The sequence below is a fragment of the Stenotrophomonas sp. YJH_SMC_69 genome, assembly GCF_059370495.1.
Window position 1 is genome coordinate 1 of sequence record NZ_JCAFTS010000012.1, and the last position, 56,417, is coordinate 56,417.

The following is a 56,417-nucleotide window of genomic DNA, read 5'->3' on the forward strand; positions in this document are numbered from 1 at the left end:
CTGGCGGCCGTTGCCGTAGGTCCAGCCGGTCGCCGGGCCGAAGGCCGCATAGGTCACGTTGTTCACCACGATCTGGCGCGCCTGGCCGGGGCGGGTCAGGCCGATCTGGCTGATGCGGCCCTGGGTATCGCGCACGTAGTCAGCCACGCTGCCGTCGGGGTAGGTCAACGCGGTCAGGCGGCCCGACTTGCTATAGGCGTAGCGCAGCGTGCTGGCAACGCCGTTGACGGTCTGTACCTTGCGGGTGACCTGGCCGAAGCGGTCATGGCAGTACTGGGTGCTGCCATTGGCATGCAGCACCTGCCCAAGCCGTCCCTTGGCGAAGCGCTCGTCGGCGGCACAGGCGGCCGGCGCCACGTCATAGCTGTAGCCCACGTCCAGATTGGGGTCCGGATAGGCGATGCCGATCAGGCGGTTGAGCCCATCGTAGTGATAGGTGGCGGTGACGCCGCGTGCATCGGCGGCCGTCTTGCGATTGCCGGCGGCATCCACGGTGAAGCTGCTGGCACCGCTGTCCGGGCTGACTTGCCCGGTCAGATCACCGAAACCGTTATAGGCATAAGTGGTGTGCAGACCCTTCGGGTCGGTGACCTGGGTGACCTGATCCAGCGCGTTGTACTGGCTGCGGATCTCCGCCGCCACGCCGCCCACGTCCTGCAGGGTCTGCGCCAAGCGGTTCAACGGGTCGTACTGCTGGCTGGTCACGCGCTGCAGTGCGTCGGTCACCGTCTGCGGGTTGCCGTTGGCATCGTAGGCAAAGCCGGTGGCGTGATTGCTCGCGTCCTTCAGTGCGGTCAGCTGGCCGAGCGTGTTGAACGTCCGTGCCAGGGTGCGGCGCAGGGTACCGCCTGCATCGAGCGTGTCTTCCTTGAGGCGATTGCCGGCATTGTCCAGCGTGTAGTGAATCGTGTTGCCCGTGTTGTCCTCGATATCGGTCAAGCGCAGCGCCGCATCGTAGACATAGGAAACGCTGCTGCCGTCGGGCTCGGTGATCTGTTGCACCTGGCCGGACGGCCAGTAGCTGATCTGGGTGACCCGATTCTCGGCAGTGGTCGCGCCACGCACGGTGACCGAGGTCGGCCAGCCGCGGGGATGGTAGGTGTAATCAGTCACCACGCCGTTGGCGTCCTTGACCGACAGCGGCCTTCCGAGTGCGTCGTAGGCCAGAGTCTCGGCCGTCTGGCCCAGCGCATTGGTCACGCTGCGCAGGTCGCCCTTGCGATAGCTGCAGGCACCTCCGGTCGCGCACCCTGCATCATCTGCCGAGTAATAAGCATAGGTAACGGCATCGGCCACATCCGTGCGCGGGCCATCCACACTCTTCAGCAGCCCCTCCACCGGGCAGCTGCCTGCCACTGCCACATCAGCGGCTTCGCAGTACGTATAGCTGGTGATGCGCGTCTGACCGGACGCGATGTCGGTCACCGTGTTGGTTGTCGGCTGGCGCCGGCCATTGAAGGACGTTCGGGTTTCACGATTGCCGATCCGGGTGGTCAGTACCGCATTGGTTTCAACGTCGCGCGCCGTGGTCACCACACGCTGCTCGGGCAAGCCGACCGCTTCGGTCACGGTATGGATGCTGACGGCACGGCCGCTCACCGCATCAGTACCCTGCGCATAGGTGTGCTTGGTCTGGATGCCGCGACGATCAGTGTAGGTATCCAGGCGCCGACGGAAGTCGACACTCTGGTCGTAGTAGGTCCGGCTGACGGTTCCCTGCGAATCCGTCAGGCCGGTTACCTTGCGCGACGGAGCGGTGTCGCCGCCGGGTGTCAGGGTGTAGTCGGTCTGCCGCCCAAGCGCGTCAGTCACGACTGCACCGCCGTTGGGGCTGTAGGCGAGCGTCACGCCATCGGCACCGCCAGCGTGCTGACTGGAGATAACACGGCCGATGGAATCGTAGGTAAAGGTGCTGTAGCGGCGACCGTCCTCGGCGGTTATGCCGGTCAGGTGCTGGGGGAAGTCCTGGTTCTCGTAGTGATATGTCCGCACACCACCACCCGCATAGGTCACCGTGGCGACCTGGTTCTGCGGCGTGTAGGTATAGGTAGCGAGCGCAATGCCTTCGACCAGCACCGAACTGATCAGCGCCTCATAGTCATTGGACTGATAGACGAACTCCAGTGTGCGGCCACTGCTGTGGGTGACCGCCGCAAGGCGGTCGTTGTCGTCGTAGATGTAGGTCAGCGACGTGCCATCCGGGAAGCGCTTGGCGGTCAGACGTCCGTCCGCGCCGAAGGTCGAGATGGAGCCCGCCGAGTACAGTGTCCAGTTGCCGTTCTGGACCAGACGGTCACCACTGTCGTCGTCCGCCTCATAGGCTTGGCCGATCTTCTTGAATGCACGCTGGAAACCGGTGCTTTCAATGATGCCCACACTGTCAACGCCGTCCAGTGCCAGGTGGGCGCCCAGCGAATGGGTCCAGCCATAACCGAAGCCACCGGATGAGGTGGAGATGCCGGAGTGATAGAAGCGCGTCAGCGCGATCCAGCCCAGATCGAAGTCCGGCGCGATCTCGTACTTCTCGCCCGTTTTGACATCACATGGGTTGCCGACATTGCCGTCGCAGGTACCGCCGTTGGAGGCCGGGTCCTTGTCGGGAATCGGACTCATGTTCGCCGCTGTATCGTTGCGGGACATGGGGCAGCTACCGTTGCCGCCGTCCTTGTCGCATTTCTGCGACTTCGAGGTGATGGTCGCAACGAATTCTTCGCTGACGCAGGCGTTGTGCTTGTTGGACCACTGTGTGAGGGGAATCGGGCAGTTCAAGCGCCGGGTACGCGCGACCGCCACCGTTCCGGTGTATGGCGTGCAGGGTGATTCAGCCGTGTTGTTGCCAGCCATGGAAGTCAGATCGTAGTAGCGCGACTCGATGACACCTTCCTGATCGGGCGAAGCTGCAAACCACTCGCCTGACGGAGTTACCGCTGCACCGGGGCACACGGGATTGCTGGCTTGTTCGTCCGCAAGAAAATCGGCAACCATCGCCTCTTCCGTCGGAAATATGTCACGCCCTATGTAGGACCAGTCCGGGTCGGAGGGCTGCGACTTCCCCATCCAGTAGGTGATCGACGTATTGCCGTTCAAGTCCACAACTTTCGACTTGATCTTGTCGACAGACTGCCAGCCGAACTGGAACTCCGGCGGGAATGGACTGGGTGCGGGAAGGCTCTTGATCGCCTGCACCGCCTGCTGCTGGGTCTTGTACTGCGTCGAATTGCCGCCGGGCTGCGAAATGCGCCAGGTAATCTTGCTTTCCTGCGCCTGCGCCACAGCAGGGGCGAAGCAGCCGAGGGCAACAATCGCCAGCGCGGCACGCGAGAGGGTCTTCAGTCGTTCCAACATCCCTGTTCTCCTTCCTGGACGAACACAGCGCCGGCGGGAACGAGAACGCGGAGCTGAGCCCACGCGTCGTGCATCGGATCGTCCCTGGTCCGGAATGCGGCAGTGCCACATGCCGCCTTTATCGTCGAGGACGCTTGCACATTCAAGTGTGGAGTCGCGTAACCGGTCACAGATTCAAGCATCCGTGGCCATTCAGCGGCCTACGCCGGGCTCCCATGACTTCTTCTACAGGGAGTCCGTGTTCATAGCTCACAACACTACCAGCACACGCCCTGCTCCTCACAGGATTCACGCGCGGCTCGCACCGCTAGCTGGCAACCGGCCACGCCCTCCAGCGCGAGGATCCTGCTGCGGTGGTGGCCGCGATTCAATCGGTCTCCGGCACCTCGAAGTAGGCGTTTCAGGCAACGGCTTCGCCCGTTGTTCCCCGCTACTGCCCACGCAGGCGCACCGCAAAGTACCGCGCCGGGGAAAGGCCAAGCGCTTTCTTGAACATCGTGATGAAGGCCGTCACCGACTCATAACCCAGCGTCTCGGAAACGCGTTGTACCGGTGCGCCCGCGGCAAGTTCCCGAATGGCGATGAGCAGGTGCAGCTGCTGCCGCCAGCGACCGAAGGACAAGCCCGTTTCGCGTTCGATGAGGCGGGTCAACGTACGCTCGCCCAGGGCCAGGCGCACGGCCCACTGGCCGATGGTGCTGCGGTCTGACGGATCCGCCGACAGCGCCGCCGCCAGCGCACGCACCTTCGGGTGATGGCTGACCGGCAGCGACAGATGCTCAGCCGGCATCTGTACCAGCTCCTCCAGCAACACCCGCGCCAGTCGGTCGATGTGGCTGCCATGCGGATAGTCCAGCGGCGCGTCGGCCAGGTGCAGGATCATCTCGCGCAGCATCGGCGAGATGGCCAGCGTCACGCACTGCACCGGCAGGTCGACGATGCCGGGCTCGACGAACAGGTAGCACAGGCGCGCGTTGGCGGTGGCGCGGTTGCTGTGCGGCATGCCGCCCGGAATCCAGACGCCACACTGGGGCGGCACGATCCACAACGCATTGGCGACTTCGCAGGTCACCGCCCCATGCAGCGCAAGAATGAGCTGACCCTTGCGGTGCTCATGCACCGGAATTTCCGCGTCGTGCTCGGCCACCTGCAGGCGGCTGGCAACCGCCGGGCGATCGGTCTCGTCAGGGTCCAGGTCAAAGCCGGGGAGCGAAATGCGAGCCATTCTCACATTGACCGGTTTTAGCGATTGGTTGTCATTGTAGCGAAATTCGCCGGTGCGGCCGATCACTAGCATGAGCCGCATGCACTCCCCCACTCCTGCCCGTCCCCACGTGTTCCAGGCATTCGCCCGGTTGAAAAGCCCTGCCCTCAGGACCGATCAGGAGGCGGTGCTGTTCTCGCTCAAATGCCTGCTCGCCGCGTCGCTGGGGCTGTATGTCTCTCTAAGGATCGGCCTGAATCGCCCGTTCTGGGTGATCGGCACGGTCTATCTGGTATCGCAGCCTCTGTCCGGGGCAACACTCAGCCGCGGCCTGTTCCGCCTGCTCGGTACCGTGGGCGGAGCCGTCGCCACCGTCGTGCTGGTGCCACGTTTCGCCAATGCACCCCTGGTGCTGAGCGCCGCGCTCGCGACCTGGATGGCGCTGTGCCTGTATCTGGCGATGCTCGACCGCACGCCACGTGCCTATGCGTTCCTGCTGGCCGGCTATACCACCAGCCTGATCGGGTTTCCTGCGGTGATGGTGCCCGGAGAGGTGTTCACCATCGCCATCACGCGGGTGCAGGAAATCGCCATCGGCATCCTGGCCGCAACGCTGGTACACGCGCTGGTGCTGCCGCGCCGGGTCTCGATACGCGTGCACGCGCGGGTTGCTGCCGTGCTGGATGACGCGGAACGATGGACACGGGACATGCGCGCCGGTGCATCGGACACGGTGCTGGCGACGGACCGCTCGAAAGTGGCCGCCGACCTGCTCGAGCTGCATGTGCTGTCGATCCACCTGCCCTTCGACAGCGCCCACGGCGTGGCCCAGGTGCAGATCCTGCGCGCCCTGCATGACCGGATGCTGGATGTACTGATGCTCTCCAGCGCGGTGGAAGATTCCCTCGCAAGGCTGCGCTCATCACAGGCCAGTGCGATGGATTCGCCTGGCTGGCGCGAGCTGACGCAGACCGGCCTCGCCGCGCAACAGGCCGAGCTCGACCTGGCCCACGCCGACTGCCGCGTGCTGCAGGCGCAACTGCACACCGCCCGCCCCGATTGGCGCCGGCATGTACCTGCCCGCCTTGCGCGACATACGCAGGGTGCGGTACTTCACCGGGATCATCGGCTTGCCCTGCGCAGCGCGCTGGGCGCGTTCGTCGGCATCCTGCTGAGCTGCGTGTTGTGGATCGTTACCGGCTGGTCGGAGGGCGCGACGGCGGTGTCCATCATCGGCACGGCGTGCGTGCTGTTCGGCACGATCGAAGCGCCTGCGCCGCTTGTCATGCGCTATCTGGTGGGGTCATTGATCGGCGTTGCCGTCGGCCTGCTCTACGGTCTGCTGATCTTCCCCGCGCTGTCCGATGTCGTCGGCCTGATTGCCGCGCTGGCGCCTGCGCTGCTGCTGTGCGGATCGTTCCTGGCCCGGCCTCCCTTCATCATGGCTGCCCTGGGCGTGGTGCTGACGTTTCCGCTCATCGCGGGACTGGGCGCGACCAATACGGTCAACATCGTCGGCGCACTCAACAACAGCGTAGCGTTGTTCGTGGGTACGACAGTGGCACTGTGCAGCATGCAGCTGTTCCAGACCGCCGATGCGGGCCGCAACCGCGCACGGCTGGAGCGTTCGATCCGTCGGGATATCGCACGACACGCCGCCGGACAAGGTGGCGTGGCCCGGGCCTGGCTCAGCCGCATGCTGGATCGAATCGGGCTGCTCGCTCCCCGGTTGCGGGGCGGTTCCAGTGCCGCAGACGACCTGCGGGCATTGTTTGCGGACGTGCGTGCGGTACGTGCATCCAACCAACTCCGCGCACTGGACAAGTGCCAGGAAAACCCGCAGGTCCGGGTGCTTCATGCGGCGCTGATCGAACGCGTCGCCGCACATTTCAGGGTTCGTGCCCACGCGCCACGCAGCGTCGACGCCCATCTTCTGGAACTGCTCGACCGCATGCGCGAGGCAGCAGTGGCCAGCAGCGGGGATGATCGTGAGCATCTGTCGCACCTGCTCTGCGGATTGCGCCGCGACCTGCTGGCGCCTGCTCTCACCCTTCGGCACTGACCTCATGTTTTCTGATCTCTCCATTGATGGCGTGCTGATCCCCGGCCTGCTCGCCGTGGCCGCCGCCGCGCTGGCGCTGTCGATGCTGACCTCGCGCCTGCTCGCCAGTCTCGGTCTGTACCGCTTGTTCGCCGCGCGACCACTGGTGGGCCTGTCCCTGTTCGTGATCCTGGCGGAGCTGATGATCCGGCTCTCGCCCCTGCTCGAGAAATGAAATGAAACACCTGCTTGCTGTCATCGGGCGCTGGAGCGCTACGCTGGTTGTATTCGCGATTGCTGTCGTCGCCGCGCTGTCCATCTGGAAGCGTTACGAAACACGCCCGTGGACGCGGGATGGACGGGTCCGCGCCGATGTGGTGCGCGTTGCGTCGGACATGGGGGGGCTGGTCACCCAGGTGCTGGTGCACGACAACCAGCGGGTCAGCGCCGGACAACTGCTGCTGGTGCTGGATCAGCCACGCCTGGCTGCCGCGCTTGAGAAGGCCGACGCAGCGGTCAGCAGCGCACGCGCGACGCTGGCGCTGGCCCGCCGCGAATCGACGCGGGACAACGCACTGGGCAACCTGGTCGCCTCGGAGACACGCGAACGCAATGCGGCCAAGGTCGACACCGAGCTGGCCGCCCTGGCGCAGGCACGGGCCGAACAGCGCGTTGCCCAGCTCAACGTGCAACGCACCGAGGTGCGCGCGAGCACCGACGGCATCGTCACCAACCTGGACCTGCATGCGGGCGATTACCTGCAACCGGGCGCGCAGGCGCTGGCGCTGATCGACACCGGCAGCCTGCGTATCGAGGGCTACTTCGAGGAAACCAAACTGGGCTGCATCACCGAGGGCGATGCCGCCGTGGCGCGGCTGATGGGCGACACCCGCGATGTCCGCGGACACGTTGACAGCATCGCCGCCGGCATTGCCGACGATCAGCGCTCAAGCACGCACAACCTGCTGCCGGCCGTGGCGCCGACCTATACCTGGGTGAGGCTGGCACAGCGCATCCCGGTACGCATCCGTATCGATGATGCGCCGCCGGATACGCGCCTGATCGTGGGTCGCACTGCGAGTGTGACCATCACGCCCTCGGCACCGGGAGCCTGCAAGTGAGCGTGCGGACAGTACGTGGTGGGCTGCTTGCCCTGTTGCTGCCCCTGACGGCCTGCGTATCCGGCCCCGACTATCACCTGCCTGCGAACGCCGTCGCAGCTTCACAACAGGCTGCGCGGGCGTTCGTCTCAGGCCAGGACGCATCGTTCAGCCACGACGCGCCACCGGATCGATGGTGGCACCTGTATGGTGACCCTCAGCTTGACGCCTACGTACGCGAAGCACTGGCGGCCAATACCGACCTGCGCGCCGCCGATGCCAACCTTCGGCGCGCCAGCGCTACCGTGCTGGAGTATCGCGCGCGCGGTGCCGTGCAGGCCGACGTGGATGCATCGGGCACGCTCACCCATGCCGGTGGCTACACCCAGGCGTCGGCCGCCCCGCAGTCGTACGCGCTGGGCCTTCACCTCTCCTATCCACTGGATCTTGCAGGTGGCATCCGCCGCGGCATCGAAGCCGCCAACGCCGACGCGGAGGCGGTTGCTGCGGTGCGCGACCAGGTCCGCGTGGTCGTCGCTGCGGCCGTCACCCGTGCCTATCTCCAGGTGTGCACCCGCAATCACACGCTCGCTGCAACCCGGCAGGTGCTGGCGATACAGCGCGACACGCTGGAGGCAACCCGTCGCCTGGCTGCAGGCGGGCGCGGAACGGACTTCGATGTCAGCCGTGCCGGTGCCGCGGTCAACCGCAGCGCGGCGGCGATACCGCACCTGCTGGCGGAACGGCAGGCCGCACTATTCGAGCTGGCCGCACTGATGGGCAGGGTTCCGGCAGACTATCCCAGGGAGGCCGAAGCCTGCCCCCAGCCCCCTGAGCTGGAGCAGGCGCTGCCGGTCGGTGATGGCTGGCAGCTGCTCCAGCGGCGCCCCGACATACGTGCCGCCGAGCGCAGCCTTGCGGCGGCCACGGCGATGATCGGCGTAGAGACCGCAGACCTTTATCCGCGGGTCACCTTGGGCGGGTCCCTGGGTACGGCAGGCACGCGAGTTCAGCTGCTTTCCGCCGACGGTTTAGGGGTGAGCGTCGGGCCACTGCTCTCATGGCACTGGCCCAACCGCCGCGTAGCCAAGGCCCGCATCGCGGCGGCCGGCGCCAATGCAGATGCCGCTCTCGCGTCCTTTGACGGCGTCGTGCTGCAGGCTCTGCGGCAGACCGAGACCGCGCTTTCTGCCTGCACGCAGGAGCTTGAACGCGAGCGCAGCCTGGCGCAGGCGCGTGGGGATGCAGCGCGGGCCGCCGGGCAGGCGCAGCAGCTCTACCGTTTCGGCAGGATCGATTTCCTCGATGTGCTTTCGGCCCAGGCCGCGCTGGCAGATGCGGAGTCCGCATTGGCTGCATCGCGCGCGGACCGGGTCGACCGCCAGCTGGATCTTTTCCTGTCGTTGGGCGGAGGCTGGGCCGCAACGGATTCGGCCGCGGGCGGTGCCCGGTGACCCGTTCAGGGCAGCGACTGCACGCCGCGCCGTCTGTTCAGGAATGTACCGCCTACACCCGTATTCATTCACACTGACTGCCCTATATTCCCGCCACAGCGCCGCATGCTGCGGCCATGACGGAGGCATCTCCATGAAGACCACACGCTTGCTTGCCATCGCCTTGACCACCACCACCGCGTTGGCTGCGGCCCCCGCCTTCGCCGATCCGCCGCACCACGCCCGCGGCAACGGCCCGCCGCCGCATGCGGGCGGCCCGCATAACCGCGATGCGCCGCCGCCGGGCTGGCAGAAGAAGGCCTGGCGACGTGGCGAGCGCCTGCCGTGGGCCGAAGTGGACCGCCGCTACTGGGTAGACGATTACGCGCGCTATGACCTGCGCGAACCGGGCCGCGACCGGCGTTGGGTGCGCCAGTCCGATAACGAGTACCTGCTGGTGGAGATCGCCACCGGGCTGATCATCGACGCCCTGCATCGCTGAAGCGACCTGCAGCGTCCGCACACGCAGCGATTTACATCGGTGCAGACACCTTACGACCGGGGCCGCCCCGGTCGGCGGTGTCTGCGCCCACGGCGCCCCGCCCGCCTCCGCGGCCCGCCATGCAGGCCCTCCCGCAGCGCGATATACCCGCACATCAGCGCTGTGGCAAATAGCCCCATCGCCACCAGTATTTCGAATCCCCGATCACCAAAGAGCAGGCGGATGGAGGTCTCCAGTGAGCACAGCCTGCCGCAGCGCAGGCCGTGCTCGTTGAAGCCATGGATGAGCACCAGTACGCCCATCAGCCCGCACCACGCCATCAGGGCCAGGCTTGCGATGAAGATGAAAGGTCGATGGATACGCATGCGCTCGTCGCGGTCTTCTACGGTGATGTCCAGCGCGACGTTGCGAGTACGCGATCGGAAGCATCCAGCTCTACCGACCAGGCTTGGGTATCCAGGCGCAGCCGGTTCTCATACCACCATCGCTGCGCACAGCGACCACTGCATCCACGGCTGGCATAGCGGGTAAAGGGAGCACCGGCGTGCTCCACCACGTCAGGGTGCCCCAGCGCCCGCAGTACCTCGGCCCTGCTCGCCCCGACCGAGACCGAGGCAAGCGCGTGGGAATGCCACGCCGAGATCGCCGAGCAACCGGCCACGTACGCCACGAACAGCCCGACCAGCCCCCACATCAGTGTCCTCATTGACAGATCCCCTCCTGCGCCGCGCGCCCGCGCATCATCCGCGCAGACCTTCTTCAACGTAAAACCTCGACACGCGGGCCTGTTGCAGCGCCCGGCATCCGTGCTAGCGTGCGCCGTCAAACTCTCCATGGGGTGCAGGATGCGCAATGGAATGGGACGGAATCTGGTGATCGCCTGCATGGCCCTGGCTGTTGCCCCAGCGGCGGCAACAGCGGCCGCAACAGCGACCGCAATGCCGGGCGATCGTGGGCAGGATTTCGTGCAGACACAGGCGATCACCGCGCGCTGCCAGAAGAGCCTGCCCGGCCTGGAACTGCAGTTGCAGGAGGGCCGCAAGCACTGGCTGTCGACACTCGACGCCGCGCAACTGCAGGCCGCCGAGGCCTATGCCAGCAGCAAGGAAGGCAGGACTCTGGGAAAGAGTGTGGAGCGGGATGCCTCCCGCGCCTTCGGTCGCAATACCTTGTCCGCCGCAGCGACCTGCGTTGGCCTGCTCGCCGAGTACGGCCCGGCCCACCCGCTGCCTTCCGGCACGGCAATGCCGGCCGACCGGGTGCAGCACTACATGCTGCACTTTGCACCGATGGTGCTGGCTCGGCTGCAGTGCGCGCGCCTGGACGGCATCGACGTGGCCGCCCAGCCCGATGGCTCGGAAACCTGGCAGTACCGGGCCTGTGGCCAGACCGAATCCGTGCGCATGGCCCCGCTCGGGCAGAGCTGGTCGATGAGCGATGCGGACCGCAATCGCCTGTTCGACGCACTGACCCGATAGGTCGGACGGTATTCCCCGGGGTAGCAGGAACCATGTTTCCACCCACCACCTGGATCAAGTTGCGATCTGCCTTTCCATTGGCGGCCTGCACGGTGCTATGCGCCTGCGGCCTGGTTATGGACAGTTCGTTCGACACGCTGCGCGAGGCGCTCGATTCCGACATGGTGAACAAGGGATGGATTCCCGGCTGGGTGCCGCAAGCGGCGACCGACCTGCGGGAGGTACATGACCTCGACTCGAGCACCAGCGCGCTGGCCTTCACCAAACCCCCTGCGGTATCACTGCAGCTGCCTGCGGATTGCCAGGCAACGACATTCAGTAGCAGCGATCCTGTTGCGTTCGATCGATACTGGTGGCCGGGCGACGGGACGCTCAAGTCGTCGTACCACGTCTTTCGCTGCGCGCCCGAATCCGGAAAATCAGTCTTCGTCGCCATCAACAGGACCGAAGACCACGTGCTCTTCTGGCGAACCTACGCGCGGTGATGCGCCCGCGCCACCCTATTCCTCCCCAGGACCCCATGATGCCCAACGCACGTGCACGCTTCGCTGCCCTCGCCTTTTTCCTCCCGGCGTGCTTGCCGGCCCACGCCGCAAAGGACGCCCCCGCCGACGTCAAGGCGATCGAACAGGTGGTCGAAGCGTTCCGCACCTCGCTGATCAACAAGGACAAGCCGACCTACATGGGCCTGTTCTTCTCTGATAAACCGGAAGACATCGGCTGGCAGTTCGTTTCCGAGGATGTGCGCCTGCAGGACATCCGCAAGGCCAAGCCCGATGCGATCAAGGCACGGCAGATTCCCGCCAACAACTTCATCGCGCTGATCGACGGGGCGGTCGCCTCGCCGAAGCCGAAGGAGGAGAAGTTCTCCAACACGAAGATCGAGACGGACGGCGATGTGGCCTCGGTCTCGTTTGACTACAGCTTCCACGACGATGGGGTGAAGACCAACTGGGGCAAGGAAATGTGGCAGCTGGTCCGCACGGAGCAGGGCTGGAAGATCTTCTCGGTGATCTACTCGATCCGCGATTCACGCAGCCCGGGCGATTGAACGTCGCTTGACCGGGCCGAACCCAGGCCGCGATCCATTCAGCAAGGGCATTGGCATTCGGCCATCGATCGGGCAGAGTTCGGCCACGCGCAAGGACGCATGCCATGACCCGCCTGCTGATCATCGAAGACAACCCCGAGCTGGTTGCCAACCTGTATGCCTTCTTTGAACCGCTCGGCTACGTGCTGGACGACGCGCGCGACGGCGCCAGTGGCCTGCGCCGGGCCACGCAGCACGACTACGACGCCATCCTGCTGGACCTGATGCTGCCGCGCCTGGACGGCATGACGCTGTGCCAGAAGCTGCGCCAGGAGTTCCAGAACCCGGTGCCGATCCTGATGCTGACCGCGCGCGATCCGGTCGAAGACCGTGTGCAGGGCCTGGCCCTGGGCGCGGATGACTACCTGGTCAAACCGTTTTCGCTGGTGGAACTGGATGCACGGATCAAGGCCCTCGTACGAAGGGCACAGGGGCGCCAGGTCCAGAGCGTGCTGGCGTGGAAGGACCTGCAGGTGGACACGCGCTCGCCACAGGCCTGGCGGCAAGGCCGCTGCATTGCGCTGACGCCCACGTCGCACAAGCTGCTGATGTGCCTGGTGCGTGCAGCTCCCGCCGTGGTGCGCAAGCAGGAGATGGAATACCTGGTCTGGGGCGACGAGCCACCGGACAGCGGCGCGCTGCGAACCCACATCCATGAGCTGCGCCTGCAGGTGGACCGCAGCTTCGACACCGCGCTGATCACCACGGTGCACAGCGTCGGCTGGCGCATGCAGGCGTGAGCCCTGCCTCCCTCTACCGCCGCCTGAGCCTGCGCACCCGCATCACGATCTCGTTCGTGCTGTTGATGGCCGGTGCCATGGGCTTCATCGTACTGGCCGAACAGGTCGACTACGACCAGGTCCGGACTGCTGTCGTCGCACGGACCCAGCACGGCGAAGTGCAAAGGCTGCAGGCCGCGCTGGATCGTGGCCAACGCCCCGCCCTGCCACCAGGGACCCAGCTGTTCGATGCCCAGGACGTGCCTGTCGTGCTGCGCCAATACGGCCCGGGCTACCACGGCGAAGAGGCGCCCAACGAGTGGCACCTGCGTGTGTTCGACAGTGGTGGCCAACGCTACTACCTGCTGCAGGACGCCGCACCCTATGGCTATCTGGAACACCTGATCAATGCCTTTGCGGCACTGGTCATTTCGGTCTGCGTGTTCGGCGCCTTCCTCATCGGCCGCAAGGTCGCTACCCACGTCATCGCGCCCATCACACGATTGGCCGATGCGGTGCAGGACGGCCACAAGCCCTTTCCCTACCAGGACGCACGCGACGAGATCGGCGTGCTCGCGCGCGCCTTTGCCCGCCATAGCGACGAGCTCGAACGGTTCCTGCATCGCGAGCAGTGCTTCAGCGGCGATGCCAGCCACGAGCTGCGCACGCCCTTGGCCATCATCGGCGGTGCTGCCGAAACGCTGGCCTGCCAGCTTCCGGCCGACAGCCACCTGGTTCCCAGCGCGGCACGCATCCTGCGTACCACCCAGGAGATGCAGCGCCAGCTGACCTGCCTGCTGCTGCTCTCGCGTGCCCCCGGCGCCGTGCCGCGCAACGCGGTGGCCCTGCGTCCGCTGCTCGAATCCTGCATGGAGCGCTGCCAGCCCTGGCTTTCCGGCAAGCCGGTGACCGTTGCGTTTGATGCCCGGCATGACGCCGTGCTGGTCACCAACGCGGATCTGGCGCACAGCATCATCTGGAATCTGCTGCGCAATGCCTGCCAGTACACCGAAAGCGGCGAGGTGCGAATCACCCTCCACGACACCGCACTCATCGTCGCTGACACCGGACCCGGCCTGCCGTCCAGCATCGACCCACGGCAGTTCCAGCGCTTCGCGCCGGGTGGCGCGCACAGCGGCGAGGGGCTGGGGTTGTCGATCGTGCAGCGCATCGTCGAGCACCTGGGCTGGACGATGACCGTGCAATCCTCCGGGCAGGGGTGCCGGTTCACCCTGCGCTGGCCCCGCCCCCCGCATCTGACGGATTCCTGACATCGGGCTGCACATGCTCCGGGCTGCTCCCCCGCTCTGGAGACGGCATGCAGCACCCCAAGGACAGCGGCAAGTACCCGCACGGCAAGACCGGATTGAGCCGCATCTTCCACACCCTCATCCATTCGCGCGATGGCTTCATCGCCACCTTTCGCGGCGAGGCGGCGTTCCGCCAGTTGTTGCTGCTGCACGCGCTGCTGATGGCGGCTGCGTTCGTGCTGGACATCAGCACGGTCGAGCGGGCACTGGTGCTGGCGGTCTGCTTCATCAGCCTGCTGGTGGAACTGCTCAACTCGGCGATTGAAGCCGTGGTTGATCGCATCTCGCTGGAGAAGCATCCGCTGTCCAAGAACGCCAAGGACATGGGCAGCGCCGCGCAGACCACCGCGTTGTTGATGGTGGGTGCGGTGTGGGGCGTGATCCTGCTGGGCTAGCCCGGCAATCCTGACAACTTCCTGATAAGGCCGTTTCGATACTGCGCGCACTCCTGTTCCGCGGAACCTGCTCGTGCGTCAATGCCTCCGTTTCCCGCGGTCCCATCCAATCGTTCTGGTCTGGGCCGCCGCACTGTTCTTCGCCACGATTGGAAACATTGCCCTCTGGAAGACGCTCTGGGGGCTGATCGATCTCAACAGCCTGCGCAGCATGCTGTTCCTGGCCAGCCTGCCGCCGCTGCTGTTCTGCCTGTTCAACCTGCTGCTGACGCCACTGCTGGCACTGCCATTCCTGCGCAGGCCGCTGCTGGTGCTGCTCGTTGTCGTCAGCGCCGCGTGCAGCTACTTCATGCTGCACTACAACGTGCTGATCGATCGCAGCATGGTGCAGAACGTGTTCGAGACCAATCAGGCCGAACTGAACGCCTATCTGTCGCTGCCGCTGCTGTTGACCCTGCTGGCGCTGGGCGTGCTGCCCGCTGCCGGGCTCGCCCTGGTGCGCACCACCAGCGGGGCCGGTTCGATACGTTCGCTGCTGGTGTGGCCGGCCAACGTCCTGGCGTCGCTTGTGGTGCTGCTGGTGATCGGCTTTTCGTTCTACAAGGACTACTCCTCGCTGCTGCGCAACAACCGCTACATCCGCGACCAGGTACTGCCGTTGAACGTGGTGCGCCATACCCACGGCTACCTGAAGAGCCTCTACAGCACCCGCCAGCAACCGTTGCGCCCAATCGGCACGGACGCGCGGCGCGTTCCGGGCCCGCGCCCGAAGCTGGTGGTCATGGTCGTCGGCGAGACCGCGCGTTCACAGAAATTCCAGCTCAACGGCTACCCACGCGCGACCAATCCCCGGCTCTCGCGCAAGGATGGCGTCATCAGCTTCAGTGATGTTTCCTCATGCGGAACCGCAACGGCGATTTCGGTACCGTGCATGTTCTCGCAGATGACCCGCCAGCAATACGACGACGTCCGCGCGGCGACCGAGGAGAACGTGCTCGACATCCTGCAGCGTACCGGCGTCGGCGTGCTCTGGCGCAACAACAACAATGGCGGCTGCAAGGGCGTGTGCGAGCGCGTGCCGACCGAGGACATGCCCGCACTCAAGGTGGCCGGCCGGTGCGTCAACGCCGACGGCACCTGCTACGACGACGTGCTGCTGCATCAGCTCGGCGCACGCATCGACGCCATCCACGGCGATGCCCTGGTCGTGCTGCATCAACTCGGCAGCCATGGGCCGACCTACTTTGAACGGTATCCCGCAGCGTCGCGGGCCTTCAGCCCGACCTGCGACAGCAACCAGATCCAGCACTGCAGCAACGAGGCACTGGTCAACACCTATGACAACACCCTGGTGCATACCGACCAGGTGCTGGCGGAGACCATCGACCTGCTGCAGGGCTATTCGGACCACCGCGACGTTGCGCTGATCTATGTCTCCGACCATGGTGAGTCGCTCGGCGAACGCGGCATGTACCTTCACGGCACGCCCTACTTCATCGCCCCGCGCGAACAGACCCAGGTGCCGATGGTGATGTGGCTCTCAACGGAGTTCAGCCGCAACGCGGGCCTGGACATGGCCTGCCTGCGTGGGAATGCGGCGCGCCGCGCCTACAGCCACGACAATGTCTTCCATTCCCTGCTGGGCCTGTTCGGTGTCAGCAGCAGCGTGTACCAGCGCGATCTGGATGTCTTCGCCGGCTGCCGGGCGACGACCGGCGCGCCGCTCGCCACCGCGCCGGCCAAGCGGCACCGGCTGATGCCGGTCACCGCCCGGAACGTGGCGCGTTACTGTGCGGCCAGGGCGAAATCCAGGCCGGCGCATACCGCCGCCACCTGGGCGTCGTTGCATTCCTGCGGGTTGGTGCGCGGGCTGTCCGGGTAGACCTCGGTGGTGGTGGCAAAGCGTGCATCGGTGAAGCCGGCGCAGGCACCAATCGAACGCGATTCGCCCCAGACCACGCCCGGCGACTGCAACGGCAGGCCGACCAGGTTGCCCTCGGCGTCGGCCGGGGCGATATGGGTGACCGGGGCGACGGCGGCGATCAGGGCCTTCTGGAACTCGCCCTGCGGATCCTCGCTGTTGCCGATCACGTAGAAGCCGTCCGGAATGGTGTCGCGCTCGAACGGCTTGCCGTCGCGGGCGCAGCGGGCCGGATCGAACTCGTGCAGGTCGCTGTCGGTGGTCTCGTGCAGGTCCAGGTGCACCAGCAGGTTCGGCTTGCGCTCGGCCACCCAGCGCATCAGCGCGGCGGCTTCCTCAATCTGGCCGCCGTCACGGAAGCTGCGGTTCGGGTCGACGGCATCCGGGTTCCAGCGCTGGATGCGCTCGTAGCCCCATGGGCTGACGCACGGCGCCACGATCAGGTTCAGCCGGCCCAGGTAGCGCTCGGCCTGCTGTTCCAGGAACTGCAGGGCGCCATGCACGCCACTGGTCTCATAGCCGTGCACGCCGCCGGTGATCAGCGCGGTCGGCAGCGCCGGGTTCCAGTCGTGGTTGACCACGGCGAACAGCGGGTAATGGTCCGGCGCGTAGTCCAGCTGACCGTACTGGATCACATCGAAGCTGTCGTCCAGGCGTTCAAGCGCGGCCACCACATCGTCGTGGTAGCTGCGCTGGCGCTGCTGGCGGGCCCGCCACTGTGCGCGTTCCGCGTCGCCCCAGGGCTGTCCGGGGGTGCCGATCGGGTAGAACTGCGCAACAGTCATTGGGGAACTCCAGGGGTCGAACGGATGGGTGCAGCCGGACATTCTAAGCCTTGTCGCGCCTGCGGGGCCCCTCCCCCCGGCCCCGCCTTCATCCAGGCCGGGTCATCTGGTTGTAAAATCAACGGTTTTTGGCCCCTCACCCCTTGATGGCGAACGCAGCGCAGCCGGTCCTGGGTGGACCGGAGTTCCTCCGCCTGCTCGCCCGTCTCAGCGACGGCGCGATGCCGGCCACCAGTCCCGCCCTGACCGATCGCCTCGGCCAGTGGGTGGACTGGAGCCGCGCCGTGGCCCTGTCCGGGGCGCTCGGCGGACGCCTGCCCGAGCCCGGTGAAGCCGCCGAAGCGCTCGAGGATGTGCTGGCCGACTGCGCGCAGGCGCACGCCAGCCTGCTGGCCTCGATCAGTGAGGATGCCGAAGCCGAGCGCCTGCTGGACCTGGCCGAAGCCGCCGCTGTACCCAACTTCGCCTCGCTGCGCCAGCGCTATCGGGTGCTGCAGCAGGCCATCCAGACGGCCACCGGGCGCCTGCGCGGCCGCCTGCGCGACCAGCTGGTGCAGGTTTCACCCGAGCTGGCGCGGCTGGCCGAGGTCGATGCGGTGATGGAACAGACCCTCACCCCGCGCGAGCACAGCCTGCTGGCCACGGCGCCGGCGGTGCTCGGCGCCCGTTTTGAACGCGTGCACGGCCAGCCCGGCTGGCGCGCGGCCTTCCGCCATGACATGCGCACCCTGCTGCTCGCCGAGCTGCAGCTGCGCTTCCACCCGATCGAAGGGCTGCAAGACGCCCTGCGCTCCCACTGACCGGAACACCATGTCCAGAACTGTTTTCCATGTCGTTGTTTTCCTTGTCGGCCTGCTGGCCGTGTGCTGGATCGGCATTGGCTACGTTTCGGTGCATCCGCTGGGTGCAGCGGTGGCGGCGATCATCGCGGCCTGCTACGTCGCCGGTGGCGTGGAGCTGTATCGCTACCGCCAGGCCAGCAACGGCCTGCGCAGCGCGCTGAACGACCTGTCCAGCGCGAAGGAAAGCCTCGCCGCCTGGCTGGAACGCGTGCCGCTGGGCCTGCGCAACGCCGTGCGCCTGCGCGTGGAAGGCGAGCGCACCGCCCTGCCCGCACCGGTGCTGACCCCATACCTGGTTGGCCTGCTGGTGCTGCTGGGCATGCTCGGCACCCTGCTGGGCATGATGGACACGCTGCGTGGCACCGGCCTGGCGCTGCAGAGTGCGACCGACATGGCCGCGATCCGCGGCTCGCTGGCCTCGCCGGTGCAGGGCCTGGCGGTGGCATTCGGTACCTCGATCGCCGGTGTGGCCAGCTCGGCCATGCTCGGCCTGCTGGCGGCATTGCTGCGTCGTGACCGCCTGCAGGCCGTGCAGCAGCTGGACCGCGCCATTGCCGGCGACCTGCATCCGTACTCGCAGGCCTGGCAGCGCGCCGAATCGCTGCGCCTGCTGCAGGCACAGTCTGCGGCGCTGCCGGCGCTGGTCGACCGCCTGCAGGCGATGACCAGCACTTTTGAACAGCACAGTGCGGCCGCCAATGAGCGCCTGCTGGCCGGCCAGGCCGAGTTCCTGACCCAGAGCCAGGCCCTGCAGGAACGCCTGGCCGTCTCGCTGCAGCAGTCGCTGCGCGAAGGGGCCGAAGCCAGCGCCGCCGCCATCGGTGGTGCGCTGCAGCCGATGGCCGAAACCACCCTGGCTGGCCTGGCCCATCACGGCGAAGCACTGCATGCCCGCGTCGAGCAGGCCGTGCAGCAGCAGCTGGCCGGCCTGAGCGAGGGTTTCGAGCGCAGCCGCGTCGCCACCGAGGCCAGCTGGGCCAAGGTGGTGAGCGAGCAGACCCAGGCACAACAGGCGCTGGTCAGTGATCTGCGCCAGCACCTGCAGGCCTTCAGCGATGGCCAGGGCGCGCACGCCGAAGCACTGGTCGCGCGTCTCGGCGAGCGCCTGCAGGCCGATGCCCGCGGCAATGCCGAGGCATGGCGCGCCGCCGCCGAACAGCAGCAGGCACTGAACAGCGCGCTGGTCGAACGCCAGCAGCAGGCGTTGCTGGCCTCCAGCGAGCATCTGGACGCGCGCGCGCAGGCGCTGCTACAGGCGCTGGAGCAGCACCACAGCACCAGCCAGGCGCTGCTGCAGGACCACGAACTGCAGCGTTCGCAGCAGTGGCAGGCTGCGCAGGCCGCCGCCGCGGCCGCGCACGCCGAACTGCAAGCCAGCCTGGACAGCCGCGAGCAGCAGCGCCAGGCGCGCTGGGACGCGGTCAGCGCCGAGCTGCAGCAGGCCCACGCCGCGCTGCAGGCGCAGCTGCAGGCCGGCGACGAACAGCGCCTGCAGCGCTGGAGCGATGTCTTGCAGCACGTTTCCAGCGACCTGGCCGAGCGCCTGCAGGCCAACGGCGAACGCCTGGCCGCGCAGCAGCAGCAGGTCTGCGACGCGCTGGCGGCCACCGCACAGCAGATCGGCGAGAACGGTCGCGCGCAGGCCAGCGCCACGCTGGCTGAAGTGTCTACCCTGCTGCAGACCGCCGCCGCCGCTCCGAAGGCTGCTGCCGACGTCATCAACGAGCTGCGCAGCACGCTGTCCGAGAGCCTGGTGCGTGACAACGCGATGCTGGAAGAGCGCGGCCGCCTGCTGGCCACCGTGCAGACCCTGCTGGATGCGATCAATCACGCTTCGCACGAGCAGCGCACCGCCGTGAACGCACTGGTCGGTGGCTCGGCCGAGCTGCTGGAGCGCGTTGGCAATCGCTTCACCGACCATATCGCCGCAGAGACCGGCAAGCTGGATGGCATTGCCGCAGCGCTCAACGGCAGCGCTGCCGAAGTGGGCCAGCTGGCCGGCACGTTCGGCGAAGCGGTCGCGCAGTTTGGCAGTGCCGCCACCGAGTTGTCCGGCCGCCTGGAACAGATCGGCGGCGCACTGGATGCCTCGCTGGCCCGCAGCGACGAGCAGCTGGCCTACTACGTAGCCCAGGCGCGCGAGGTGGTCGACCTCAGCCTGCTGTCGCAGAAGCAGGTGATGGAAGAACTGCAGCAGCTGGCCGCGCGCCGCGGCAAGGCCGGCAGCGCATGAGCGACGAGCTGGAGGTCGACGGCGGTTCGCATGCCCCGATCTGGGCAGCCTTCGGCGACCTGATGTCGGTGCTGCTGGGCGCGTTCGTGCTGATACTGGTCGGTGTGGTCGCCGTGCAGCTGGAGCTGTCGCAGCGACTGGACCAGGAAGTGAAACAGCGCCAGGCCGAAGCCAAGCGCCTGCAGACGCTGGAGCAAGCGTTGGCTGGACCGCTGGCGGCCGGCCGCGTGACGCTGGTGGATGGCCGCATCGGCATCAGCGGCAGCGTGCTGTTCGCGCTGAACTCCGACCAGCTGCAGCCGGAAGGCCAGGAGCTGCTGCGCAGCCTGGCCGCACCGCTGGCCGCCTACCTGGGCAGCCGCGAAGAGATCCTGATGGTCAGCGGCTTCACCGATGACGCGCCGGTACGCGAAGGCAACCGGCGTTTCGCCGACAACTGGGAGCTGTCGGCGCAGCGCTCGCTGACCGTGACCCGCACCCTGATCGCCGATGGCGTACCGGCTGACGCCGTGTTCGCCGCTGCGTTCGGCAGCGAGCAGCCGGTCAGTTCCAATGCCGATGAGGAAGGCCGCGCACGCAACCGTCGCGTCGAGATCGCGCCGATTCCCAAGCCCAAGGCCCCGGATGCCAAGTAAGTCGCCAGCGCTCGAAGGCCTGCGCGCACTGGTGCGCGACCTTGATGCAGGGTCGCGCTCGCTGCCGCATTACCCGCAGGTGCCGATGCTGCAGCAGGTGCAGCGCGAGTGGTCGGAGCTGCGCAGCGAGCTGCAGGTGCGCCGCTCCCTGCGCGCCGAGGCCCCGGCTGACGGCGGCCCGCTGAACTCGGCGGTGCTGGTGCAGCGCATGCTGGACACGATGCAGGCCACCAGCCCCGGCTACCTGCGCCACTTCATCGACTACGTGGACACCTTGTCCTGGCTGCAGGCACTGCAGGATGGCGCCGCCAGCGGTGCGGATAGCGCAAAGCCGAAGCGCACGCGCAAGCCGCGCCAAACGCCGAAGGAGTAGCGCCGGCCGCTGGGCGGCAATTGATTGATGGCCGCAGGTCCATGGGGTTGCCGGCCAGCGGCCGGCACTACCATCGCGGGTGCTCTGTGCGCGGAACACGATCTGCGCTGCGCTTCGGTTCTGCCGTGGTACTGCCGGCCGCTGGCCGGCATCAAACCGGACCGACCACGGCCGAAGCGCACTCAAGCGGCGCCGAACAGCGAATGGCCGCGCTGAACATTGACTGGTAGTGCCGGCCGCTGGCCGGCATCACACCCAGACCGACCACGCATGCGGATACTCGCCAATCTGCCCAGCAAGACCGGCGCGTACCGGATTCCCCCGGATGTATAGCGCTTGCCGCGCCATCGACTCCTCGGCCCTCACGGCATGATCGAAGTAGCCGGGCTGCCACACCGTACTTCAACGGCCCGCCAAGCGATTCAGGGCAAGCGCGCTCGACGATTTCATCCGGCGTGCGATGTCTGGAAGGTCAGCTGCGCGCAGCTCGAACATCCGGTGGACGTGATCCGGCATGACGACCCATGCGTGTGACCGTACGAGCCCGCGCTGTTCGATGTAATCGAACTGGTCGATCACACATGCTGCTGCAGCTTTGCTTTCAAAGAGGCGGCGGCGCTGATACGTGGTAGTTGTCAGAACGTAGACCTGGCCGATGATCGAGTGACGGCCCAGGCGGAGGCGATGGCTGCTCATGCCCCATGGTGGGTCGATCATTGCGCGTTGGCTGTCGGGCCATGCCTCGATGGAGGTTGGGAGATGTCTGAAGTTGAATGAGGTTGCCGGCCAGCGGCCGGCACTACCGGGGGCCGTAGGTTGCCGGCCAGCGGCCGGCACTACCATTGCCGGCAGGCGGCCGTCGGGGCTCAGCCGCGCAGGGTGGCGCCGCCGTCCACGTACAGGTCGCTCATCGCCACGTGCCCGGCCTGTTCCGAGAGCAGGAACATCACCGAGTGCGCGATGTCCTCGGGGGTGGCCAGCTTGCGCAGTGGAATGCCGGCCTTGTAGGTCTCCAGGTTGCCGGCGATCACCCGCTCGGCACCGTGCTCGTCCTGCCACATGCCGGTCTGCATCGGGGTCAACGTCGATCCCGGGGCGACGATGTTGCAGCGGATGCCCAACGGCGCCAGCTCCAGCCCGAGGCAGCGGGTGAACATGGTGGCGGCGGCCTTGGATGCCGCATAGGCGGCCATCCCGTGTCGCGGCACACCGGCCGCATTCGAGCTGACGGTAACCATCGCGCCCTGCCCGCGCGGCGACATCACCCGCGCCAGAGCACGCCCGACATGGAACACGCCGTCGGTGTTCACCGCGAACACCCGGCGCCAGTCGTCATCGCCGGTCTCGGTCACGCCGCCCACATGCAGCACACCGGCCACGCTGGCGGCCAGCATGATCGGTCCGATGCTGGACTCGACCCGATCCACCAAGGCGTCGACGGCCGCACTGTCGGTCACGTCAAGAGCAAACGCCTGCACACGTGCATCCGCGAACATGGGTGCTTCGCGATCAGTCGCCACCACGATGCAACCGGCCGCGGCCAACAGCCGTACCAGTGCCTCACCGATGCCCCCGGCGGCACCGGTCACCAGCGCCACACGACCTTCAAAACCGGTCAATTGCATGTTGCGGTCTCCTGTTGCTCGTCCCAGTGGCGCAACCGCGCCGACAACCACGGTGCCAGCTGCGCCACCGCATCGCGGCCGGTCAGTTCGGCGTGCAGGAACGGCAGTTCCAGTGCCTGCACCTTGCGCGCGTGGCTCCGCCACAACGCCGACTGCAGCTGTGGCCGCGCCTGGTGATCCCGGCCCGCGCGGACGTGCACCAGCGTGCCCTCGAACGGCCGGTGGATATGTTCACGGATCAGCCGATTGGTACCGGTCACCGCGCGCACCACGCCGTCAAGCACCACATCCGGCAGGCTGCCCAGTGCACTCCCGCCGCGACGCAGGAACGCGAGTATGCGTTCCCGGCTGTCCAGTTCCGGATGCGCATCCGGGTCATGGCCGGCAATCGCCAGTAGTGCCCGCAGTGCGGCGACGGCGTCCGGTTCAGGCTCGGCCCGCCAGCACTCGCTGGGATAGGCGTCCAGCAGCACCAGCTCTCCAACGTCGCGGCCGATCTCATGCAGCCGCACCGCCATCGCCTGGGCCAGGATGCCGCCCACCGACCAGCCCAGCAGATGCACCGGCCCCTTCGGCTGCAGTGCGACCACGCGCTGTACGTAGTCGTTGGCCATCGCCTCGATGCTGCTCGGCAGTGGCAGCCGCGCGTCCAGTGCCGGCGACTGCAGGCCATACACCGGGCGGGCTGGTTGCAGTGCCCGGGCGAGCGTGCGGTAGTTCCAGGCGATGCCACCGGCCGGGTGCAGCACGAACAGCGGCGTGGGCCCGGCAGCGTCGGTTGCGGCCAGCGCGATCACCGGCCCCAGCGCGTGATCGGCCAGCGCGGGTGGCGCGGCAATACGAACCGCCAGCGCGGCCACGGTGGGCTGGGCAAACAAGGCGCCCAAACCCAGATCGCAGCGCCAGCGCTGCTCGATCGCCAGCAGCAGGTGCACCGCCGACAGCGAGTCACCGCCGAGACTGAAGAAGTCCGCATCCACCGCCACCGGCGCCTCACGCCCAAGCGCCTGTGCGAACAGCAACGCCAGCTCCTGTTCCAACGGCGTGCGCGGCGCCAAGCCGGCAACTTCACGTTGCGGTGGCTTCGGCAACGCATTGCGGTCGAGCTTGCCGTTGGCGGTCACCGGCCAGTGGTCCACACCAACGATGGCCGAGGGCACCATGTAGTCCGGCACACGCGTGGCGAGGTGGCTGCGCAGCATTACGGCATCGGCAAGCGCGGTCGGCACATAGGCCACCAGACGCGCTTCGCCGGGAGCATCCTGGCGTAGCAGCACTTCCACCCGCTCCATGCCCGGCAGTTCGCGCAAAGCCGCCTCGATCTCGCCCAGTTCGATGCGCAGGCCGCGCAGTTTCACCTGATGGTCGCTGCGGCCCAGGTACTCCACCGCACCATCGCGGCGCCAGCGCGCCACGTCGCCGGTGCGGTAGATGCGCTCGCCCGCCAGGAAAGGATCGGCAAGGAAGCGTTCGGCGGTCAGATCGTCGCGACCGAGATAGCCGCGTGCCAGCTGCACGCCGCCCAGGTACAGGTCACCGGCCACACCGACCGGCACCGGCTGCATCCGGGCGTCCAGCACGTACAGGCGGGTGTTCCAGACCGGGAAGCCGATCGGCACCGGCCGCGAGCAATCCTGCGCTGACGCCGGCCAATAGCTGACATCTACTGCGGCCTCGGTCGGGCCGTACAGGTTGTGCAGTTCTGCGCGCACGCGCGCATGGAAGCGGTCGCGCAACGCAGCGTCCAGCGCCTCGCCACTGGTGAATACGCGGCGCAGCTGCAAACCTTCGGAGGCCGGCGCAGCGAGGAAGGCGTCGAGCATCGACGGCACGAAATGCGCGGTGGTGATGCCATGGCCCCGGATCAAGCGCGCCAGTTCAGTGGGATCGCGATGCGCATCGGGCCTGGCAACCACCAGCGTTGCCCCGCACAGCAGCGGCAGGAAGAATTCCCAGACCGAGACATCGAAGGTGGCCGGGGTCTTCTGCAGCACGCGGTCATCGGCGCCGATGTCGTAGTGCTCGCGCATCCACAGCAGGCGATTGACGATCGCGCGGTGTTCGACGACCACGCCCTTGGGCTCGCCGGTCGAACCGGAGGTATAGATCACATAGGCGGCATCGCTGGGCGCAGGATCCGCCCATGGCGCCGCAAAACTCAGCGCGGTCCACTGCTCCGGCGCGAGCACCGGCACACCGGCCATGCGCACCGATACGTCTGGCGCAGCCAGTACGCACACCGGCTGCGCCGACGCAAGAATACGTGCCAACCGCTCGTCAGGATGGGCAAGGTCCAGCGGAAGATAGGCCGCGCCTGCGCGCAGCACCGCGACCAGCGCGAGCACCAGTTCCAGCGAGCGCGGCAATGCCACCGCGACTACGCTGCCCGGGCCGACGCCCATCCCGCGCAGTTGTGCGGCAAGCGCGAAACTGCGCGCTTCCAGCGTTGCATAGTCGAGCGTAGTGTCGCCGAACACCAGCGCCGGCGCGTGCGGATCCCGATCCATGCCCTGCTGCAGCAGTTCAACCAGGGTAGTCTCGGGAAGCGCGTGCGCGGTGGCATTGAAACCGTGCAGCACCTGCTGCGCCTCCTCAAGCGTCGCCAAAGGCACGGCTGCGATATCGTCAGCCTGCAATGCTGCCGACACGAAATGCAGCAACCGCGCTGCATGCGCCTCGACATCCTCGCGACTGTACAGCGCGGGATTGGCCTCGATCTCCAGATCGAGAAGGTGCTGGCCATCGCCACGGAAGCCCAGTGTCAGATCATCCACCGGCCCGGTGCACAGCACCTCCAGCGTCGCCTGCACGCCGGCCAGCGCCAGCGGCTTGTAGAACGGCTGCACATTCACCAGCGGACCGTGCAGGCGCTGCTGCGCGCCGACCAGCCCCAGGTCCCGGCGCAGCTGCTCACTGCGGTAACGGCCGCGCTTGCGACCCTGGCTGAGCTGCCGGCCCAGGCCGCGGGTGAAGGCCTCGACGCTGCCCTCGCCGGCCGCTACGCGCAGCGGCAACACGTTCATCGCCATCGCCGGCACCCGCGCCGACGCGTTGCCGAGCCGGCCCATGTAGGGCACGCCCAGCACCACTTCATCGGCGGCGCTCATCCGCCGCAGGTACTCGCCCGCCAGCGCGGCCAGCACATCCGGCCAGGGCTGCAGCCAACGTGCCGAGGCCTGCAGCAGCTGCTCACGGAAGGCCGCATCGAGCGGCTGCACCCAGCGCAGCGCATCGTCGCTGGCCGCCACGGTACCCGCCAGGCCCACGCCCGCCGGCGCCCCCTGCAACTGCTCGCGCCACCAGCGCCCGGCCTGCGCACGACGCGGGTCGGCACGATAGGCGGCGTCATCCGCCAGCACGCCCGCCAGCCCTGGCAGCGGTTCAGCCATGCGACCGGCATGCAACGCGCACACGCGATCGGTGAACAGCGCCATGCCGTAGCCATCGGCGGCCAGATGATGCACGCGCAGGTACCAGACCCAGCGCTGCCCGCCCAGGTCAAACAACACCTGCTGACTGATCCGGTCACGGGTGGGATCGACCGGGCTCAGACGGTCGGTGTGCATCAGGTTGCGTACCGCAGCGGCGGGATCCGCCGCGGTGGAAACATCGCGCACCGAAAGCAGCGGCACGTGTGCCGGGTCATGCCACTGCAGCGGCTGGCCATCGGCCCCTTCGGCAAAGCGCAATGCGAAGGCCTGGGCCTCGCCTGCAGCCTGGTCTGCCGCTGCAATGAACGCGGCCACGTCCAACGGGCCGTCGATCCACACCGCGTGCGCGGTATTGAATGACGGATTGTCCGGTGCCAGCCGCTGTGCGAACCACAGTCCGGCCTGGGCCTCGGTCAATGCCACCGGTGTGGCCAGCGCAGCGGCGTTCATGCGTTCTGCGCGGCCTGCAGTTGCTGCACCACAGCCCACCACTGGCGCAGCGTGGTGTGCTCGGCCAGCTGTGAGAACTCCAGCGGCAATCCGGTGTTGCCCCAGGCCAGGACCAGGCCGAGCATGCGCATCGAGTCCAGGTCCAGGTCGATCAGGTTGTCGTCGTCGCCGATCTCTGCTGGCTCGCACTCCAGAACGCGCGCCACGTCGGCACGCATGCGCTCCAGATCCAGCACCTCACCCGTGGCAGCCATCACAGCACCTCCAGCAGCTGGTCGGTGGTCATCGGCACCCCGCTGGTGCGCGCAATCCAGTGCAGCGCCTGATCATGATCGGCGCGCGAGAAGTCCGCCACGGCATCGGCGGCGATGAAGGCCTCGATATCACGCTGGAACGCTTCGACCACGGTCGCGGTGCAGCCGATATGCGCGTACACGCCGGTCACCAGCAACTGGTCGCGGCCACGCACCCGCATCAGCGTCTCCAGGTTGCTGCGCTGGAACGCGCTGTAGCGGTGCTTCACCAGCACGTGCTCGCCAGGCTGCGGTGCCAGTGCCTCGATGATTGGTTCATGGTCGGCGCTGCGACGCATGCCTGGTCCCCACAGGTCGGCCTGCAGGCCACGGTCACGGCGGTCCTGGTCGCCATGCTGGGCGGTGTAGAACACCGGAATGCCGTGCGCGCGGCAATGCGCCAGCAGCCGTGCGATGTTGTCCACTGCCGGCCGCAGCGGTGCGTTGCCGGCGTCGAATGCGGCCAGGAAGTAGCGCTGCATGTCGTGCACCAGCAGCGCGACACGATCGCGCTGGGGGCGCCACGGGCCGCGCGCCTGCGGCAGTTCGGCGGCAGTCGGCAAGGGGTAATCGGTGATACGGGGCAGCGCCATCAGCGCGTTCCTCCTGTCTGTTGCAGATGACGCGCACGCAACTGCGCGCGCAGTTCGCGGCGGCTGATCTTGCCGACCGCGGTGGTATCGAAACTGTCGACGAACACGACCTGGTCGGGCACCTTGAACGCCGCCAGGCCGCGCCCGCGCATCCAGGCCTTCAGTGCTGGCGCCTTGATCGGCTCACCCTGCTGGATCACGAACGCGCAGCTGCGCTCCCCGAGATACTCGTCAGGAATGGAGACCACGGCGGCGTCGAACACGCCGGGGTGGGCCAGAAGGTGATCTTCGATCTCCTCGGCGGAGATTTTCTCGCCCGCCCGGTTGATGTGGTCACCGGCACGGCCCTGCACCACCAGGTAGCCTCCGGGCAGCTGCTGCACGCGGTCGCCGGTGCGGTAGAAGCCGTCGTCGGTGAACGAACGCGCATTGGCCACCGCATCGTTGTGGTAGCCACGGATGGTGTAAGGGCCGCGGGTCAGCAGATGCCCTACCTCGCCTTCCGGCACCGGCTCGTCATGGTCATCGACCACGCGCACCTCGTCGTCCGGGCTGATCGGCCGGCCCTGGCAGGCTACGATCAGTTCTTCCGGATCATCCAGCCGTGTGTAGTTCACCAGGCCTTCGGCCATGCCGAACACCTGCTGCAGGGTGCAGCCCAGGCCGTCAATCACCCGCCGTGCGGCTTCCGGCACCAGTTTGGCCCCGCCCACCTGCAGTACCTGCAGGCTGGACAGGTCGTGCTTGCTGGTGGCGGCGGCCTGTGCCCACAACAGCGCCAGCGGCGGCACCAGCCCACAGCAGGTCACTTGCTCGCGCGCGATCAGCGGGAAGGCCGCGTCCGGCCCCGGACCGGGGCTGAGCACCACGCGGGCACCGGCATACAGCGCGCCGAAGAAACCGGGCGAGCTCATGGGAAAGTTGTGCGCGGCCGGCAGCGCGACCAGATACACGCTGTCGCGGTCGATGCCGCAGAGGTCATTGCTGGCACGGAACGAGTAGATGTAGTCGTCGTGGGTGCGTGGAATCAGCTTGGACAGCCCGGTGCTGCCACCGGAGATCTGCAGGAACGCCACCGACTGCGGGTCCGGGTCGGCCGGCAGCTGGTTGCGGTCTCCCTGCAGCGCCTCGAGCGCGGTGAACTCTGCTGCATCGCCATCGATGACCACGTGGCGCAGCGCCGGCACCTCGGCCTGCAGCGCCCGCGCCAGCCCGCGATGATCAAAGCCATCGTGCAGGTCGGCAGTGATGTAGGCACTGGCTTCGGCCTTGTTGGCGAAGTGCACCAGCTCGGTGATGCGGTGCGCCGGCAGCGCGTACACCGGCACCAGGCCGGCGCGGAACAGCCCGCATACGGTGGCGATGAACCCGGCGGTGTTGCCCAGCTGTACCAGCACCCGCTCACCGGGTTGCAGGCCGAGTGCCAGCAGTCCGGCACCGATGCGACCGGCCTCGTGCCACAGCTGCGCGTAGCTCAGGCGCACATCGCCAGCGACCACGGCGATGTCATCAGCGTAGCGTTCCGCACGCTCACGCAGGAACGCCGGGAAGGTCTCGCCGCGCCAGTAGCCCGCCTCGCGATAGCGCGCCACCAGCGCATCGGGCCATGCCTGCTGCAGTGGCAGGCGGGAAGAAACAGTGGGCGTGTTCATGCAGCAGGCTCGATGACGGGCGCGGCGTCGTGGACGCCCAACGCGTTCAACAGGGCGGCAAACTTCGCCGCGGTTTCGGCGACCTCGGCCTCGGGCTGCGACTGGGCAACGATGCCGGCGCCGGCGTACAGGCGCAGCTGCGTGCCCTGCAGGCGTGCGCAGCGGATCGCCACATACCAGTCACCATCCCCTTGCGCATCCAGCCAGCCGACCGCACCGGCATAGAAGCCACGCGGCACCGGCTCAAGCTCGCGGATACGCTGCAGTGCCGCCAGCCGGGGTGTACCGCAGACCGCCGGCGTTGGATGCAACTGCGCCAGCAGCTCGGCCGCCGATGTCTGCGGATCCTTCAGGGTGGCGTGGATGCGGGTGCCGAGATGCCACATGCTGGCGGTGGCATGCAGCACCGGGCGCGGCTGCGCATTGATGCGGCTGCAGTACGGCGCCAGGCCCTCGATGATGGCCTCGACCACGTGGCGGTGCTCGTCATGGTCCTTGTTCGAAGCCAGCAGCGCCTGCGCGGCGCGCTCGTCCTCGGCGGCATCGGCACTGCGGCGCGCGGACCCGGCCAGCGGGTGCGACAACAGCTCGGCGCCACGCTTGCGCAGCAGCAGCTCCGGTGTTGCGCCGACCAGCCAGGCCGGTGCGTGCCCCGGTTCAACCGGAAGCGGCACCGCATAGGTCGCCACCGAGGGATCCGCGCCCAACCGCGCCAGCAGCACCTCTGGAGACAGCGCATGGCGGCTGTGCGCCAGCAGGCTGCGCGCCAGCACCACCTTGTGCAGGTCCTGGTCGGGCGCGCGCAGCGCCTTCACTGCCTCGGCAACCGCGGCTGCATAGTCCTGCGCTGCGGGCTCCGCCTGCAGCGGGCCCTGCAGCGCCGGCGCCGCCCGTGGTTGCAACGGCAGGGCCGGCAGCAGGCGCTCGGGCTGGTACAACGCGTCGTCGGCACGCGGTTCGAATGGCACCGCACCGACCAGCAGGCCCGGACCGCCACGCTGCTGGGCGAAGAAGGCCGCAACGCGCTCTGCCAGGGTTGCCAGCGCGCCACCCGGCAGCGCGAGGCGGCAACCGCGTGCGTGCACATGCTGGCCGGCATGCTGCAGCAGGAACAACGACGCGTCGTCAGTGCTCTCGAGCGGCGCGGGCGCAGCCTCCGGCCACGCGCCCTGCATCAGGGAATCGTTCATGGGGTCTCCTTCATCCGATGCGCTGCAGCCAGCGCGCACAGCAACAGCAGCAGCGCGCCGACCAGCAGATATGGCAGGCTGGGCCCGCCGCGATACAACAGCGTGCCGAGCATCGGCCCGGCCACCATGCCCAGCCCCTGCGCGGCAGCGACCGTGCCCGCCGCGGCACCCTGCTCGTGCGCTTCCACCGCGTCGGCGGCCAGCGCCTGGAACGAGGGGAATACGAAGCCCATGCCGAACGCGGCCAGCGCGTATGCCGCCGGCAACTGCCAGCCCTGCTGCACGCCCGCCACCGAAGCAAAGCCAATGCCGGAAATCAGCGCGCCGAGGATGATCCAGCGGCGCGGATGCACCTCCAGCTTCATCACCAGCGCCTGCGCCAGGATCAGTCCGATGCCGACCGCGGTCAGCGCGATGCCGGCCATGCGTGCACCAGCGGCAGCATCCAGGCCCAGGCGATCAATCGCGAAAAAGCCCACCGTCACCTGCGCGATGGTCACCGAGACCATGGCGATGAGCGCCGCCAGCTGCGGCAGGCGCAGGCGCGGGTCGAGGCGGCTCATCGGCGCGCGGCGCTGTGCGGACGCGCCAACCACCGGCGGTGTAGCCGGCAGCCGCCAGGCCAGCAATGCCAGTGCCAGCAGCGGCAGCAACGCGGCCACGTACAGCGCCAGCGAAAGGTTGGTATAGGCAAGCCAGCCGGCAGCGGCCGGCCCGAGCACCATGCCCAGCGCATTGGCGCTGCCCAGGCGGGCGAGGAATTTCGCACGTTGGCCGGTCGGTGCCTTGTCGGCGATGAGCGCGGCTGCGGTAGGTGGCACCGCCGCGTAGAACAGGCCGATCAGGCCTCGCGCACCGACCAGCACCAGCACCGATACCAGTACCGGCGGCACCGCCTGCAGGGCAACGTCGATGAACACCGCCAGCGCGATGTAGACCACGGTGTAGGCGCTCATCGCCAGCATCAGCACGCGCTTGCGGCCGATGCGGTCGCTGAGCTGGCCCCATGGGCGCGCGGCCAGCATCCACAACGCGCCCGCGGCGGTGACCGACAGTCCGGCATGCCACTCGGACAGCCCGAGCATGCGGACCACCGGACCGATCACGGCGACGAAGGACATCATCGCCATGGTGCCGATCAGGGCGGCCACTACCAGCGCGGGCAAGCCGGGAACGACGGGACGTGCGTGCATGGAACACCAGCCGTAACAGGAAGGGATCGCCGGGCGCACCTGCGCCCCGCCCGGCGCCGGCCCTGCTCAGGACCGGACGCCATCCTCAAATGATAACGGCTCGTATTTGCATTTGACACCCATTCTCTTGAACGAGCACGCAACAGCGACTTCAGCGCACCGCGCGCAGGCCCAACAGGCCACGGCGCTTGAACCACCATTCCAATGGCAGCGTCACCAGCGGCGGGATGGCTGCCAGTAGCGCCAGCGCACTGGCCCACCACGGCCAGCGCAGGCGCAGCGCCGCGAACAGCGTCACCGCCACATAGAGCAGGAACGCCACGCCGTGCAGGGGTCCGAACAGCTTCACCAGCGCCACGTTGGCCATGGGGCCGTACTTCATCCACATGCCGATGAGCAGGCCGGCCCAGGTCACGGCCTCGATGAAAGCGACCGCGGCGAACAGGCGTCCGCTCGGGTGCATGGGGGAACGTTGGGTCACACGGGGCTCCGGCAGCGGGGTATCAAATGCGAATGATACGCAGATGCACAGTGCATGTAGAGCCGAGCCGTGCTCGACTGCTGGAGCGTGTCCACCAAGGTGGACACCTACCGGGGCATATTCGGCAGAACCTGCTCCCCGATCTCACGCAACACCGCGTCCATCGGCCGCCCGTTGTCGACCAGATTGAACATCACGTGCGCCACGCCCTGCCCATGCACGCGCAGCAGATAGTCACGCAGGCCATCGCGGCCGACCTTCAGGCCCAGCGGCAGCGGCTCGGCTGGTGCCTGCGGATCTGCCTGCAGATCCAGCAGCATCGACTGCACGAACGGCTTGCCTGGGCCACCACGCTGCACCAGCGCCTGCTGCCACAGGCCGATCCGCCCCTCCTGCGCGGCCTCCTCACGATGATAGGTGGCCCAGCCTTCGGCCTCGCGCGCGATCCACTGCAGGCTCTGCCGCGCGGTACCCACCACCAGCATCGGGATGCGGGTTGCCGGCGCCGGCAGCACGTCGAAGCCACCCGTGGCCTGCAGTACGGCGGTCCGCGCATCGGCCTCCGGTGACAATGCCGCGCGCAGCAACGTCCAGCGCTCACGGAAGGTCGCCGCCCTGCCCTCCAGATCCTCGCCGAAGGCGGCGAATTCTTCCGGGCGGTCACCCGAACCCAGGCCCAGCACGAACCGCCCTGCACCGATCCGGTCCAGGCTCAAGGCCGACTTCGCCACCTGCAACGGCTGGCGCAACGGCAACACGATGGCGGCGGTACCGACCACGATGCGCGTGGTCGCGGCGGCCAGCATGCCCAGCCACAGGAAGGGGTCGTCCAGCGCGCTCGCCGTCGCGTCCGGACCCTGCGGCACCATCAGCGGTACATCGCGCGCCCACAACGCGGCGAAACCAAGATCGTCGGCCAGCCGCGCAATGCGCCGCGCCGCGCCCGGATCGGCCAGCCCATGCGCCGCAACGGGCGTCATCAGGCCCAGGCTCAGTCCCTGTTGCGGAAACAACGAAGCGTAGGCGGGATTGAATTCACTCATGGGACCAGCTTAGCGTGCAGGCAACCGGCGACGATGACACGCCACACACCACATGAAGATCGCTGCATGCCGAGGATCCGCCCCGCGCTCATCGATGACCTGCCCGCGATGAGCGCGGTATGCCTGGCCGCATTCACTGCGGCCGTCGCGCCCTCGCTCAGCGCGGCCGGCATTGCTACGTTCGGCAGTGTCGCCGCCGCCGATGCGTTCGCTGCACGCCTGCAGGGTGACAACCACATCCTGGTGGCCGAGCAGGATGGCCGCATCCTCGGCGTGGTAGAGCTGAAGGAAGGCCGCCACCTGGCGATGCTGTTCGTCGATCCCGCCTGCCAGGGCCAGGGCATCGGCCATGCCCTGTTCGAAGCCGTGCTGCCGCACCTGCGCACACCGGTGCTGACCGTGCGCGCCTCGCTCAACGCAGTGCCTACCTACCTGCGCTATGGCTTCGTGCTGGACGGTGATGTCGGCGAGTTCAACGGGCTGGTGTACCAGCAGATGGTGCGGGCAGCCGCCTGAGGACAGCGGGTGTCATGCCCCGCTGCACGGCCGATATAAGCAAACTGAATCAGCACACTCCCCGGCCATTCCTACAATGGACTGTCCCCCCTTCGAGATGCCGCCGATGCGCGTCGCGCTTTCCGTGTTGCTGCTGGCTTCGGCGCTGAGCGCCTGCACCCCGGCCCCGGTGTCCACCGCCAGCTCCGCCGAGGCGCCCGCGCCGGCGTCCGCCATCGCCTGGCGCCAGGGCGATGTGGACGATGCCTTCGCCGAGGCCGCCGACAGCGGAAAGCCGGTGCTGCTGTACTGGGGCGCGGTCTGGTGCCCGCCGTGCAACCAGCTCAAGGCCGGCCTGTTCAAGGACCCGGCGTTCATCGCGTTGACCGGCAAGTTCGTGCCGGTCTACCTGGATGGCGACGAGGAAGGGGCACAGGCCTGGGGCGAACGCTTCGGGGTGCGCGGCTATCCGACCCTGATCGTGCTGGACCCACAACGCAATGAGCTCACCCGCGTGGCCGGCGGCAACGACGCGGCCGAACTGACCCGTGCGCTGACCGTCGCGGCCGGGCGCCGCAGCGCCATCGCCGCCACCCTGGCGACGGCGCTGGCCACGCCGGACAGGCTGGCCGCCGAAGACTGGCAGGTGCTGGGCGACTACGGCTGGGAAGTCGACGCCAACCGCCTGGCCGGCGAGCGCAGGAGCCAGGATGTGCTGCGCCAGCTGTCCAAGGCCGCACCCGACGCGGCGCTGCAACGCCGCTTCGCCCTGCTGGCCCTGGCCACCGCCGACACGCCCGCCAGCTCGCCCACCGAGGTGCGTGAGCTGCTGCAGGCAGTGCTGGCGCAACCTGCCGAAGTCCGTCGTAACCGCGAACTGCTGGGCTACGCGGGCGCGACGCTGGTCAAGCAGGCCAGTGCGGGGCCGGCCACCAGCAACACGCTGGGACAGCAGCTGCTGGTCGCACTGGAGCGCGCAGATGCCGAGCGCGGCAACCGTGCCGACGACGCGCTGTCGCGTGCGCTGACCGAAGTGTCGCTGGCCCGTCAGCAGCAGCCCAACGGCGCACTGCCCGCGGCCCTGGTTGAGCGGGTCAAGCAGCGCGTGGCCGCTGCCGATGCCGCCGCCACCGATGCGCATGCACGCCAGGCCACGATCAGCGGCGCGGTCTACGCACTGCGCCAGGTCGGCGACGACGCGGGCGCCGAGGCGCTGTTGCTGGCCGAGCTGAAGCGCAGCGAGCAGCCGTACTACTACATGCCCGAGCTGGCCGAACTGGCCGAGCAGCGCGGCGACACCGCCGGCGCACTGGAGTGGCTGAAGCGCGCCTACGATGGCGCGCAGGGCCCGGCCACCCGCGTACAGTGGGGCGTGCTGTACGTGGAGGGCCTGTTGAAGCTGGCGCCGGACGATGCACCACGCATCGAGCAGGCCACCGCCTCGCTGATCGCCGAACTGGAAGCGCAGCCGTCGGGCTACCACCAGCGCACCCGCCAGCGTTTCGAGCGCCTGGCCGGGCAGTTGAAGACGTGGAGCGGCAAGCACCAGGGCGCCGAAACACTGGCGCGGCTGCAGCAGCGGATGCAGCAGGCGTGCGGGGAACAGGTTGATGGTGCGTGCAAGGATTGGTTGAGTTGAGTTGATGAAGGCGCTGGCGGCTGGTTCGCCTGCCGGCGCTTTCGTTGATCCGTGTGGGAGGGGGCGGGGGCCGCTGGCCAGGACACGCAAAAGCCCCTCCATGGTGCTCGATGGCGCCATCCTTGGCGCCAACGGTCCTGTCCAGCGGCCCCCGCCCCCTCCTGACAGTTTCCTGCGAGCGCGGGCAGCGCAACAGCGCGCCGGTGAGGTTCGAAAAGCGGGTTCTGGTAGTGCCGGCCGCTGGCCGGCAACCCGACCTTCGCTGATTGCCGGCCAGCGGCCGGCACTACCATGCCGCTCCTGCTCCTGCCTTTGACTCCGTCTCCGCGCCAGCGCAGGGAGCTGTCCTGCAGGGGCTGATGGGTCAGCGCAGGACCGTTGGCGCCACGGATGGCGCCATCGAGCCCCCATGGATGGGTTCACGGCGTGTCCTGCGCTGACCCATCAGCCCCTGCCTGCCAGGAAGAATCAAGGCGACGAACGCGCACGCATTTCAATCCCGCCCCTTGACCTCAACCAATGTTGAGGTGCGATAACAATCTCCCCACGGCCAGCCCCTGGCCTTCCCCACGGAGATTGCTTCGATGTCGTACTCGCTTCCCCCGCTCCCCTACGCCTACGACGCCCTTGAGCCGCACTTCGATGCGCGCACGATGGAGATCCATCACAGCAAGCACCACCAGGCCTACGTCAACAACCTCAATGCCGCCATCGAGCAGGCCGGCATCGCCGAGCTGCCGGTCGAGGCGCTGATCGCCAACCTCGGTGCCGTGCCCGAGGCGCAGCGTGGCGCGGTCCGCAACAACGGCGGTGGCCACGCCAATCACAGCCTGTTCTGGACCGTGCTCAGCGCCGACGGTGGTGCACCCGATGAGGAACTGGCCACCGCCATCGACCGTGACCTGGGCAGCTTCGATGCCTTCAAGGACGCCTTCAGCAAGGCCGCGCAGACCCGTTTCGGCAGCGGCTGGGCCTGGCTGACCAGTGACCGCGATGGCCGCCTGCAGGTCGAAAGCAGCGCCAACCAGGACAGCCCGCTGATGGGTGCAACCGTGGGCCTGTCAGGCAATACCCCGATCCTCGCGCTGGACGTCTGGGAACACGCCTACTACCTGCACTACCAGAACCGTCGCCCGGACTACATCGGTGCGTTCTTCAACATCATCAACTGGGCCGAGGTCGGCCGGCGCTACCGCCAGGCCCGGGCCTCATGAGCGGCGAGACAGTGCCGTACGCCGGGCCGTGGGCGGGGGTCTTCCCCGCACCGGCGCCGGTGCCGTCGGTCGAGATGCCGCCGCGTGCCCTGCGGCGGCTGCTCGGCCATTTCCCGACCGGCGTGGCCATCGTCTGCGCGCGCGATGCACAGGGCAAGCCGGTCGGCCTGACCATCAACTCGTTCGTACCGGTCTCGCTGCAGCCACCGCTGGTGCTGTGGAACCTGGCGTTGCACGCGCAGAGCCTGTCCACCTTCCAGCGCGCCACCCGCTTTGCAATCAGCGTGCTGGCGGCCGACCAGGAAGCGCTGGCCCGGCGCTTCGCCGATCCGCAGGTCCGCAATCGCTTCGACGGCCTGGCATTGCTGGATGACGACGAGGACGCCCCACCCCGCATCGCCGGTGCGGTCGCCCATCTCACCTGTACCCGCCACGCACAGTGGCCGGTGGGCGATCACCTGCTGCTGGCCGGCCGCATCATCGACGTGCACGAGAACGGCGGCGCGCCGCTGCTGTTCCATCGCGGCCGCTTCCAGCCCGGCCCGGCCGAACTGCTGGTGGAGGTGCGCGGATGAACATCGAAGCTCTGGAATGCATGCTCGCCGCCGGCAAGGATGGCGCGCTGCTGCGCTTCGGCCTGGGCAAGGGCTGGCTGGATGCCGGCAACCCGGTGCGCGCGGCCACCCATCTGGGCCGTTGCGTGGTGCTTGATCCGCAGTACTCGGCGGCGTGGAAGCTGCTGGGCAAGGCCTGGCTGGCCAGTGGCCAGCCGCAGGCGGCGCGCGAAGCCTGGCAGCGCGGATTGAGCGTGGCCGGCAGCAAGGGCGACCAGCAGGCACGCAGGGAAATGCAGGTGTTCCTGCGCCGCCTGGACCGCGAGCAGGCGGAGCCGGCGAAGGCGGGCTGAGTTGATCAGCCCGCGTTGGCCGATGCCGGTGCGGACATGATGTCCGACATCGGCAGGCGGCGCGGCTTGCTCGGGAACGCGTGGCGCAGGATGCGCCAGACCACCTGGCCGAACTGGCGCGGCAGCGAGCCGTTGTTGTAGTGCTGGCCGTAGCGACGGCAGATGTCCTTCACTTCCTTGGCAATGGCCGCATAGCGGTTGGCCGGCAGGTCCGGATAGAAGTGATGCTCGATCTGGTGGCTGAGGTTGCCCGACAGCACGTTGATCAGGAAGCCGCCGCTGATGTTGGATGAACCGCGCAGCTGGCGCAGGTACCAGTGGCCGCGCGATTCATTGCGCAGGCATTCCTTCGGGAAGGTTTCCGATTCGGCGGTGAAGTGGCCGCAGAAGATGATCACGTAGGTCCAGATGTTGCGCAGTCCGTTGGCCACCATGTTGCCCAGCATCACGGTGAGGAAGAACGGGCCGGCCAGCAGCGGGAAGAACACGTAGTCCTTCAGCACCTGGCGGGCCATTTTCCGCGCCACCGGGCGGGTCTGCAGCCACATCGCACGGCCGCTGATACGGCCCTTCAGCCAGCGGCCCAGGCGCAGGTCCTGCGCGGCCACGCCCCACTGGAACAGCAGCGCGAAGATCGGCGCGATGATCGGCTGCAGCAGGTAGAACGGCTTCCAGCGCTGCTCCGGGAAGATGCGCAGCAGGCCATAACCGATGTCATCGTCCATGCCACGCACGTTGGTATAGGTGTGGTGGCGGAAATTGTGGGTCTTGCGCCAGTTGTCGGCAGTGGCAACGATGTCCCACTCATAGGTATTGCCGTTGAGCTTGGGGTCGCCGGTCCAGTCGAACTGGCCGTGCATGACGTTGTGGCCCAGCTCCATGTTCTCCAGGATCTTCGACAGCGCCAGCAGCAGCGTGCCGGTGATCGCGGCCGGCCACAGCAGCGGCATCCAGAACAGTGGCGAGAACGCCGCCAGGAACAGCAGGCCACGGCCCCCCACGCCAAACCAGCGCACGGCGGCGGCCACGCGGCGGATGTAGCGGGTATCGGAGGCGCCGAGGCTGCCGATCACACGGTCGCGGATCGCGTCGAGTTCCTCACCGAAGGCATGCATCTCGGCAGTACTCAGGGCACGGTCGGTAGCGCGGGTCATGGCAGGCGTCCTCAGAGATCCAGGGTCAGGTCGGTGGTCGGTGCGCTCACGCAGATCCGTACCGGCTGCGCCGATTCGGACTGCAGGTCGCCGGTGCGCAGGTGGCGGGTGGCGCCACTGACGCGGTCACAACTGCAGGTGTTGCAGATGCCCATGCGGCAGCCATGCCTGGGCTTGATGCCATGGGCTTCCAGGCTTTCCAGCAACGAGCTGCCACGCGGCACGCTCAGCTGGCGGCCACTGCGCGCCAGCGTCAGCACGACCTCCCCTTCACTGCTGGCGTCACGCAGCGGTGCGGGAGGAGTGAACGCTTCCGCCTGGAAACCGGCAACCTGGTGCGCCAGGCGTTCGCGGGCGGCGGCAACGAAGCCGTCCGGGCCGCAGGCCAGCACATGGCGCTGCGCCAACGGGGTGTCATCGCCCGCCACCTGCAGGTCGTGGGCATCGATACGTGCGGCGGGCACATCCCCTTCGCGGGTGGTCAGCAGATGCACACGCAGGTTCGGCTGGCTGGCGGCCAACGCCTGCAGCTCATCACGGAACTGCAGGTGGGCGGCGCTGCGTTCCCAGTAGAACAGGTCCACCGGCGCTGCCAGCGGGCGCTGGCAGGCGTCGCGCAACAGGCTGCGCATCGGCGTGATGCCACTGCCGGCAGCCAGCAGCAACACCGGCGCCGCAGCCGGCATGTGGAACTCGCCGAAGGCGGCATCGAGGCGGAACAGTTCGCCCGGCTGCGCGTGGTTGACCAGGTGCTGGCTGACGAGGCCGCCGTCGATCGCCTTGACGGTGATCGCCAGCTCGCGCCGTCCCAGTGCGGTGGGGCTGTAGCTGCGCTGCCACAGGCGCCCTTCAATCTCCACGCCCAGGGTGACGTGCTGGCCGGCGCGCATGCCGGCCCAGTGCCGGTTGGTGCGCAGGACCAGGGTCGCCGCGCCCTCGCCGGCCGGCTCTCGCCGGACCAGGCGGGCCACCGGCTCGCGCAGGGTCCACAGGGGATTGAGCTGGCCCGCCCAGAAATCGAACAGCGACGGCGAGACCCAGCGGTACGGAGAGAACAGGGACGGACGGACGACAGCGCTCATGGGCGAACTATACGGGCGCACATACACCTGTGTATACATGTGTATATTGAACCGGATTGGGTATGATTCAGCCTCGCCCCACCGGAACCCCCATGGCCGCCGCCACCGCCTTGTCGACGCCTGAAGATGCCAACAGCCCGGCCCGCCGTACGGTGAGCCGCGAGGACCTGCTGGCCGCCGCCCTGAAACTGATCGGGCCGCACCGCAGCCTGTCCACGCTCAGCCTGCGCGAAGTGGCACGTGAGGCCGGCATCGCGCCGAACAGCTTCTACCGGCAGTTCCGCGACATGGACGAACTGGCCGTGGCGCTGATCGACGCCGCCGGCCGTTCGCTGCGGACCATCATCGGCGAGGCCCGCCAGCGCGCCACCTCCACCGCCACCAGCGTGGTGCGGGTTTCGGTGGAGACCTTCATGGAACAGCTGCGCGCCGACGACAAGCTGCTGCACGTACTGCTGCGCGAAGGCGCGGTGGGTTCGGACGACTTCAAGCACGCGGTCGAACGTGAGCTGCACTATTTCGAGGAAGAGCTGCAGCACGACCTGGTGCGCCTGGCCGCGCTGGACGGCGCCGTGCTGCATGCCCCGGAACTGGTGGCCAAGGCCATCACCCGGCTGGTGTTCGCGATGGGTGCCACCGCCATGGACCTGCCGCCGGAGAAGGACCCGGAGCTGATCGAAGAGATCTCCACGATGATCCGCATGATCATCGTCGGCGCCCGCACGCCCGCCGCGTTCCGCCGCGGCTGACGATCGCCCCCGGGGTCGGATCCCTTTCCAGGGGAAAGGGCTCTGACCCCAACCACACAGCAACACCAACCTCCGTGCATGACCACAGGCAGGGTTGCGGCCGCCAAATGTAATGTTATAACACGCCCATGATCTGACTCGGTCGGCGTTCCGCTCGGAATGACTGCGGCGTCATTATATAGCATTTGCTATATTGATAAGCCGCTGCTTTCATATGCGTCAGCCAGGTCGCCCTCGCCGCCTTTCTTTCCCCAAGGACGACGCCCTCATGCCCGTTGCCACGCCCCTCTTCCATCGGCTGCCCCTGGCCGCCGCCATTGCCCTGACCCTGCCGCTGCCTGCACTGGCCGCCACTCCGAAACCGACCGAACTGGACCGTGTGCAGGTCAAGGTGAGCACCGCCACGCGCAGCGAACGCCTGCTGTCGGACGTGCCGATCCGCACCGAGGTGCTGCGCAAGGAAGACATCGCGCTGCGCGCGGCCACCGACTTCTCGCGCGCCGCCGAGCTGATCAACGGCCTGCGCGTGGAGAGCAACTGCCAGAACTGCAACACCAGCGAAGTGCAGCTGCTGGGCCTGCCCGGTGCCTACAACCAGCTGCTGTTCGATGGCATCCCGCTGCTGTCCACGCTGGGCAGCGTGTACGGCCTGGAACAGATCCCGGCCGGGTTCGTCGACCGCATCGAAGTGGTCAAGGGCGGTGGCTCGGCGCTGTACGGCCCGGGTGCGGTTGCCGGTGTGATCAACCTGATTCCGCCGCTGCCCGCGCGCAGTGGTGGCCATGTGCAGGCCGGCGTGGATGTCCTGAAAGGTACGCCGCAGAAGAACGCCGACGTGCGGCTGGACCTGGTGGCCAGGGACGCAGACGCCGGCCTGTCCGTGATTGCCCAGCGCAACTGGAACAACGGCATCGACTACAACGGTGACGGCTACACCGAGATCACCCGCAAGAACCTCAAGGTCGGCGGGCTGCAGGCCTGGTACGCGCCCACGCCGGGTACGCGGCTGCGCCTGGACCTGCAGGTGACCGATGAAACCCGCCGCGGCGGCAACTGCCTGGACCAGCCCGAATACCTGGCCAACATCGCCGAATCGCTGGATACGAAATACCGGCGCGGCAGTGTGTCGTGGGACCAGGAGATCACCGCCGACGTCGATTTCCGCCTGGCCTACGCCTTCGCCGACATCGACCGCGACAGCTTCTACGGCGGTCTCGGCGACGTAGTCACCGATCCGTCCGCACCCGGCTATGACCCGTCGCAGCTGGACCGCAACGTGGCCGGCAGCGCGGCCTCGCGTTCGTGGCGCCAGTACGGCCGCACCCACAACCCGCTGCACTACATCGACAGCCAGTTGAACTGGCGGCTGGGCGCGCATGCGCTGGCCTTCGGCGTGCAGTACAAGCACGAGGCGCTGCGCGACGACAACCGCACCGGTGACGGGCAGCGTCTTGCGGTGCTGGACGATGCGACCTTCCACAACCTGGGCGCATTCATCCAGGACGAATGGAGCCTGCACGACAACGTCGACCTGGTGCTGGGTGCACGCGTGGACAAGAGCTCGGAACTGGACAGCGCGGTGTTCTCGCCGCGCATCGCGCTGGCCTGGCAGGCTACACCGAACCTGAAATGGCGGGCGGGCATTGCCACCGGCTTCCGTGCTCCGGAGATCTTCGTTGAGGATGTGCACGTCGATACGCTCGGCGGCGAGCAGGTACGCGTACGCAATACCGATGGCCTGAAGGAAGAGCGCGCGTTGACCACCCTGTTCGGCTTCGACTGGCGCTCGGACCCGGCCAATCCGGTGTGGAGCTGGGATGCTACCGCCTCCTATGCACGCATCCGCGATACCTTCGCGCTGGGCGAGATCCAGCGCGGCGATGACGGCCAGCTGAGCCAGCTGCGTTACAACGCCTCCGGCTCGAACGTGCTGGGTGCGGAAACCAACCTCGGCTGGCAGCCGTCGCCGCAGTGGCGCCTGACCGCCGGTGCCTCGTGGTACCGCTCGCGCTTCCGCGAGCCGCAGCGCATCTTCGACGACAGCGGCGACGGTGGCGACACCGTGATCGAAAGCCGCGACTACCTGAAGACTCCGCGCTGGACCGGCCTGGCCCAGCTCAGCTGGATGCCGGCCGAACCGTGGGAGACCTTCGTCGCGCTGCGCCATACCGGGCCGATGTCGGTGCTGAACAACCGGTTGGGCGAACTGCACCGCACGCGTTCGTTCCTGGTCACCGATCTCGGGGCGCGCTGGCACCGTCACCTGGGCGCACAGGCGCAGCAGGAAGTGTCGGTGGCCGCGGGCGTCAAGAACGTGTTCGATCAGCGCCAGAAGGATCTGGAAGTGGGCGCACTGCGTGACAGCGACTATGTCTACGGGCCGCGCTTCGCGCGCTCGTGGTATGTCAACCTGCGCTATGCGTTCTGAAGCGCTGCGAGCGTTGGTGCTGGCCTGTGCCGTGCTGCCGGCCGCACCGACGGTGGCTGCGGACCTGCACGCGCAGGTCTCGGCCTCGTTGATGCGGCCGGAGCAGCGCTCGCTGCGGCCGATGCAGTGGTCGCCGCCGCCGAATCTGGTCGCGCTGTACTTCGGTGCCGACTGGTGCGCACCGTGCCATGCGTTCGTCCCCACGCTGCGCAGCGTGCGCGACGCATTGCGCGAAGCCGGCGCCGATACCGAAGTGGTGTACGTCAGCCTGGATGAGAGCGAGAGCGCGCTGCGCCGCTACATGCACGCGCAGGACATGCCGTGGCCGGTGCTGGACCCGCGCCGCGCCGCGCGCATGCCGGCGCTGCAGGCATTGGCCGGGCTGGCACCGCCGAACCTGGTACTGATCGATGCCGACGGCACGGTGCTGGCCAACGGCTGGCAAGGCCGGCGCTATGAAGGCCTGCAGCCGGTGTTGAAGGAATGGATGAAACGGGCGTGTGCGCAGCAGCAGGCGCGCTGCCCGCCCGATCTGTAGAGTCGAGCCACGCTCGACGCATTCGATCACCGTGCGAACGGCAGCCGAGCATGGCTCGGCTCTACAAAAACCGGGATCGCGCGAACGGCCGGAGGCCATGGCCCGGCGCTACCGTTACGGCGCCTCGCCCTCGGCCTTGCGCACGAAGGCTTCGAACAATGCCAGCGTCTGCTCGCTCACATGGTGCTCGATGCCCTCGGCATCGCGCCGCGCGGTATCCGCGTCCACGCCCAGCGCCAGCAGGAAACGCTCCACGGTCTGGTGGCGCTGGCGGCTGGCGTGGGCCAGCGCCTCGCCTTCCGGGGTCAGGAACACGCCACGGTACGGCCGCTGTACCACCCAGCCATCACGGGCCAGGCGCCGCAGCATCTTCGCCACGGTGGGCTGGGCCACGCCCAGTCGGGTGGCGATGTCGACCTGGCGGGCCTCGCCGCCGTCGGCCAGCAGGTCCGAAATCAGCTCGACATAGTCCTCCACCAGCTCCATCCGGTGCGCCTCGCGCACTTGCCGGAAGCTCTCGACCTGGCGCTCGGCCTCGATCAAGGGGGTGCTTTTCAGCGATGTCGAATCGTCGGTCTTGCCCACGCCTGCGCCTGTCCTTCCGGTGCAATCCGGTGTTGAACCTGAATTCTGGACCAGTCACACGACAAAGACGATTGTTTCACATTGCTAATGACTATAGCAGGAGCTATATTCGGACCCATGAACACCCTGGCGCCCCGCGACCCTTCGGCCTCCACTCCGGCCAGCCTGGGTGCGCTCAACGCCTCGGTCGCGGTGCCCGACAAGGGCCATTGGTGGTTCCGCCTGCTGGCCTTCCTGGGCCCGGGCTACATGATCTCGGTCGGCTACATGGACCCTGGCAACTGGGCCACTGACCTCGCCGGCGGTTCGCGCTTCGGCTACCTGCTGCTGTCGGTCATCCTCGTCTCCAACCTGATGGCGGTGATCCTGCAGGCGCTGTCGGCGCGGCTCGGCATCGCCACCGGCATGGACCTGGCGCAGGCCTGCCGCGCGCGTTACCCCAAGCCGGTGAACCTGGCGTTGTGGGCGCTGTGCGAGGCGGCGATCATCGCCTGCGACCTGGCCGAGGTGATCGGCACCGCCATCGCACTGAAACTGCTGTTCGATCTGCCACTGCTGTGGGGTGCGGTGATCACCGCGCTGGACACGCTGCTGGTGCTGCTGCTGATGAACCGCGGCTTCCGTGCGCTGGAAGCGTTCGTGATCGCGCTGCTGATGGTGATCTTCGGCTGCTTCGTGGTGCAGATCGCGATGGCTGCGCCGCCGGTGATGGCGGTGCTGGGCGGCTTCATTCCGCGCGCGCAGGTGGTGACCGATCCGCACGCGCTGTACATCGCGATCGGCATCATTGGTGCCACCGTGATGCCGCACAACCTGTACCTGCATTCGTCCATCGTGCAGACCCGCGCCTACCCACGTACCGATGAAGGCCGCCGCAGCGCGCTGCGCTGGGCGGTGACCGACAGCACCCTCGCGCTGACCCTGGCGCTGTTCATCAACGCCAGCATCCTGATCCTGGCGGCGGCGGTGTTCCATGCCAATGGCCGATTTGATGTGGAAGACATCGAGCAGGCGCACCAGCTGCTGGCACCGATGCTGGGTGTGGGCGCGGCGGCGACGTTGTTCGCGGTGGCCCTGCTGGCCTCGGGCCTGAATTCGACGGTGACCGCCACGCTGGCCGGCCAGATCGTGATGGAAGGCTTCCTGCACCTGCGAATGCCGCCGTGGCTGCGTCGGCTGATCACGCGTGCGCTGGCCATCATCCCGGTGGTGGTGGTGATCCTGCTGTTCGGCGACCAGGGCGCGGTGAAGCTGCTGGTGCTGAGCCAGGTGGTGCTGTCGATGCAGTTGCCGTTCGCGATCATCCCGCTGGTACGGATCGTGACCGACAAGGTGACGATGGGCGCGCTGGTCGCACCGCGCTGGCTGGGCGCGATCGCCTGGGTGATCGCGCTGGTGATCGTGGTGTTGAACGTGAAGCTGCTGGTGGACACCTTCGCCGGGGCGTAAACCGCATCCCTGGGGTCGGACTCCCTGCCGCAGGCAAGGGGTTCCGACCCCGCCATCTCCATGCTACAGATGCAACGCAATCGCGGCCTCGATCTGCTGCGGCGACTGGAACCCTGCCAGGCGGGTACGTTCGTCCCCGTCACGGAACAGCGAGAGCGTCGGCGTCTGCCGCAGCCCCAGTTCCCTGAAGAACGCCTCGCCCAGCACCTCCAGCTGCACGCGCAGCAGCGTGGTGCCCTGCCCCGCGACGCTGTTGGCCACCCGGTGCAGCGACATCTCCAGCATCCGGCACCCCGGGCACTGGTCCTTGTGGAAGTCCACCAGTACGCGCGGGTGTTCGGCCAGCAGCTGCTGGAACTGCTCAGGCGTGGTGGCGTCGATGATCTGCATCGCTGTTGCTCCAGTAATGGGCCAGGACCGCATCGGTCCAAGCCTCGATGGCCGCGGCATGGCGCTCGCCATGCGGCATCTGTTCGATCTCCAGCGGCGGATAGTCGCTGTGGAAGTAGCGGATCAGCCGGTGCACAGCACCGCAGTAGTACTCCTGCCCCCACTGTGTCTCGCCGGTACCGAACACCGCCAGCTGCCGCGGCCGCTCGCCGCGCTCGGCGATGCCAGCCACCCATGCCTTCATCTCCGAAGGCGTGCGGCCGGCGTTGTCGGTCCAGCAGCCCAGCAGCACCAGGTCGGCCTCGTCGGCCGCCAGGGACGGCGCCTGCTGCAGGTCGTCGGCCTCCTGCCAGTGCACGGCATGGCCTGCAGCGCGGCAACGCTCGGCAATCTGCCGGCCAAGCTCGCGGGTGTTGCCGCTCAGTGAGGCCACCACCAGCAGGATGCTCAGCGCCGTGCCGGACTCAGAGGTCGTCGAAGCCGTTGTCGACGTTGGTCTTCTTGTAACTTGCATTGCGCATCTCGAAGAAGTCGGTCTTGGTCTCGGTGAAATTGTCAGCGTAGGCCTTGATCCACGGCATCACGTTGTCGGTGGTGTCGCTGTACAGGCGCTCGATGCCGAGCATGCCGGCCATCTTGTTGGCGCGGTACTTCACGTAGCGCGTCATTTCCTCCACATCGATGCCATCGATGCCGTCCAGTACTTCCGATGACCACTGGGTTTCCAGTTCGATGGCGTGCTCGAACGCCTGGTGCACATAGGCGGTCAGCTCGTTGGTCTGCAGCTCCGGGTTCTCGCCGATGATGGCGCGGATCAGCTCGCTGATGAACTTGGTATGGGCCAGTTCGTCGCGGTTGATGAAACTGATGATCTTGCCGGTGCCGGTCATGCGGTTCTGCCGCACCATGTTGTAGAAGTACGCAAATCCGGAATAGAAGTTGATGCCCTCCAGGATCGAGGACTGGATCAACGACTTCAACAGGGTCTCGGCGGTCTTCTCGCGCATGAAGTCGTCATACGCGCCCATGATCGGCGCGTTGCGCTTGATGATGGTCGGATGGGTGCGCGCCAGTTCAAATACGCGGTTCTGGTTCGGCAGGTCGGTGATCGAGGCCAGCACATAGCTGTAACTCTCGTTGTGGATCACTTCCTGCTGGCCGATGATCGCGGCATTGGCATGCGCGGCCGGGTCGGTGATGTACTCGGCCACGTTGTAGATGAAGCGCGTCTGCGGTGAGTCGAGCGTGGCCAGCAGGCCGATGATCGAGTCGTAGGCGTTCTTTTCGCGCCCGGACAGCTCGCCGTACTGGCGCGCATCGGCTTTCATGTCGACCTCGTCGGGGATCCAGAAGTTGGTCGACAGCTCCTTGTAGGCCCGATAGAACGACGGGTACGGGATGTCATTCCAGTTCAGGATCCCGCTGGTGCGGCCGTTGATGATGCCGGTGCTGCGGTTGGGATGGCGCGGTTCGAGGATCTTGATGCGGTCGAGGGGGGTTGCCATGGTCGTCTACCTTCGTATTACGTGCGTTGCAGATGTAGAACCGAGCCCATGCTCGGCTGCTCTTCGCGTCGGAGCCGAGCGTGGGCTCGGCGCTACAGGGGCCGCAGCGGTCAGCTGGCGCACCACTCGCATTCGCTGATGTCGATGTCGTTGGAGCGCACGTAGTACGTGGTCTTCAGGCCTTCACGCCAGGCGCTCAGGTGCAGCTCCAGCAGGGTGCTGGCGCGGATCGTGCTGGGCACGTACAGGTTGAAGCTGATCGACTGATCAACATGGCGCTGGCGACGCGCGTTCTGGCGCACGCTGGCGAACTGGTCGACCTTGTACGCCCCCTTCTCGTAGTACGGCCAGGTTTCCAGCGACAACCCCGGCGCTGCCACCGGCCGCCGGAAGTCCTTTTTTTCCTCGTAGTAGAACGCGCTGTAGATCGGGTCGATCGATGCGGTGGAACCGGCGATCTGCGCGGTGCTCATGTTCGGCGCCACCGCCAGCAGCCAGCCGTTGCGCAGGCCGTGCGTGGCGACCTCGCGCGCCAGGCTGTCCCATGCGGCGCCAGTGTAGTCGCGGTCACGGAAGTAACGCCCGTTGTGCCAATCGCTGCCGGTGAACATCGGATAGCTGCCCTTTTCCTTCGCCAGTTGCGCGCTGGCCTGGATGGTCAGGAAATTGATGCGCTCATACAGGCGGTCGGCCAGCTGTTCGGCATCCGGTGAATCCCACTGGATCGCCTGCTGCGCCAGCAGGTGGTGCCAACCGAACGTGCCCAGTCCGATGGCGCGGTACTTGCGGTTGGTGATCGTGGCCTGCGGCACCGGCAGTGCGTTGAGGTCGATCACGTTGTCCAGCATGCGCACCTGGATCGGGATCAGGCGCTCCAGCACATCGGTGGCCAGCAGGTCATCCGGCGCACGGATCGCGCGGCCGAGGTTGATCGAAGACAGGTTGCAGACCACGAAGTCGCCGGCGCGGCGTGTGGTGACGATCTGGTCGCCGCTGACGATCTCCTGGATCATCCGCGTCGGGCTCATGTTCTGCAGGATCTCGGTGCACAGGTTGCTGGAATAGATCATGCCGGCGTGCTTGTTCGGGTTACGGCGGTTGACCTCGTCGCGGTAGAACAGGAACGGGTTGCCCGTCTCCAGCTGGCTGAGCATGATCCGCTTGAACAGATCGATCGCCTTCACCGTGCGCCGGCTGATGCGCTCGTCGGCCACCAGTTCGGCGTAGCGGTCGCGGAAGCTGCCCGCGCCGCGCTTCTCGTCGTAGAAGTCCTGCAGGTACCAGCCCTTGGCCTGCTTCACCTCGTGCGGGTCGAACAGGTACCAGTCGGCACGGCGTTCGACTGCTTCCATGAACAGGTCCGGCACGCACACCGAGGTGAACACATCATGCGCGCGCAGGCGCTGGTCGCCGTTGTTGAGGCGCAGGTCCATGAAGGCTTCGATGTCGCGGTGCCAGATGTCCAGGTACACCGCCACCGCGCCCTTGCGCTGGCCAAGCTGGTCGACCGAAACTGCGGTGTTGTTGAGCTGCTTGATCCACGGCACCACGCCGCCGGAGGAATTGGGCACGCCCCGTATCAGCGCGCCGCTGCTGCGCACATAGCCCAGATAGGCACCCACGCCGCCGCCGTGCTTGGACACGCGGGCGATGTCGGTATTGGAGTCATAGATGCCCTGCAGGCTGTCGTCCACCGTGTCGATGAAGCAGCTGGACAGTTGCCCCCCGACCTTGCCGGCGTTGGCCAGGGTCGGCGTGGCCACCGTCATGTACAGGTTGGACAGCGCCCAGTACGCCTCGCCGACCAGCTGCATGCGCCGCTCGCGCGGCTTTTCTTCCTGCATGAGGTACAGCGCGATGGTCAGCCAACGCTCCTGCGGCAGCTCATAGACCTCGCGGCTGCGGTCGCTGGCCAGATAGCGCGTGGCCAGCAGGTACAGGCCGTTGTAGGCGAACAGGCGGTCGCGTTCCGGGTCGATCATCCCGCCGGCCTGCTGCAGTTCTTCCTTCGAGTAGCAGCGCAGGATGTCGTTGCTGTAGATGCCGCGGTCAGCCAGGCTTTCCTGCAGGCCCACGTAGGAGCCGTACTTCAGGCCGACATCGTAGAAGCGGTTGCGGCTGGCACGCTTGTACAGGCGGCGCAGGTAGATGCGCGCGGCAAACTGCTCCCACTCCGGCGCGACCAGGTCCACGCGCGATTCGGCCTCGCGGATCAGCAGATCGACAAGGTCATCGGCGCTGATGCTGGGCTTGCGCTCGACCATTGCCTGCACCACGCGGCGGTAGTCGCTCACATCCAGCTGCGGGAACTCGGCGTGCACCGCATCGATGCTGCGCTGCAGGCGCTCGGCGTCGAATGGCAGGCGGCGGTTGCCGGCCTCCTTGGTGACCCAGGTCGGCACGCGCTCGCCACCGGCGCGCAAGGCGTCGCCAGCGCCGGCCAGATCGGCCACGCGGAAGGTACTGTCGGTCATGGTGGTGAAGCTCCAGGCTCGCACGCGCGTTGGCGGTCGATGCCATGGCGGCCCTGCACGCGATACCGGCGCACGGGGCGGTCGGGGTGGGATGCCAAAGCGCGGGAACACCAGATCGTCGGCAACAGCCTGCGCCTGCGGCCGGTATCCGGGCCGTGGGGGCGATCTGGGTCCGCACGATGGCGGCCGCGTCGACACGGCAAGCCTTCAGGGGCGGGCCGCGGGACGTTTGCTGCGTGTCCGGCGGCGGCGGCTGACCGGGAGTGACGACCACAACATAGTGGGGATAATCGGAACCGTCAACACAAGATGCGGCAATCACGACATGCCGCGACGATCAGTCGCAGGATGCCGTGTTGCACCTGCGGCGCCTTGTCGACAGCGCCTGCGTCCCCAGTTCGGTACAACATCAACTTTCCGCGGAACACCGCCCATGCGCGCTGCCCAGTACCCTTCCTTCGGCAACCCGGCCGACGTCCTCGCCATTGCCGATGCCACCCTCCCCGAGCCCGGCCCCGGCGAGGTGCGCATCCGCACCGTGCTGGCCTCGATCCACAATCACGACCTGCTGACCGTGCGCGGCCTCTACGGCTACAAGCCGACACTGCCGGCGATCGGTGGCAGTGAAGCATTGGGCGTGGTCGATGCACTCGGCGAAGGCGTCGACGGCCTGCAGATCGGCCAGCGGGTGGCCGCCGCCTCGGTGCATGGCACCTGGGCCGAAGCGTTCATTGCACCGGCACGCATGGTGATTCCGATGCCCGAGGCGATCCCCGACGAAATGGCCGCGCAGCTGATCGCCATGCCGCTGAGCGCGCTGATGCTGCTGGAATTCCTGCACGTCGAAGCAGGCCAGTGGATCGTTCAGAACACCGCCAACGGCGCGGTGGGCAAGTCGCTGGCGATGCTGGCGCGGGCGCGTGGCGTGCATGTGGCCAACCTGGTGCGCAATGCCGATGCGGTCGCGCAGTTGCAGGCGCTGGGCATCGATCATGTGTTCGACACCTCGGTGGAGGGTTGGAAGGATCGCGTGCGTGAAGCGACCGGCGAAGCACAGGCCGCGGCCGCGGTGGATTCCATCGGCGGCGACGCCAGCGGTGACCTGGTCGACCTGCTTGGCCACCACGGCACCCTGGTGTCGTTCGGGGTGATGAGCGGCGAGCCGATGCGCATTCCCGCCGGTGGCCTGATCTACAAGGAGGCCACGGTGAAGGGCTTCTGGGGCAGCAAAGTCAGCCAGGCGATGGCGGTGGAGGACAAGCGCCGGCTGGTCGGCGAGCTGCTGAATCGTGCGGCCAGCGGCGAACTGACCCTGCCGGTGGAGCAGATCTTCGCACTGGACGACATCGCCCAGGCGGCGAAGGCGGGCGCCGGTTCTGGCCGCAATGGCAAGGTGCTGCTGCGGCCTTGAGGGTAGGACAACCGGGGTCAGATCCCTTTCCGCTGGAAAGGGATCTGACCCCGGGGAGGAGTGCGGACCAACGGTCCGCACCCATCGAGTCGGTTCGTTAAGAACCTGTGATGTATAACTGAATGCGCTTTCGTCATTGGAAGGCGTACTTGCCTGCATGCGGTACTGACGGCTCCTCCCCCGTTCGGCGTTGTCGCTTCCATGTACCGCACCACCCTGAACCTGCTTGCCGGCGCGATCGCGCTGGGCCTCACCGCCGGCGCTGCCGGCGCCGCTGAAACCGCCGATGCCGGCAAGGACAGCACCACCCTGGGCACCGTGCTGGTGACCGGCTCCAACATCAAGCGCAGCGACACCGCCGGGCCGAACCCGGTGCAGATCGTCAGCCGCGAACAGATCGAGCAGACCGGTCGCTCCACCCTCACCGACGTGCTGCGCAACCTGTCGGCCAATGCCGGCAACAGTTTCGACGAGCAGTACACCGGCAGCTTCGCCGCCGGTTCTGCATCGATCGGCCTGCGCGGCCTGTCGCCGAAGAACACGCTGGTGCTGGTCAACGGCTATCGCGTGTCCAACTTCGGCTTCGCGCTCAACACGCAGGACACCTTCGTCGACCTCAACGCGCTGCCGATCAGCGCGGTGGAACGCATCGAAGTGCTGAAGGATGGCGCCTCGGCGGTGTACGGTTCCGATGCCATCGCCGGCGTCATCAACATCATCCTGCGAAAGAACTTCCAGGGCGTGGAAGTCGGCGGCGGCTTCGGTACCGCCACCCAGGGCGGCCTGGACGAACGCAAGGCCAACCTGCTGGCCGGCTTCGGTGACCTCGAACAGCAGGGCTGGAACGTGCTGTTCGGGCTGGACCTGCTCAAGCGCGATCGGCTCGATGCAGACCAGCGCGCCTTTACCCGCAGCGGCGATTTCCGCGACAGGCCCGGCGGCCGCCTGGCCGGCTGGTCCACTGCCGGTGGCAACTGGCTGTCCAACCCGCGCGCGCCGCAACCGTTCGCCAGTTGCCCCGAGGGCAGCCAGCTGCGCCCCTACAGCGATTTCGGCAGCACCCTGCCCGGCCAGGCCTGCGCCTTCAACGCGCAGCCGTTCAAGACCCTGCAGCCCGGCGCCGAGCGCCTGCAGGCGTCGTTGAGCGCGACCTACCGCTTCAACGACAGCGTCGAAGCCTTCGCCGATGTGCTGTACAGCCACAACAAGGCCGACCAGATCTTCAGCGCGCCGCTCACCGTGGGCCCTGGCCTGCGTGCCTACAACCCGGCCACCGGCACGCTTATCGACGTGCCGGCGGTGCTGCCGGTGGGCCACCCGAACAACCCGGGCAGCACGCCGCTGCCGTTCGAGTACACCTTCTTCGACCTCGGCCCGCGCCTGAAGGACAACACCCAGGTGTTCTACCGTGCCCTGGCCGGCGTGCGTGGCAGTGGCGAGCGCTGGGACTGGGAAGCGGCGGCGCTGACCTCGCAGAGCGCGCAGCGCGAGTACGTCGACAATTTCGTCAACCGCTACGCGTTCGAACAGATCCTGCGCGATGGCAGCTACAACTTCCTTAATCCGTCCAGCACGCCGGGCGCGTTGGATGCACTGCGCCTGCAGACCAAGCGGCCAGGCTGGTACAAGCTGCACGCGTTGAACGTCAAGGCCTCGACCTCGCTGTGGGACCTCCCGGCCGGTGCGGTCGGCTTCGCCTGGGGTGCCGAGTTCCGCAAGGAGTCACTGGATGCGCGCACCAGTGCACAGGTGCTGTCGGGCACCGAACTGCGCCCGGCCATCAACGTGGTCAACGGCGAGCGCCAGGTCAGCGCGGCCTACGCCGAATTGAGCGTGCCGCTGCACCGCACGCTTGAGCTGCAGGTGGCTGGTCGCGGCGACCACTACGATGATTTCGGCAAGGCGTTCTCGCCGAAGCTGGCGCTGCGCTGGCAGCCGTTGGACAGCCTGCTGCTGCGCGGTTCGTTCTCGCGCGGCTTCCGCGCCCCCTCGCTGCCGGAAATCGCGCCAGGCCAGACCGTCAGCTACGGCTCGGTGATCGATCCGCTGGATCCGCTGCAGCCCGGTGGCAGCCGTGGCGTGACCAACATCCGCACCGGCAACCCGGACCTGAAGGCCGAACGCTCGCGCAACTTCAACGTGGGCGCGGTGTGGTCGCCGGATGGCGATACCAGCATCGGCCTGGACTGGTACCGCATCGAGCAGGACAACCTGGTCAAGCCGGACAGCGCGCAGTTCATCGTCGACAACCCGACGCTGTTCCCCGGCCGTGTACAGCGTGATGCGCAGGGGCGCATCCAGTTCATCACCAACCAGTACGCCAACCAGGGCGAACTGACCACCTCCGGGCTGGACCTGGACGCCAACCACACCTTCCGCACCGAGGGCTGGGGCAACTTCACCGTGGCCGGCAGCTGGACCCACCTGCTGAGCTTCAAGCAACCGCTGATAGCCGGTCAGGCGCCGTATGAGGGGGCTGGCAACAATCGCCACGGCGCGTTGCCGCGTACGCGCGGCACCACCTCGCTGAACTGGGCGGTGGGCGACTGGAGCAGCACGCTGAGCCTGCAGTACGTGAGCGGCTACGACCAGCGCGTGGCGACGGCCACCAGCAATCCGGGCCTGCGCGACCGCGTCAAGCCGTATCAGCAGCTGGATCTGTACGTGGCCTACGAAGGCATTCCCAACACCACGCTGTCGCTGTCGGTGCTGAACCTGACCGACAAGGACCCGCCGTTCGACCCGGCCGGCGGCTCCAACGGTTTCGACATCAGCCAGTACAACCTGCGCGGGCAGTTCGTTTCGCTGGGCGCGCGCTACCGGTTCTGATGCGCCACCTGTAGAGCCGAGCCCGTGCTCGGCTGCTCTTCGGCAACAGGAAGCCGAGCATGGGCTCGGCTCTGCAGGGGTGTGCGGACCAACGGTCCGCACCCACCGCATCACCGGCTCAGGTGCAGGAACTGCAGGTGCCGTTCGTACTGGCTGATGATGTCGTTGATGATCTGCTTGCGGCTGTAGCCGACCAGGTCGTAGTCCTGGCTGCCTTCGAACAGATGCACTTCCGCGCGGTAGTAGCGCTGGTTGCGCAGCTGCTGCGCGGCGAACGACGGGGTCAGGTAGCCACTCAGGATCACCCGGTACAGGAAATCCTGCTGCTCGCCATGGTTCACCGTCAGCTCCATGTCGCCGGCCTCGAAGCGCGTGGCCACGTCCCAGCCCTGCCCGCGCAGCTGTTCGGCCACCGCTTCCATCGCCGGCTTCACCGTGTCATCCATGAAGCGGTAGACCTGGTCGCGCACCGGGAAGTGCATGGCCTGGCTCAGGCGCTGGCGCCAGCCCTGATGGTGGCGATCGTCACCGATCAGCGGCGAGGGCCGGTACTGCAGCGCGCGCTTGCGGTGCGATTCGTCACTGAAGGCGCGGGTCAGGCCCCACATCATCAGCAGCAGCACCGCCGAGAACGGCAGCGAGGCCAATACCACCGCCGATTTCAGTGCATCGATGCTGCCGGCCAGCAGCAGCCCGGCGGTCAGCACCGCGATCACCGTGCCCCAGAACACGCGCAGCCAGCGCGGACCATCATCCTCCGGCGCGCCGCCATGCGAGGACAGCGTGGACAACACCACCGCCCCCGAATCAGCCGACGTCACGAAGAAGATGAAGCTGACCAGCACGGTCACCGCGATCACCGTGCGGCTCCACGGGTAGCCATCCAACAGTGCATACAGCACGGTCGGTGGGTCATCCACCGCCAGCTGCGCCAGCTGCTGCTGGCCGTGGTGCAGCACCTGGTCCAGCGCGCTGTTGCCGAAGATCGACAGCCAGGCCAGGGTGAAGCCCAGCGGGATCAGCAGCACGCCGAACACGAATTCGCGGATGGTGCGGCCACGCGAGATGCGCGCGATGAACAGGCCGACGAACGGCGCCCAGCCGATCCACCAGGCCCAGTAGAACACCGTCCAACCGCCCAGCCATTCCGGCCGGCCGCCATAGGCGTACACATCGAAACTCTTGCCGACCACGCTGCCCAGGTAGTCGCCCAGGTTCTGCATCAGCGTACTCAGCAGGTACTGGGTGGGGCCGGCGCACAGCATGAACAGCACCAGCGCGATCGCCAGCAGCATGTTGATGTTGGCCATCCAGCGCACGCCCTTCTCCACGCCTGAAACCGCGACGGCCACCGCCGCGCCCATCATGCTGACCACCAGGATGATCTGCACCAGGTTGGAGTGCGGGATGTTGAACAGGTGCGACAGGCCCGCGTTGAGGTGCAGCACGCCGAAGCCCATGTCGGCGCCGATGCCGAATACGGTGGCGACAATGCCCAGCGCGTCCACGGTGTAGCCGATCGGCCCGTTGATGCGCTTGCCGATCAGCGGATACAGCGCCGAGCGCAGCGCCAGCGGCAGGTTGTGGCGATAGGCGAAGTAGGCCATCGCCATCGCTGCGAGTGCGAACACGCCCCAGCCATGCAGGCCCCAGTGCAGGAAGAGCAGCTGCATGGCCTGGCGCGCCCCGGCCTCGCCTGCGGCCGGATCGCCCTGCGGCGGCTGCAGGTAGTGGGTCAGCGGTTCGGAGACGCAGAAGAAGAACAGGGTGATGCTGATGCCGGCGGCGAACAGCATGCCGGCCCAGGAAAGATAGCTGAACTCCGGCTCATCATGGTCGGCGCCGAGCTTGATGCCACCATACTTGGACAGCGCCACACCGACCACGAACACCAGGTACAGGGTCATCGCCAGCAGGTAGTACCAGCCGACATTGAGTGCGGCCCAGTCCTGCGCCTTGACCAGCAGGCGGCCCGCACCGAGCGGAAACAGGCTGACGAACAGCGCGAACGCCACGACAACGATCGCCGCAAAGGCGAACACAGGCCGAAGGGTGCGCACCGGGGATTGTTGCGGCTCCAGTACATCCATGGGGCGGCGTTCTCCGGTAGATCAAAGGGTTAGCCGACCGATTCTGGCTGAACCGCAGTGGACAGAGCATGAAGTTGCGGCCTGTGGTCACAGGCCCGGCCCACCATTCCGTGTTATCACG

At 67.3% G+C, this 56,417-nt stretch carries 49 protein-coding genes and 2 pseudogenes; 28 read left to right on the forward strand and 23 right to left on the reverse strand.

The features are described from left to right. Window positions 1-3,345 (reverse strand): RHS repeat domain-containing protein (locus AC5P8F_RS17745; protein WP_495228664.1); only part of this gene is annotated, 3,345 nt, incomplete at its 3' end. Between the two features lie 266 nt (window positions 3,346-3,611). On the opposite strand from AC5P8F_RS17745, the pseudogene AC5P8F_RS17750 reads away from it, so the two are divergent. Next, window positions 3,612-3,740 (forward strand): annotated as a pseudogene (locus AC5P8F_RS17750) (alpha/beta fold hydrolase); the annotation flags it as partial. 35 nt (window positions 3,741-3,775) lie between these two features. Here the strand turns inward: AC5P8F_RS17750 and AC5P8F_RS17755 are convergent. Further along, entirely contained in the window at window positions 3,776-4,570 is a 795-nt protein-coding gene (locus AC5P8F_RS17755; protein WP_262094003.1) for an AraC family transcriptional regulator, read from the reverse strand. 166 nt (window positions 4,571-4,736) lie between these two features. Here AC5P8F_RS17755 and AC5P8F_RS17760 point away from each other — a divergent pair, with 166 nt between their 5' ends. The 5 genes from AC5P8F_RS17760 (at window position 4,737) to AC5P8F_RS17780 (ending at window position 9,625) form a co-directional block, all read left to right on the forward strand. Beyond that, on the forward strand, window positions 4,737-6,611 hold the full coding sequence (locus AC5P8F_RS17760; protein WP_495228704.1) for an FUSC family protein: 1,875 nt from the start codon (window positions 4,737-4,739) through the stop codon (window positions 6,609-6,611). Window positions 6,612-6,615: 4 nt separating this feature from the next. Further along, window positions 6,616-6,825, forward strand: a complete 210-nt coding sequence (locus tag AC5P8F_RS17765; RefSeq protein ID WP_014647401.1) for a DUF1656 domain-containing protein — start codon at window positions 6,616-6,618, stop codon at window positions 6,823-6,825. Window position 6,826: 1 nt separating this feature from the next. Next, window positions 6,827-7,711 (forward strand): HlyD family secretion protein, encoded by an 885-nt coding sequence (locus tag AC5P8F_RS17770; protein WP_046431015.1) that lies wholly within the window; start codon window positions 6,827-6,829, stop codon window positions 7,709-7,711. Next, a complete protein-coding gene (locus AC5P8F_RS17775; RefSeq protein ID WP_346601198.1) occupies window positions 7,708-9,144 on the forward strand; it encodes an efflux transporter outer membrane subunit in 1,437 nt (478 codons plus the stop codon). The genes AC5P8F_RS17770 and AC5P8F_RS17775 overlap by 4 nt, the downstream gene beginning before the upstream one ends. A gap of 133 nt (window positions 9,145-9,277) precedes the next feature. Further along, window positions 9,278-9,625: an RcnB family protein gene (locus AC5P8F_RS17780; RefSeq protein WP_049439424.1), complete on the forward strand. Its 348-nt coding sequence runs from the start codon at window positions 9,278-9,280 to the stop codon at window positions 9,623-9,625. A 50-nt stretch (window positions 9,626-9,675) separates the two neighbouring features. Here the strand turns inward: AC5P8F_RS17780 and AC5P8F_RS17785 are convergent, their stop codons facing one another. Together AC5P8F_RS17785 and AC5P8F_RS17790 are read right to left on the reverse strand one after the other, a co-directional pair. Beyond that, window positions 9,676-9,990 carry a hypothetical protein gene (locus tag AC5P8F_RS17785; protein WP_049439423.1) on the reverse strand — a complete coding sequence of 105 codons (315 nt, stop codon included), beginning with the start codon at window positions 9,988-9,990 and terminating at the stop codon, window positions 9,676-9,678. Between the two features lie 17 nt (window positions 9,991-10,007). Next, complete coding sequence (locus AC5P8F_RS17790) at window positions 10,008-10,331, reverse strand: hypothetical protein (RefSeq protein ID WP_026347011.1); 324 nt, start codon at window positions 10,329-10,331, stop codon at window positions 10,008-10,010. A gap of 232 nt (window positions 10,332-10,563) precedes the next feature. Here AC5P8F_RS17790 and AC5P8F_RS17795 point away from each other — a divergent pair, with 232 nt between their 5' ends. The 7 genes from AC5P8F_RS17795 (at window position 10,564) to AC5P8F_RS17825 (ending at window position 16,499) form a co-directional block, all read left to right on the forward strand. Then, window positions 10,564-11,103 (forward strand): hypothetical protein, encoded by a 540-nt coding sequence (locus tag AC5P8F_RS17795; protein WP_262225039.1) that lies wholly within the window; start codon window positions 10,564-10,566, stop codon window positions 11,101-11,103. A 32-nt stretch (window positions 11,104-11,135) separates the two neighbouring features. Continuing rightward, window positions 11,136-11,588, forward strand: coding sequence for a YbbD-related protein (locus tag AC5P8F_RS17800; RefSeq protein WP_227864605.1), 453 nt, complete (start codon window positions 11,136-11,138; stop codon window positions 11,586-11,588). Between the two features lie 35 nt (window positions 11,589-11,623). Next, complete coding sequence (locus AC5P8F_RS17805) at window positions 11,624-12,154, forward strand: Cif family virulence factor (RefSeq protein ID WP_049439415.1); 531 nt, start codon at window positions 11,624-11,626, stop codon at window positions 12,152-12,154. A gap of 104 nt (window positions 12,155-12,258) precedes the next feature. Continuing rightward, window positions 12,259-12,933 carry a response regulator transcription factor gene (locus AC5P8F_RS17810; protein ID WP_014647407.1) on the forward strand — a complete coding sequence of 225 codons (675 nt, stop codon included), beginning with the start codon at window positions 12,259-12,261 and terminating at the stop codon, window positions 12,931-12,933. After that, window positions 12,930-14,183, forward strand: coding sequence for a HAMP domain-containing sensor histidine kinase (locus tag AC5P8F_RS17815; RefSeq protein WP_049439413.1), 1,254 nt, complete (start codon window positions 12,930-12,932; stop codon window positions 14,181-14,183). Before AC5P8F_RS17810 ends, AC5P8F_RS17815 begins: the two co-directional genes overlap by 4 nt. 47 nt (window positions 14,184-14,230) lie before the next feature. Then, window positions 14,231-14,617, forward strand: a complete 387-nt coding sequence (locus AC5P8F_RS17820; RefSeq protein WP_014647409.1) for a diacylglycerol kinase — start codon at window positions 14,231-14,233, stop codon at window positions 14,615-14,617. 73 nt (window positions 14,618-14,690) lie between these two features. Then, the gene (locus AC5P8F_RS17825) at window positions 14,691-16,499 is read left to right on the forward strand and encodes a phosphoethanolamine transferase (RefSeq protein WP_495228666.1); all 1,809 of its coding nucleotides are present in this window, start codon (window positions 14,691-14,693) and stop codon (window positions 16,497-16,499) included. Here AC5P8F_RS17825 and AC5P8F_RS17830 read toward each other — a convergent pair. Next, the gene (locus tag AC5P8F_RS17830) at window positions 16,403-17,323 is read right to left on the reverse strand and encodes a M14 family metallopeptidase (protein WP_111205416.1); all 921 of its coding nucleotides are present in this window, start codon (window positions 17,321-17,323) and stop codon (window positions 16,403-16,405) included. The genes AC5P8F_RS17825 and AC5P8F_RS17830 overlap by 97 nt on opposite strands. Window positions 17,324-17,469: 146 nt before the next feature. Here AC5P8F_RS17830 and AC5P8F_RS17835 point away from each other — a divergent pair, with 146 nt between their 5' ends. Genes AC5P8F_RS17835 through AC5P8F_RS17850 form a run of 4 tightly spaced genes read left to right on the forward strand, consistent with a single transcriptional unit; the run spans window position 17,470 to window position 21,406 of the window. Beyond that, the gene (locus AC5P8F_RS17835; RefSeq protein ID WP_014647411.1) at window positions 17,470-18,123 is read left to right on the forward strand and encodes a DUF3348 family protein; all 654 of its coding nucleotides are present in this window, start codon (window positions 17,470-17,472) and stop codon (window positions 18,121-18,123) included. 10 nt (window positions 18,124-18,133) lie between these two features. Then, window positions 18,134-20,398 (forward strand): DUF802 domain-containing protein, encoded by a 2,265-nt coding sequence (locus AC5P8F_RS17840; RefSeq protein WP_495228668.1) that lies wholly within the window; start codon window positions 18,134-18,136, stop codon window positions 20,396-20,398. Next, window positions 20,395-21,033 carry an OmpA family protein gene (locus AC5P8F_RS17845; RefSeq protein WP_014647413.1) on the forward strand — a complete coding sequence of 213 codons (639 nt, stop codon included), beginning with the start codon at window positions 20,395-20,397 and terminating at the stop codon, window positions 21,031-21,033. The genes AC5P8F_RS17840 and AC5P8F_RS17845 overlap by 4 nt, the downstream gene beginning before the upstream one ends. After that, the gene (locus tag AC5P8F_RS17850) at window positions 20,957-21,406 is read left to right on the forward strand and encodes a DUF2894 domain-containing protein (RefSeq protein WP_227864608.1); all 450 of its coding nucleotides are present in this window, start codon (window positions 20,957-20,959) and stop codon (window positions 21,404-21,406) included. Before AC5P8F_RS17845 ends, AC5P8F_RS17850 begins: the two co-directional genes overlap by 77 nt. Window positions 21,407-21,655: 249 nt before the next feature. Here the strand turns inward: AC5P8F_RS17850 and AC5P8F_RS17855 are convergent. From AC5P8F_RS17855 to AC5P8F_RS17900, 10 genes and pseudogenes are all read right to left on the reverse strand, one after another. Continuing rightward, window positions 21,656-22,102, reverse strand: a pseudogene (locus tag AC5P8F_RS17855) (REP-associated tyrosine transposase). A gap of 170 nt (window positions 22,103-22,272) precedes the next feature. Continuing rightward, on the reverse strand, window positions 22,273-23,031 hold the full coding sequence (locus AC5P8F_RS17860) for a 2,3-dihydro-2,3-dihydroxybenzoate dehydrogenase (protein WP_111205412.1): 759 nt from the start codon (window positions 23,029-23,031) through the stop codon (window positions 22,273-22,275). Next, entirely contained in the window at window positions 23,022-26,912 is a 3,891-nt protein-coding gene (locus AC5P8F_RS17865; protein ID WP_495228670.1) for an enterobactin synthase subunit F, read from the reverse strand. Before AC5P8F_RS17865 ends, AC5P8F_RS17860 begins: the two co-directional genes overlap by 10 nt. Then, complete coding sequence (locus AC5P8F_RS17870) at window positions 26,909-27,166, reverse strand: phosphopantetheine-binding protein (protein ID WP_049439394.1); 258 nt, start codon at window positions 27,164-27,166, stop codon at window positions 26,909-26,911. Before AC5P8F_RS17870 ends, AC5P8F_RS17865 begins: the two co-directional genes overlap by 4 nt. Further along, the gene (locus tag AC5P8F_RS17875; RefSeq protein ID WP_024958585.1) at window positions 27,166-27,798 is read right to left on the reverse strand and encodes an isochorismatase family protein; all 633 of its coding nucleotides are present in this window, start codon (window positions 27,796-27,798) and stop codon (window positions 27,166-27,168) included. The genes AC5P8F_RS17870 and AC5P8F_RS17875 overlap by 1 nt, the downstream gene beginning before the upstream one ends. After that, complete coding sequence (locus AC5P8F_RS17880; protein WP_495228672.1) at window positions 27,798-29,450, reverse strand: (2,3-dihydroxybenzoyl)adenylate synthase; 1,653 nt, start codon at window positions 29,448-29,450, stop codon at window positions 27,798-27,800. Before AC5P8F_RS17880 ends, AC5P8F_RS17875 begins: the two co-directional genes overlap by 1 nt. Beyond that, a complete protein-coding gene (locus tag AC5P8F_RS17885; protein ID WP_495228674.1) occupies window positions 29,447-30,640 on the reverse strand; it encodes an isochorismate synthase in 1,194 nt (397 codons plus the stop codon). Before AC5P8F_RS17885 ends, AC5P8F_RS17880 begins: the two co-directional genes overlap by 4 nt. Next, window positions 30,637-31,833 (reverse strand): MFS transporter, encoded by a 1,197-nt coding sequence (locus AC5P8F_RS17890; RefSeq protein ID WP_049439387.1) that lies wholly within the window; start codon window positions 31,831-31,833, stop codon window positions 30,637-30,639. The genes AC5P8F_RS17885 and AC5P8F_RS17890 overlap by 4 nt, the downstream gene beginning before the upstream one ends. A 151-nt stretch (window positions 31,834-31,984) precedes the next feature. Then, entirely contained in the window at window positions 31,985-32,296 is a 312-nt protein-coding gene (locus AC5P8F_RS17895; RefSeq protein WP_041863547.1) for a DUF3817 domain-containing protein, read from the reverse strand. 125 nt (window positions 32,297-32,421) lie between these two features. Then, entirely contained in the window at window positions 32,422-33,357 is a 936-nt protein-coding gene (locus AC5P8F_RS17900; protein WP_495228676.1) for a TIGR03571 family LLM class oxidoreductase, read from the reverse strand. Window positions 33,358-33,423: 66 nt separating this feature from the next. Between AC5P8F_RS17900 and AC5P8F_RS17905 the strand changes: the two genes are divergently transcribed. The 5 genes from AC5P8F_RS17905 (at window position 33,424) to AC5P8F_RS17925 (ending at window position 37,612) form a co-directional block, all read left to right on the forward strand. Continuing rightward, entirely contained in the window at window positions 33,424-33,873 is a 450-nt protein-coding gene (locus AC5P8F_RS17905; protein ID WP_069116493.1) for a GNAT family N-acetyltransferase, read from the forward strand. A gap of 97 nt (window positions 33,874-33,970) precedes the next feature. After that, the gene (locus AC5P8F_RS17910; RefSeq protein ID WP_495228705.1) at window positions 33,971-35,491 is read left to right on the forward strand and encodes a thioredoxin family protein; all 1,521 of its coding nucleotides are present in this window, start codon (window positions 33,971-33,973) and stop codon (window positions 35,489-35,491) included. Between the two features lie 584 nt (window positions 35,492-36,075). Further along, window positions 36,076-36,705, forward strand: a complete 630-nt coding sequence (locus AC5P8F_RS17915) for a superoxide dismutase (RefSeq protein WP_014647427.1) — start codon at window positions 36,076-36,078, stop codon at window positions 36,703-36,705. After that, window positions 36,702-37,280, forward strand: coding sequence for a flavin reductase family protein (locus AC5P8F_RS17920; RefSeq protein WP_032962524.1), 579 nt, complete (start codon window positions 36,702-36,704; stop codon window positions 37,278-37,280). Before AC5P8F_RS17915 ends, AC5P8F_RS17920 begins: the two co-directional genes overlap by 4 nt. Beyond that, window positions 37,277-37,612 (forward strand): tetratricopeptide repeat protein, encoded by a 336-nt coding sequence (locus tag AC5P8F_RS17925; protein ID WP_075077115.1) that lies wholly within the window; start codon window positions 37,277-37,279, stop codon window positions 37,610-37,612. Before AC5P8F_RS17920 ends, AC5P8F_RS17925 begins: the two co-directional genes overlap by 4 nt. 5 nt (window positions 37,613-37,617) lie before the next feature. On the opposite strand, the gene AC5P8F_RS17930 is transcribed toward AC5P8F_RS17925, so the two are convergent. Then, a complete protein-coding gene (locus tag AC5P8F_RS17930) occupies window positions 37,618-38,766 on the reverse strand; it encodes a fatty acid desaturase family protein (protein ID WP_014647430.1) in 1,149 nt (382 codons plus the stop codon). Window positions 38,767-38,777: 11 nt separating this feature from the next. Beyond that, window positions 38,778-39,848 carry a ferredoxin reductase gene (locus tag AC5P8F_RS17935; RefSeq protein WP_046431056.1) on the reverse strand — a complete coding sequence of 357 codons (1,071 nt, stop codon included), beginning with the start codon at window positions 39,846-39,848 and terminating at the stop codon, window positions 38,778-38,780. Window positions 39,849-39,940: 92 nt separating this feature from the next. Here AC5P8F_RS17935 and fabR point away from each other — a divergent pair, with 92 nt between their 5' ends. The 3 genes from fabR (at window position 39,941) to AC5P8F_RS17950 (ending at window position 43,563) form a co-directional block, all read left to right on the forward strand. Next, window positions 39,941-40,597 carry an HTH-type transcriptional repressor FabR gene (fabR, locus tag AC5P8F_RS17940; protein WP_014647432.1) on the forward strand — a complete coding sequence of 219 codons (657 nt, stop codon included), beginning with the start codon at window positions 39,941-39,943 and terminating at the stop codon, window positions 40,595-40,597. Window positions 40,598-40,865: 268 nt separating this feature from the next. Then, complete coding sequence (locus tag AC5P8F_RS17945; RefSeq protein ID WP_495228678.1) at window positions 40,866-43,025, forward strand: TonB-dependent receptor plug domain-containing protein; 2,160 nt, start codon at window positions 40,866-40,868, stop codon at window positions 43,023-43,025. Further along, window positions 43,015-43,563 (forward strand): thioredoxin-like domain-containing protein, encoded by a 549-nt coding sequence (locus AC5P8F_RS17950; RefSeq protein WP_481454044.1) that lies wholly within the window; start codon window positions 43,015-43,017, stop codon window positions 43,561-43,563. Before AC5P8F_RS17945 ends, AC5P8F_RS17950 begins: the two co-directional genes overlap by 11 nt. Window positions 43,564-43,677: 114 nt before the next feature. On the opposite strand, the gene mntR is transcribed toward AC5P8F_RS17950, so the two are convergent. Next, a complete protein-coding gene (gene mntR / locus AC5P8F_RS17955; protein ID WP_014647435.1) occupies window positions 43,678-44,148 on the reverse strand; it encodes a manganese-binding transcriptional regulator MntR in 471 nt (156 codons plus the stop codon). 117 nt (window positions 44,149-44,265) lie between these two features. Between mntR and AC5P8F_RS17960 the strand changes: the two genes are divergently transcribed. After that, the gene (locus AC5P8F_RS17960) at window positions 44,266-45,597 is read left to right on the forward strand and encodes an Nramp family divalent metal transporter (RefSeq protein WP_014647436.1); all 1,332 of its coding nucleotides are present in this window, start codon (window positions 44,266-44,268) and stop codon (window positions 45,595-45,597) included. Between the two features lie 63 nt (window positions 45,598-45,660). On the opposite strand, the gene AC5P8F_RS17965 is transcribed toward AC5P8F_RS17960, so the two are convergent. From AC5P8F_RS17965 to AC5P8F_RS17980, 4 genes are all read right to left on the reverse strand, one after another. Continuing rightward, a complete protein-coding gene (locus tag AC5P8F_RS17965) occupies window positions 45,661-45,987 on the reverse strand; it encodes a thioredoxin family protein (protein WP_005409967.1) in 327 nt (108 codons plus the stop codon). After that, window positions 45,959-46,438 carry a flavodoxin gene (locus AC5P8F_RS17970; RefSeq protein WP_041864216.1) on the reverse strand — a complete coding sequence of 160 codons (480 nt, stop codon included), beginning with the start codon at window positions 46,436-46,438 and terminating at the stop codon, window positions 45,959-45,961. The genes AC5P8F_RS17965 and AC5P8F_RS17970 overlap by 29 nt, the downstream gene beginning before the upstream one ends. 13 nt (window positions 46,439-46,451) lie before the next feature. Beyond that, window positions 46,452-47,492 (reverse strand): ribonucleotide-diphosphate reductase subunit beta, encoded by a 1,041-nt coding sequence (locus AC5P8F_RS17975; protein WP_008267116.1) that lies wholly within the window; start codon window positions 47,490-47,492, stop codon window positions 46,452-46,454. 110 nt (window positions 47,493-47,602) lie between these two features. Then, on the reverse strand, window positions 47,603-49,966 hold the full coding sequence (locus tag AC5P8F_RS17980; protein ID WP_126412463.1) for a ribonucleoside-diphosphate reductase subunit alpha: 2,364 nt from the start codon (window positions 49,964-49,966) through the stop codon (window positions 47,603-47,605). A gap of 433 nt (window positions 49,967-50,399) precedes the next feature. Here AC5P8F_RS17980 and AC5P8F_RS17985 point away from each other — a divergent pair, with 433 nt between their 5' ends. Then, on the forward strand, window positions 50,400-51,377 hold the full coding sequence (locus AC5P8F_RS17985) for a zinc-binding dehydrogenase (RefSeq protein WP_014647439.1): 978 nt from the start codon (window positions 50,400-50,402) through the stop codon (window positions 51,375-51,377). Between the two features lie 201 nt (window positions 51,378-51,578). After that, window positions 51,579-54,206, forward strand: coding sequence for a TonB-dependent receptor (locus AC5P8F_RS17990; protein WP_262225023.1), 2,628 nt, complete (start codon window positions 51,579-51,581; stop codon window positions 54,204-54,206). Between the two features lie 110 nt (window positions 54,207-54,316). On the opposite strand, the gene betT is transcribed toward AC5P8F_RS17990, so the two are convergent. Further along, entirely contained in the window at window positions 54,317-56,296 is a 1,980-nt protein-coding gene (gene betT, locus AC5P8F_RS17995; RefSeq protein ID WP_014647441.1) for a choline BCCT transporter BetT, read from the reverse strand. Window positions 56,297-56,417: the final 121 nt, after the last annotated feature.

Bases quoted from the DNA above. Each gene is read 5' to 3' on its own strand.
- AC5P8F_RS17770 (WP_046431015.1), top strand. From the start codon at position 6,827: ATGAAACACCTGCTTGCTGTCATCGGGCGCTGGAGCGCTACGCTGGTT.
- AC5P8F_RS17930 (WP_014647430.1), bottom strand. From the start codon at position 38,766: ATGACCCGCGCTACCGACCGTGCCCTGAGTACTGCCGAGATGCATGCC.
- AC5P8F_RS17850 (WP_227864608.1), top strand. From the start codon at position 20,957: ATGAGGAAGGCCGCGCACGCAACCGTCGCGTCGAGATCGCGCCGATTC.
- AC5P8F_RS17895 (WP_041863547.1), bottom strand. From the start codon at position 32,296: ATGCACCCGAGCGGACGCCTGTTCGCCGCGGTCGCTTTCATCGAGGCC.
- AC5P8F_RS17910 (WP_495228705.1), top strand. From the start codon at position 33,971: ATGCCGCCGATGCGCGTCGCGCTTTCCGTGTTGCTGCTGGCTTCGGCG.
- AC5P8F_RS17845 (WP_014647413.1), top strand. From the start codon at position 20,395: ATGAGCGACGAGCTGGAGGTCGACGGCGGTTCGCATGCCCCGATCTGG.
- AC5P8F_RS17865 (WP_495228670.1), bottom strand. From the start codon at position 26,912: ATGAACGCCGCTGCGCTGGCCACACCGGTGGCATTGACCGAGGCCCAG.
- AC5P8F_RS17905 (WP_069116493.1), top strand. From the start codon at position 33,424: ATGCCGAGGATCCGCCCCGCGCTCATCGATGACCTGCCCGCGATGAGC.
- AC5P8F_RS17765 (WP_014647401.1), top strand. From the start codon at position 6,616: ATGTTTTCTGATCTCTCCATTGATGGCGTGCTGATCCCCGGCCTGCTC.
- AC5P8F_RS17900 (WP_495228676.1), bottom strand. From the start codon at position 33,357: ATGAGTGAATTCAATCCCGCCTACGCTTCGTTGTTTCCGCAACAGGGA.
- AC5P8F_RS17925 (WP_075077115.1), top strand. From the start codon at position 37,277: ATGAACATCGAAGCTCTGGAATGCATGCTCGCCGCCGGCAAGGATGGC.
- AC5P8F_RS17785 (WP_049439423.1), bottom strand. From the start codon at position 9,990: ATGCGTATCCATCGACCTTTCATCTTCATCGCAAGCCTGGCCCTGATG.
- AC5P8F_RS17860 (WP_111205412.1), bottom strand. From the start codon at position 23,031: ATGCAATTGACCGGTTTTGAAGGTCGTGTGGCGCTGGTGACCGGTGCC.
- AC5P8F_RS17980 (WP_126412463.1), bottom strand. From the start codon at position 49,966: ATGACCGACAGTACCTTCCGCGTGGCCGATCTGGCCGGCGCTGGCGAC.
- betT (WP_014647441.1), bottom strand. From the start codon at position 56,296: ATGGATGTACTGGAGCCGCAACAATCCCCGGTGCGCACCCTTCGGCCT.
- AC5P8F_RS17985 (WP_014647439.1), top strand. From the start codon at position 50,400: ATGCGCGCTGCCCAGTACCCTTCCTTCGGCAACCCGGCCGACGTCCTC.
- AC5P8F_RS17965 (WP_005409967.1), bottom strand. From the start codon at position 45,987: ATGCAGATCATCGACGCCACCACGCCTGAGCAGTTCCAGCAGCTGCTG.
- AC5P8F_RS17890 (WP_049439387.1), bottom strand. From the start codon at position 31,833: ATGCACGCACGTCCCGTCGTTCCCGGCTTGCCCGCGCTGGTAGTGGCC.
- AC5P8F_RS17880 (WP_495228672.1), bottom strand. From the start codon at position 29,450: ATGAACACGCCCACTGTTTCTTCCCGCCTGCCACTGCAGCAGGCATGG.
- AC5P8F_RS17990 (WP_262225023.1), top strand. From the start codon at position 51,579: ATGTACCGCACCACCCTGAACCTGCTTGCCGGCGCGATCGCGCTGGGC.
- AC5P8F_RS17755 (WP_262094003.1), bottom strand. From the start codon at position 4,570: ATGGCTCGCATTTCGCTCCCCGGCTTTGACCTGGACCCTGACGAGACC.
- fabR (WP_014647432.1), top strand. From the start codon at position 39,941: ATGGCCGCCGCCACCGCCTTGTCGACGCCTGAAGATGCCAACAGCCCG.
- AC5P8F_RS17840 (WP_495228668.1), top strand. From the start codon at position 18,134: ATGTCCAGAACTGTTTTCCATGTCGTTGTTTTCCTTGTCGGCCTGCTG.
- AC5P8F_RS17875 (WP_024958585.1), bottom strand. From the start codon at position 27,798: ATGGCGCTGCCCCGTATCACCGATTACCCCTTGCCGACTGCCGCCGAA.
- AC5P8F_RS17975 (WP_008267116.1), bottom strand. From the start codon at position 47,492: ATGGCAACCCCCCTCGACCGCATCAAGATCCTCGAACCGCGCCATCCC.
- AC5P8F_RS17920 (WP_032962524.1), top strand. From the start codon at position 36,702: ATGAGCGGCGAGACAGTGCCGTACGCCGGGCCGTGGGCGGGGGTCTTC.
- AC5P8F_RS17950 (WP_481454044.1), top strand. From the start codon at position 43,015: ATGCGTTCTGAAGCGCTGCGAGCGTTGGTGCTGGCCTGTGCCGTGCTG.
- AC5P8F_RS17835 (WP_014647411.1), top strand. From the start codon at position 17,470: ATGGCGAACGCAGCGCAGCCGGTCCTGGGTGGACCGGAGTTCCTCCGC.
- AC5P8F_RS17915 (WP_014647427.1), top strand. From the start codon at position 36,076: ATGTCGTACTCGCTTCCCCCGCTCCCCTACGCCTACGACGCCCTTGAG.
- AC5P8F_RS17945 (WP_495228678.1), top strand. From the start codon at position 40,866: ATGCCCGTTGCCACGCCCCTCTTCCATCGGCTGCCCCTGGCCGCCGCC.
- AC5P8F_RS17780 (WP_049439424.1), top strand. From the start codon at position 9,278: ATGAAGACCACACGCTTGCTTGCCATCGCCTTGACCACCACCACCGCG.
- AC5P8F_RS17790 (WP_026347011.1), bottom strand. From the start codon at position 10,331: ATGAGGACACTGATGTGGGGGCTGGTCGGGCTGTTCGTGGCGTACGTG.
- AC5P8F_RS17800 (WP_227864605.1), top strand. From the start codon at position 11,136: ATGTTTCCACCCACCACCTGGATCAAGTTGCGATCTGCCTTTCCATTG.
- AC5P8F_RS17810 (WP_014647407.1), top strand. From the start codon at position 12,259: ATGACCCGCCTGCTGATCATCGAAGACAACCCCGAGCTGGTTGCCAAC.
- AC5P8F_RS17805 (WP_049439415.1), top strand. From the start codon at position 11,624: ATGATGCCCAACGCACGTGCACGCTTCGCTGCCCTCGCCTTTTTCCTC.
- AC5P8F_RS17870 (WP_049439394.1), bottom strand. From the start codon at position 27,166: ATGGCTGCCACGGGTGAGGTGCTGGATCTGGAGCGCATGCGTGCCGAC.
- AC5P8F_RS17935 (WP_046431056.1), bottom strand. From the start codon at position 39,848: ATGAGCGCTGTCGTCCGTCCGTCCCTGTTCTCTCCGTACCGCTGGGTC.
- AC5P8F_RS17960 (WP_014647436.1), top strand. From the start codon at position 44,266: ATGAACACCCTGGCGCCCCGCGACCCTTCGGCCTCCACTCCGGCCAGC.
- AC5P8F_RS17830 (WP_111205416.1), bottom strand. From the start codon at position 17,323: ATGACTGTTGCGCAGTTCTACCCGATCGGCACCCCCGGACAGCCCTGG.
- AC5P8F_RS17885 (WP_495228674.1), bottom strand. From the start codon at position 30,640: ATGAACGATTCCCTGATGCAGGGCGCGTGGCCGGAGGCTGCGCCCGCG.
- AC5P8F_RS17820 (WP_014647409.1), top strand. From the start codon at position 14,231: ATGCAGCACCCCAAGGACAGCGGCAAGTACCCGCACGGCAAGACCGGA.
- AC5P8F_RS17795 (WP_262225039.1), top strand. From the start codon at position 10,564: ATGCCGGGCGATCGTGGGCAGGATTTCGTGCAGACACAGGCGATCACC.